39 protein-coding genes are annotated in these 45,548 nt (G+C 35.4%); 37 read left to right on the top strand and 2 right to left on the bottom strand.

Features of this window, described 5'->3' with window-relative positions; all coding sequences use genetic code 11:
- The first annotated feature begins 378 nt into the window (after positions 1-378).
- Positions 379-1,716 carry a C1 family peptidase gene (locus JOC59_RS05640; RefSeq protein WP_205143827.1) on the top strand — a complete coding sequence of 446 codons (1,338 nt, stop codon included), beginning with the start codon at positions 379-381 and terminating at the stop codon, positions 1,714-1,716.
- A gap of 265 nt (positions 1,717-1,981) precedes the next feature.
- Positions 1,982-2,881 (top strand): phosphate ABC transporter substrate-binding protein, encoded by a 900-nt coding sequence (locus JOC59_RS05635; RefSeq protein ID WP_205143826.1) that lies wholly within the window; start codon positions 1,982-1,984, stop codon positions 2,879-2,881.
- Positions 2,882-3,107: 226 nt separating this feature from the next.
- Here JOC59_RS05635 and JOC59_RS05630 read toward each other — a convergent pair whose 3' ends face one another.
- Positions 3,108-3,749, bottom strand: a complete 642-nt coding sequence (locus JOC59_RS05630) for a YigZ family protein (protein ID WP_205143825.1) — start codon at positions 3,747-3,749, stop codon at positions 3,108-3,110.
- A gap of 78 nt (positions 3,750-3,827) precedes the next feature.
- Between JOC59_RS05630 and JOC59_RS05625 the strand changes: the two genes are divergently transcribed.
- The 25 genes from JOC59_RS05625 to JOC59_RS05505 all read left to right on the top strand — a co-directional run bounded on the left by JOC59_RS05625 (position 3,828) and on the right by JOC59_RS05505 (position 30,987).
- Positions 3,828-5,135: a DEAD/DEAH box helicase gene (locus JOC59_RS05625; RefSeq protein WP_205143824.1), complete on the top strand. Its 1,308-nt coding sequence runs from the start codon at positions 3,828-3,830 to the stop codon at positions 5,133-5,135.
- Positions 5,125-5,805 (top strand): ComF family protein, encoded by a 681-nt coding sequence (locus JOC59_RS05620; RefSeq protein ID WP_205143823.1) that lies wholly within the window; start codon positions 5,125-5,127, stop codon positions 5,803-5,805. Before JOC59_RS05625 ends, JOC59_RS05620 begins: the two co-directional genes overlap by 11 nt.
- A gap of 137 nt (positions 5,806-5,942) precedes the next feature.
- Complete coding sequence (hpf, locus tag JOC59_RS05615; protein WP_205143822.1) at positions 5,943-6,494, top strand: ribosome hibernation-promoting factor, HPF/YfiA family; 552 nt, start codon at positions 5,943-5,945, stop codon at positions 6,492-6,494.
- Positions 6,495-6,821: 327 nt separating this feature from the next.
- The gene (gene secA / locus JOC59_RS05610) at positions 6,822-9,185 is read left to right on the top strand and encodes a preprotein translocase subunit SecA (protein WP_205143821.1); all 2,364 of its coding nucleotides are present in this window, start codon (positions 6,822-6,824) and stop codon (positions 9,183-9,185) included.
- 90 nt (positions 9,186-9,275) lie between these two features.
- Positions 9,276-10,391, top strand: coding sequence for a peptide chain release factor 2 (prfB, locus tag JOC59_RS05605; protein ID WP_205143820.1), 1,116 nt, complete (start codon positions 9,276-9,278; stop codon positions 10,389-10,391).
- 104 nt (positions 10,392-10,495) lie between these two features.
- Positions 10,496-11,209, top strand: a complete 714-nt coding sequence (locus JOC59_RS05600) for a response regulator transcription factor (RefSeq protein ID WP_205143819.1) — start codon at positions 10,496-10,498, stop codon at positions 11,207-11,209.
- A gap of 16 nt (positions 11,210-11,225) precedes the next feature.
- Complete coding sequence (locus JOC59_RS05595) at positions 11,226-12,626, top strand: ATP-binding protein (RefSeq protein WP_205143818.1); 1,401 nt, start codon at positions 11,226-11,228, stop codon at positions 12,624-12,626.
- Between the two features lie 281 nt (positions 12,627-12,907).
- On the top strand, positions 12,908-13,780 hold the full coding sequence (locus tag JOC59_RS05590) for a phosphate ABC transporter substrate-binding protein PstS family protein (protein WP_205143817.1): 873 nt from the start codon (positions 12,908-12,910) through the stop codon (positions 13,778-13,780).
- 14 nt (positions 13,781-13,794) lie between these two features.
- Positions 13,795-14,715: a phosphate ABC transporter permease subunit PstC gene (gene pstC, locus JOC59_RS05585; RefSeq protein WP_205143816.1), complete on the top strand. Its 921-nt coding sequence runs from the start codon at positions 13,795-13,797 to the stop codon at positions 14,713-14,715.
- Positions 14,715-15,602: a phosphate ABC transporter permease PstA gene (gene pstA / locus JOC59_RS05580; protein WP_205143815.1), complete on the top strand. Its 888-nt coding sequence runs from the start codon at positions 14,715-14,717 to the stop codon at positions 15,600-15,602. Before pstC ends, pstA begins: the two co-directional genes overlap by 1 nt.
- Before the next feature lie 24 nt (positions 15,603-15,626).
- Entirely contained in the window at positions 15,627-16,442 is an 816-nt protein-coding gene (gene pstB, locus JOC59_RS05575; RefSeq protein ID WP_205143814.1) for a phosphate ABC transporter ATP-binding protein PstB, read from the top strand.
- Between the two features lie 18 nt (positions 16,443-16,460).
- Entirely contained in the window at positions 16,461-17,219 is a 759-nt protein-coding gene (gene pstB / locus JOC59_RS05570) for a phosphate ABC transporter ATP-binding protein PstB (RefSeq protein WP_205143813.1), read from the top strand.
- Between the two features lie 12 nt (positions 17,220-17,231).
- On the top strand, positions 17,232-17,906 hold the full coding sequence (gene phoU, locus JOC59_RS05565; protein WP_205143812.1) for a phosphate signaling complex protein PhoU: 675 nt from the start codon (positions 17,232-17,234) through the stop codon (positions 17,904-17,906).
- 172 nt (positions 17,907-18,078) lie between these two features.
- Positions 18,079-18,447 (top strand): PspC domain-containing protein, encoded by a 369-nt coding sequence (locus JOC59_RS05560; protein WP_205143811.1) that lies wholly within the window; start codon positions 18,079-18,081, stop codon positions 18,445-18,447.
- Between the two features lie 3 nt (positions 18,448-18,450).
- Entirely contained in the window at positions 18,451-18,810 is a 360-nt protein-coding gene (locus JOC59_RS05555) for a phage holin family protein (RefSeq protein ID WP_205143810.1), read from the top strand.
- An 8-nt stretch (positions 18,811-18,818) separates the two neighbouring features.
- On the top strand, positions 18,819-19,763 hold the full coding sequence (gene hprK / locus JOC59_RS05550; protein ID WP_205143809.1) for an HPr(Ser) kinase/phosphatase: 945 nt from the start codon (positions 18,819-18,821) through the stop codon (positions 19,761-19,763).
- A 24-nt stretch (positions 19,764-19,787) separates the two neighbouring features.
- Positions 19,788-20,621 carry a prolipoprotein diacylglyceryl transferase gene (gene lgt / locus JOC59_RS05545; protein ID WP_205143808.1) on the top strand — a complete coding sequence of 278 codons (834 nt, stop codon included), beginning with the start codon at positions 19,788-19,790 and terminating at the stop codon, positions 20,619-20,621.
- 10 nt (positions 20,622-20,631) lie between these two features.
- The gene (locus JOC59_RS05540; protein WP_275588311.1) at positions 20,632-21,645 is read left to right on the top strand and encodes an NAD(P)H-dependent glycerol-3-phosphate dehydrogenase; all 1,014 of its coding nucleotides are present in this window, start codon (positions 20,632-20,634) and stop codon (positions 21,643-21,645) included.
- 119 nt (positions 21,646-21,764) lie between these two features.
- Positions 21,765-22,637 (top strand): UTP--glucose-1-phosphate uridylyltransferase GalU, encoded by an 873-nt coding sequence (galU, locus tag JOC59_RS05535; RefSeq protein WP_205143806.1) that lies wholly within the window; start codon positions 21,765-21,767, stop codon positions 22,635-22,637.
- Between the two features lie 131 nt (positions 22,638-22,768).
- A complete protein-coding gene (gene trxB, locus JOC59_RS05530; RefSeq protein WP_205143805.1) occupies positions 22,769-23,698 on the top strand; it encodes a thioredoxin-disulfide reductase in 930 nt (309 codons plus the stop codon).
- 226 nt (positions 23,699-23,924) lie between these two features.
- Positions 23,925-24,554: a YfbR-like 5'-deoxynucleotidase gene (locus tag JOC59_RS05525; RefSeq protein ID WP_205143804.1), complete on the top strand. Its 630-nt coding sequence runs from the start codon at positions 23,925-23,927 to the stop codon at positions 24,552-24,554.
- A 239-nt stretch (positions 24,555-24,793) separates the two neighbouring features.
- The gene (gene uvrB / locus JOC59_RS05520) at positions 24,794-26,809 is read left to right on the top strand and encodes an excinuclease ABC subunit UvrB (protein WP_205143803.1); all 2,016 of its coding nucleotides are present in this window, start codon (positions 24,794-24,796) and stop codon (positions 26,807-26,809) included.
- Positions 26,810-26,816: 7 nt separating this feature from the next.
- The gene (uvrA, locus tag JOC59_RS05515) at positions 26,817-29,657 is read left to right on the top strand and encodes an excinuclease ABC subunit UvrA (protein WP_205143802.1); all 2,841 of its coding nucleotides are present in this window, start codon (positions 26,817-26,819) and stop codon (positions 29,655-29,657) included.
- A gap of 18 nt (positions 29,658-29,675) precedes the next feature.
- Positions 29,676-30,065 (top strand): hypothetical protein, encoded by a 390-nt coding sequence (locus JOC59_RS05510; RefSeq protein ID WP_205143801.1) that lies wholly within the window; start codon positions 29,676-29,678, stop codon positions 30,063-30,065.
- Positions 30,066-30,307: 242 nt separating this feature from the next.
- Positions 30,308-30,987, top strand: a protein-coding gene (locus tag JOC59_RS05505) for an IS6 family transposase (RefSeq protein WP_205143800.1) whose coding sequence is annotated in 2 segments (ribosomal slippage) — positions 30,308-30,383 and positions 30,383-30,987 — 681 coding nt in all. Because the reading frame shifts where the segments join, the coding sequence is not laid out codon by codon here.
- Between the two features lie 61 nt (positions 30,988-31,048).
- Here the strand turns inward: JOC59_RS05505 and cbpA are convergent.
- Positions 31,049-31,681: a cyclic di-AMP binding protein CbpA gene (cbpA, locus tag JOC59_RS05500; protein WP_205143799.1), complete on the bottom strand. Its 633-nt coding sequence runs from the start codon at positions 31,679-31,681 to the stop codon at positions 31,049-31,051.
- A 318-nt stretch (positions 31,682-31,999) separates the two neighbouring features.
- Between cbpA and pth the strand changes: the two genes are divergently transcribed.
- The 10 genes from pth (at position 32,000) to lysS (ending at position 45,075) form a co-directional block, all read left to right on the top strand.
- Positions 32,000-32,563, top strand: a complete 564-nt coding sequence (gene pth, locus JOC59_RS05495; RefSeq protein WP_205143798.1) for an aminoacyl-tRNA hydrolase — start codon at positions 32,000-32,002, stop codon at positions 32,561-32,563.
- 35 nt (positions 32,564-32,598) lie between these two features.
- A complete protein-coding gene (mfd, locus tag JOC59_RS05490; protein ID WP_205143797.1) occupies positions 32,599-36,123 on the top strand; it encodes a transcription-repair coupling factor in 3,525 nt (1,174 codons plus the stop codon).
- The gene (locus tag JOC59_RS05485; RefSeq protein ID WP_205143796.1) at positions 36,116-37,669 is read left to right on the top strand and encodes a putative polysaccharide biosynthesis protein; all 1,554 of its coding nucleotides are present in this window, start codon (positions 36,116-36,118) and stop codon (positions 37,667-37,669) included. Before mfd ends, JOC59_RS05485 begins: the two co-directional genes overlap by 8 nt.
- 10 nt (positions 37,670-37,679) lie before the next feature.
- Positions 37,680-37,955, top strand: coding sequence for an RNA-binding S4 domain-containing protein (locus JOC59_RS05480; protein WP_205143795.1), 276 nt, complete (start codon positions 37,680-37,682; stop codon positions 37,953-37,955).
- Between the two features lie 39 nt (positions 37,956-37,994).
- Positions 37,995-38,369 carry an FtsB family cell division protein gene (locus JOC59_RS05475; RefSeq protein ID WP_205143794.1) on the top strand — a complete coding sequence of 125 codons (375 nt, stop codon included), beginning with the start codon at positions 37,995-37,997 and terminating at the stop codon, positions 38,367-38,369.
- A 76-nt stretch (positions 38,370-38,445) separates the two neighbouring features.
- On the top strand, positions 38,446-39,792 hold the full coding sequence (gene tilS, locus JOC59_RS05470) for a tRNA lysidine(34) synthetase TilS (RefSeq protein ID WP_205143793.1): 1,347 nt from the start codon (positions 38,446-38,448) through the stop codon (positions 39,790-39,792).
- Between the two features lie 19 nt (positions 39,793-39,811).
- On the top strand, positions 39,812-40,381 hold the full coding sequence (hpt, locus tag JOC59_RS05465) for a hypoxanthine phosphoribosyltransferase (protein ID WP_205143828.1): 570 nt from the start codon (positions 39,812-39,814) through the stop codon (positions 40,379-40,381).
- Positions 40,382-40,450: 69 nt separating this feature from the next.
- Positions 40,451-42,493, top strand: a complete 2,043-nt coding sequence (gene ftsH / locus JOC59_RS05460) for an ATP-dependent zinc metalloprotease FtsH (RefSeq protein WP_205143792.1) — start codon at positions 40,451-40,453, stop codon at positions 42,491-42,493.
- Positions 42,494-42,604: 111 nt separating this feature from the next.
- Positions 42,605-43,492: an Hsp33 family molecular chaperone HslO gene (gene hslO / locus JOC59_RS05455; protein WP_205143791.1), complete on the top strand. Its 888-nt coding sequence runs from the start codon at positions 42,605-42,607 to the stop codon at positions 43,490-43,492.
- Between the two features lie 116 nt (positions 43,493-43,608).
- Positions 43,609-45,075: a lysine--tRNA ligase gene (gene lysS / locus JOC59_RS05450; RefSeq protein ID WP_239517032.1), complete on the top strand. Its 1,467-nt coding sequence runs from the start codon at positions 43,609-43,611 to the stop codon at positions 45,073-45,075.
- The last annotated feature ends 473 nt before the right edge of the window (positions 45,076-45,548 follow it).

The following is a 45,548-nucleotide window of genomic DNA, read 5'->3' as shown; positions in this document are numbered from 1 at the left end:
GGGTGAAGTTTTTAAATGCCAAAGTAAAATTTTTATATTATTACGATGAACAATTTCATTAGGGTTTTTGAAAGTATTATCGATTTTTAAATTTGGGTCTTTTAATGCGAGTGATATTTTGAGATAATTATCCATGGAGATTTCCTTTCTGCTTGGTGGTGGTGGGTTATCTCTTTTTTTACACTTTTTTTTAAAAAATGCAAGAAAAAAAGATACCGATTAACATGACGACGTCATGTCTATCAGTACCAAAAAGTGTAGACCCGTTAAAGCTAAGAATGTGTATTCTTAGTTTTTTTTAATTTTAGTTTAAGTTATATTAACTTTTTTTAATTAAAGTAGTAAACTGAATTAGTAATTATTTTTTGGAGGATTATTATGAGTAAAGAAATTTCGTTAGAACAAATTGCTAATTTTAAAAATAACGTTGAGAGTCAACCTGGTAATGCAATCATACGGCGTGCCGTTGTTAATAACGGTATATATGGCACAGCATTGGATAAAAAAGCAAGTGTTGATAATACACCAGTATTTTCAATTGATTTAGATACTGGGAAAGTAGCTAATCAAAAACAATCTGGTCGTTGTTGGATGTTTGCAGCACTAAATACGATGCGACACGATATTAAAGATATGTTTAAGTTATCAGAAGAATTTCAATTATCACAGAGTTATACTTTCTTTTGGGATAAGTTTGAAAAGGCTAATTACTTTTATGAGAATATTATCAAAACGGCTGATGAAGCCTTGGATTCACGTAAAGTAGCCTTTCTATTAGCAACACCACAACAAGATGGTGGCCAATGGGATATGATGGTTGCAATTATTGAAAAGTATGGCGTAGTTCCACAAGCCGTTTACCCAGAAAGTCAAGCATCGTCAGCATCACATGAATTAAATGTAACTTTGAACTTAAAGTTAAGGCATGATGCGGTTATTTTAAGAGATTTGATTGCAGCCGGATCGACTATTGATCAAATTGCGGTTAAGAAAAATGAAATGTTACAGGAAATATATCGTTTTCTTAGTTTAACATTGGGAGAACCACCAGTTAAATTTGATTTTGAATATCGTGATCAAAATCAAGTTTATCATCATGAACGTGATATAACGCCACAAGAATATTATCAAAAATTTGTTGGTTGGGACTTAAATGAATATGTTTCAATTATCAATGCACCAACAACTGATAAGCCATATAATCACACTTATGGTGTTGAAATGTTAGGGAATGTTGTCGGTGGTCGCGCAGTCCGACATTTAAATGTGGAAATGGATGAATTTAAAAAATTAGCGATAAAACAATTATCAGCTGGTCAATCAGTATGGTTTGGGGTTGATATGGGGCCGCAAATTGATCGTAATCAAGGACTAATGGTTCGGGGTGTGCATCGAGAAGACGAACTATTTAATATTGATTTAGCCATGAGTAAGGCACAACGGCTAGACTATGGACAAAGTTTAATGACACATGCGATGGTTTTAACAGGGGTTGATATTGTGGATGGCCAGCCAACTAAATGGAAAGTTGAAAATTCATGGGGCGAAAAAGTTGGTAAAAAAGGTTACTTCACGATGTCAGATGCTTGGATGGATGAATTTTGTTATCAAATTGTCGTCAAAAAAGAATTTTTACCGGATAACTTGAAGGCAGTCTATGAAACTGAAACAGCGACATTATTAAAACCATGGGATCCAATGGGAGCATTGGCTTAGATTTTTAACTAATATTTAGATAAAATAAATGTAAAGAAATAATTTACATTTAGATACACTTTTGTTACATAAATGTAGGAAGTTTCTTTACAGAGACCCTTTATAGTAAAATATGTAAGCAAGTGGTAAAGAACAAAAAAATCCGATGACTTTCAATCAGATACATAACTTCTACAAAAGCTAATAGTTTCTTGCTGCTTGCTTATATAATTTGCTATTAAATAATATGCGACACAATATTGTGTTTATTAAGGGGTATTTTATTATGAAAAAAGTTATGACACTAGGTGTTACTGTAGCAACTATTGGAATGTTATTAGCAGCTTGTGGTAATGCAAATAGCTCGAATAGTTCTAGTAAATTATCATCAAAGACAGTTAGCGGTAAAGTATTAGCTGTTGGTTCAACTGCTTTACAACCCCTTGCGGAACAAGTTGGCCAAACATTTCAAACTAATAATCCAAAAGCTAATGTTGAAGTGCAAGGTGGTGGCTCAGGGGCTGGTCTGTCACAAGTTGCTAGTGGTTCGGTACAAATTGGTAATTCTGATATTTTTGCTGAACAAGGCAGTGGCATTGATGCAAGTAAGCTAGTTGATCACCGCGTGGCAGTTGTGGGGATGGCGCCAGTTGTGAATAAAGCAACCAAAGTGACTAACCTAACACAACAACAATTAATTAAGATTTTTACTGGTAAAATAACTAATTGGTCACAAGTGGGTGGTGCTAACCAAAAGATTGTTCTAGTGAATCGGGCACAAGGTTCTGGAACACGGGTAACTTTTGAACAATTTGGTCTAAATGGGGCTACACCTAAATCATCGCAAGAACAAGATGCTAATGGAACAGTTCAAAAGATTGTTTCAACAACTCCTGGTGCAATTTCATACTTAGCCTTTTCTTACTTAAGTGGTAATAAACTACAAGCAGTGTCAATTAATAATGTTAAACCAACTGAAACAAATGTAGCCACTAACAAGTGGAAGATATGGGGTTATGAACACATGTACACTAAAGGAAAAGCAACTGGTGCTACGAAAGCCTTTATTAACTATATGCTATCAGATAGTGTACAAAATGGTTTAGTTAAAAAATTAGGATATTTACCAATTTCTAGTATGCATGTTTCAAGAAGTGCAACAGGTAAGATTTCTAGTGTGAAATAAATGATTTTAAGGATGGCACCCACCCGAAAAACATTATTGATATAAAAAATACAAAAATGGTTAAAACTATTTAAAATATGAGATAGCCCTCCAATGCTAACATCAGTTAACTTTGGGGGGCTATTGCCTGTGATATTAGTTTTTGTCAGGTATGTTTTACCTTCATAATTAAATATTGGTATGTTACTAAGCAATCAAGGCGGCTAGTTACGCATAGTAGATACTATTACTCTACTTTATGATAAGGAATTTCTTGGAACGTCGCTTCATCAACTGATAAGGCGATGTTCTGCTTTAGTAAAGTATTTAGGCTATCTTTAAAAAAAGCAATGTCAGTGGTTCTAATTGGCAATGTTAGCGTTACGTGATCAGTATAAACAGCAGTAGGTAGTGGGTAATTATTTGTAGTCAACCAATAGTTTATTTTATCTAGTTGTGCATACTCAATCGTTAAGGTCACGTTATTCATGTTTAAGCGTTCAACTAATCCAACTGTTTCAATTGCTTGGGCGACAGCCCCAGCATAAGCACGGATTAGACCTCCAGCACCAAGTTTTATCCCACCAAAGTAGCGTGTAACGACAGCTACCACGTTATGAACATCATTACGTTTTAAAACCTCTAACATGGGGTTACCTGCTGTGCCGGAGGGTTCACCGTCATCACTCATGCGTTGAATTTGATGCTGCTCACCAATCATAAACGCAGAACAATTATGATTAGCCTTATAGTGTTGCTTTTTTATTTGATTAATGAACGCAATTGCTTCATCTTCAGTAGTAACTCGTTTCAAATTTGTAATAAAACGAGATTTTTTAATAATAAGCTCATGCTCAATATCAGTTGTGATTGATAAGTAGGGTGGCATGATAACCTCCATATGCATTGTTGTTTACGTATTTTAACTATAACGAGTATTTTAAAATGTTGCAAGTTAGGAGTAAAAATGGAAAAAGAACACTTTTATGGGCGCCTAATTATCAAAAGTAAGTTAACTACAATAGAGCAAAAACAATTTGAAAATGTCGTTGATAGACTGCCAACAATTATAAATGATCAATGTCAGCGTTGTAGGCAAATCGTTACGGGCAAAATTAGATTAGCCGGAGCCGAAAAGTATTGTATATACTGTCAACAGCTCGGCAGAATCAGTGAGGATGATGAATTATGGACAATTAATGAACCAAATGATTTTAACATGGTAAAAAATTGGGATTGGCCGGGAAAGTTAACTAAACCGCAAATGCAAGTTGTTACTGAAATATTAAGCCACAATCAAAAACATTTAGTATGGGCAGTTACGGGTGCTGGCAAAACTGAAATTTTGTTTCCAATTATTTGGCAAGGATTAAAGCAACGAAAGCGAATAGCCATCGCTGCACCTAGAATTGATGTGATTAATGAATTATTTCCTAGATTTAAACGAGTATTTCCAACAGTCACTATGTGTGCAATGCATGGTGCGATTAAGGATCAGTATGCGTATACGCAAATAGTTGTGTGTACCACACATCAATTATTAAAATTTAAAGCGGCTTTTGATTTGATAATTGTTGATGAGGTTGATGCCTATCCCCTTAGTGGTAATCAAATGTTATGGTCGGCGATCAATAATGCTTGTAAAAATAATGGTCGGCAAATATGGTTAAGTGCTACGCCAACAACTACACTGCTGAAGCAAGTGCGGCAAATTAGTTATTTACCATTACGTTTTCATAATTTTTTACTGCCAGAATGCAAGATTACATTGGTTAATCGTTGGCAGCATAATCTTAAAAGAGGAAAATTGCCGGCTTTTTTAATAAAATGTTTGAAAAATTTTACGATTAATGGCTTACCATTTTTAATTTTTGTACCAACAATTGAGGATACGCAAGCGGTCCTACAAAGTATTAATAAATATTTTCCCAATTTAAAAGTTATGGCAGTTCATTCACGAGATATAGAACGGATTAATAAGATACTTGCGCTCCGTCAAGCAAAGATTCAAGGGCTAGTGACAACCCTGATTTTGGAACGGGGTGTAACCTTTCCTGATATTGATGTGATTGTGTTGGGTGCAGAGCATTCAAACTTTACCGTAACAAGTCTCTTACAGATAATTGGCCGCGTTGGTCGGAAACTTAGTCGGCCTAGTGGTGAGGTGTATTTTTTAACAAATTACTATTGCTTAAAACTATATCAAGTAAAAAAGCTGATAAAAAAAATAAATACCAAAGCACAAATAATGGGTGGTCGTAAATATGAACTGTAAATTATGTGAAAAATATATAGCCACACAATTAGTACCATGGGAAATCATCTTATGGCAACCGCTTAAAAAAACACAGCTGTGTCGAGAGTGTTGGCAATCATTTACAAAAATTAATTACAGTAAAGCATGTCAAATATGTGGAAAAAAAGAAAACTACAAGGTATGTAAGGATTGTCAGTTATGGCAAACAACTGCTGAGTATCCATTAGTAAATCAATCTTTATACTGCTATGACGCTTTGATGAAAAAATTTATGCAAAAATATAAATTTGAATATGATCTGGAATTGGCGGAAGTATTTAAAAGTGAATTTACTCAATTTTTAAAAATTACGAATAATGCATTGGTGATTCCCATCCCGCAACGCGCACAAAAAAGAAAATTCAATCAAGTTAGAAATTTAATGAAAAATAATAAGCGGATAAAGAATAGTATTTTATTTGTTAAAAAAGAAGCAATTGATAAATTGCAAGTTAATTTAAATCGACAAGAGCGGTTGCAAACAAGACAACCATTTGACATTGATAAACAAGAATTAAACAAAGTGCAATTTGAAAGAATTATACTAATTGATGATATCTATACTACTGGCAGAACGCTTAGGCATGCGGCTAATTTATTAGCCCAATACACAACTAAACCAATTATTGCGAAAACATTAGCACGCTGAAAATTTTACTGAAGACGGTTACAAATTATAATTTTATAGTGTATAATAACCATAAGGTAGTTGTTTAAGAATATTTTTTAATCAATACCTAAAAACCGCGGTCCTAAAAATATTTTTAGGAAGAAGGGAGCACTATTATGCTTAAAGTAATTACTCGTGGAGAGAACATTGAAGTAACAGAGGCTATTCGAAGCTATGTCGAAAAACGTTTGGGAAAATTAAATCGTTATTTAGGTGATGATGTAGAAGCGACAGCTCATGTTAATGTAAAAGTTTATCCAGAAAAAACTTCAAAAGTTGAAGTGACCATCCCAATGTCGTTTTTAACTCTACGGGCAGAGGAAAGTCAAACAGATATGTATGCTGCCATCGACTTTGTTAGTGAAAAATTAGAACGACAAATTAGAAAACATAAAACTAAGGTCAATCGTAAATCACGTGAAAAGGGTTATAAAGGATTAGAGTTTGTAACGGATGAAGCGGTTGACAATGAAGTAGAGACTGAGGACAATATCGAAGTTGTCCGCACCAAGCATGTTTCGCTTAAACCAATGGATTCTGAAGAAGCCATTTTGCAAATGGAAATGCTCGGTCACAATTTCTTTGTTTATGAAGATGAAGATCAATCAGTGCATGTTGTCTATCGTCGTAAAGATGGGCGTTATGGCCTAATTGAAGCGACAAATTAATAGAAATTAAATGAGTTTAGGCTTTATAGCCTAGGCTCTTTTTATTTTAACCGAGACTACGTATTATGATGGAGACAAATAGTAATTAAGTTAAAGATTAACTGAGAATTTAGCATGCAAATGAGTAACTGAGGACACCAGGACATGTTAGCTAACTAGCCTTCAAATATAATTAAATTTAGCGTTAGGTATTTTAAAAATTAGTTAATAATATTTGTCATGAAACTTTGATAAATTGCGGATTTCTGTTACTATATAACTTGGAGTAATTTATCATTAAATACATTAAAAAGATAAAAAGAATCAGAAAAGAAGGAATACAAATTTATGGCTAACTTTTTACGCACATGGATTGAAAGTGATACACGTGAATTAAAGCGTTTAGGCAAAATTGCTGATAAAGTCCAAGCACATGCTGATGAAATGGCAGCTTTAACTGATGCTGAATTAAAAGCAAAAACCACTGAATACCAAAAACGGTATGCTGATGGAGAAACTTTGGATGCGTTATTACCAGAAGCTTTTGCAACAATTCGTGAAGCAGATAAGCGAGTGTTAGGTTTATATCCATTTAGAGTACAAATTATGGGATCAATAGTCTTGCATGAAGGTAATATTGCTGAAATGCGAACTGGTGAGGGGAAAACATTGACTGCAACGATGGCAGTTTATTTAAATGCAATTTCTAAAAAAGGGGTGCATGTTGTTACTGTTAACGAATATTTATCAGCGCGAGATGCTAGCGAAATGGGTGAAGTTTATAATTGGCTAGGATTGACCGTTGGTGTTAACGCTTCTGATATGACACCTGATGAAAAACGCGCTGCTTATGATGCTGATATTACCTATTCAACAAACTCCGAGCTAGGGTTTGATTATCTACGAGATAACATGGTTACAGATCCAGCAGAGCGATCGCAACGACCTTTAAACTTTGCAATTGTTGATGAAGTTGACTCAATTTTAATTGATGAAGCGCGAACACCATTAATTATTTCGGGACCATCATCAGGGACAACCGCGTTATATGAACGTGCTGATCGTTTTGTTAAAACATTAACTGCCAAAGAAGATTATAAAGTTGACTTAGAGTCAAAAACGATTTCACTAACTGATACTGGAATTAATAAAGCTGAGGATTTCTTTAATTTAGAAAATCTGTATGATTCAGAAAATACAGCGCTAACACACCACTTAGATCAAAGTTTACGAGCAAATTATATTATGCTAAAAGACAAAGATTATGTAGTTGCTGACAACGAAGTCATGATTGTGGATAGTTTTACTGGACGGATTATGGATGGTCGTCGTTTTTCAGATGGCTTACACCAAGCGATTGAAGCCAAGGAACATGTTGAAATTCAGGAAGAAAATAAGACAATGGCTAACATTACTTATCAAAACTTCTTTCGGATGTATAAAAAATTGTCGGGTATGACTGGGACAGCACAAACAGAACGTGAAGAATTTCGAGAAATCTACAACATGGAAGTAATTTCAATTCCTACTAATAAGCCAGTGGCGCGAGTAGATGAGCCAGATTTACTCTATCCTTCATTAAAATCAAAATTTGATGCAGTTGTTGCTTTAGTAAAAGAGTTACATGGTAAGGGACAACCAATTTTAATTGGGACCGTTGCGGTTGAAACATCAGAATATTTGGCGCATTTATTAGATGTCGAAGGAATTGCTCACAATGTTTTAAACGCCAAAAATCATGCTAAAGAGGCCGAAATCATTGCCAATGCGGGGCAACGAGGGGCTGTTACGATAGCTACTAATATGGCAGGGCGAGGAACTGATATTAAGTTAGGACCTGGTGTTGCTGATTTAGGTGGATTAGCAGTTATTGGAACTGAACGCCATGAGTCACGTCGAATTGATAATCAATTACGTGGTCGGTCAGGACGGCAAGGGGATCAAGGATTCTCACAATTTTTCTTATCACTTGAAGATGATTTAATGTTACGTTTTGGTGCTGAAAGAATTAAGCGGTTGATGGATCGAATGAACCTTGAAGAAGAAAATGCGGTCATTAAAAATCGTTTAATTACGCATTCTGTTGAATCTGCACAAAAACGGGTTGAAGGTAATAACTATGATTCACGGAAAAATGTGCTTCAATATGATGATGTGATGCGTGAGCAACGTGAAGTTATCTATCGCGAGCGTAATCAAATTATTGATGAAGAAACAGGCCTCAAGGATGTTTTACTACCCATGGTTAAACGAACGATTAAGCGAGTTGTTGATGCGCATACTTTAGGTAAAGTCGAAGAGTGGAATTTGCAAGCAATTATTGATTTTGCTACATCAGTGATTGTTAAAGAAGATGCATTGACTGAAACTGATTTGAATGGTAAAAGCAAAGATGAAATTGTTGATTTCTTGTACCAAAAAGCCTTGGAAATTTATGATGAAAAAGAAAAACAACTTTATGAAGCTGAGCAAATATTGGAATTTGAAAAAGTTGTAATTTTGCGAGTTGTTGATAGTCATTGGACTGATCACATTGACACAATGGATCAATTACGACAAGGGATTGGGTTGCGAGGCTATGGTCAATTAAACCCATTAGTCGAATATCAAACAGAAGGGTTCCGGCTGTTTGAGGAAATGATTGCGGATATTGAATATGATGTAACGCGGTTATTTATGAAAGCTGAAATTCGGCAAAATTTAACAATGTAAATTACCAGCTAATAAGCAAATTGGTAAAAGCATGCCAGTGTTCTGTGATTGAATATGGCATGTTTTTTTATTAAAAAAAGTGAGGAAATTATGGAATTAACTGATGTAAAAAAACAACTTAATATGATGCAAACTTCAGTTAAGGCATTTAGACAATCGCTGGATTTAGATGCTTTAGACGGGCAAATTGCTGAAAATGAGTATGAAATGAGTCAAAATGACTTTTGGAATGATAATCAACAAGCTCAAAAAGTAATTGATGAAACTAATCAATTAAAAAAACGACGTGATACGTTTATGGAGCTACAAGATGGTGTCGATGAGGTGACGGAGACAATTGAGGTACTCGAAGAATTACCAGATGAGGAACTATACACTGATTTATTAGTAACAATTAAACAATTACAAGAAAAAATGGCAACATATCGACTAGCACAACTGTTGAATGAGCCGTATGATGCTAACGATGCTATTTTAGAAATTCATCCGGGATCAGGTGGTACCGAGTCAGCTGATTGGGGCCAAAATTTATTTAGAATGTATACTCGTTGGGCGGAACAACATGATTTCAAAGTTGAAGTTTTAGATTATCAACCAGATGATGTGGCGGGAGTCTCATCGGTAACGATGGCAATTAAGGGACATAATGCATATGGCTATTTACGTTCTGAAAAAGGGGTTCATCGATTTGTGCGAATTTCACCGTTTGATTCGGCCGGTCGGCGGCATACTTCATTTGTCTCAATTGATGTGATGCCAGAATTAGATGATAGCATTGATATTGAGGTTAGTTGGGATGATATTAAAATGGATGTTTTTAGAGCATCAGGTGCTGGTGGACAACATATTAATAAAACTAGTTCGGCCGTGCGGTTAACCCACATTCCGACCGGAATAATTGTGTCATCACAAGCACAACGATCGCAATTTCAAAATAAAGATACAGCTTTAGGAATGTTAAAGGCTAAACTTTATCAATTGGAACAAGCAAAGCAAGCGAAGGAACGGGCTGAAATTGCGGGGGAACAAATGGAAAATGGTTGGGGGTCACAAATCAGATCATATGTGTTTCATCCATATAGTATGGTTAAAGATCATCGAACAAATTTTGAAAGTAGTAATCCACAAGCTGTAATGGATGGTGCTTTAGACCCATTCATTAATGCATATTTACAATGGAAATTAAGCCTACAGAATCCAGATTAAAAACTTTACTTAAAATTTACCAAAGCGATACACTAGATGTTGTATCGCTTTTCGTATGTTTTGGTATACTTAAAGTAAATTTGGGTGAAGATGAGGGCAATGCAATGCGAAAAGTATTAGTAGTAGATGATGAGCTAGCAATTGCAACATTATTAGAATATAATTTGAAGCAAGCTGGCTATGAGGTATTGGTTGCAAGAGATGGCACACAAGCGTTCAAGCAAGGACAAGACCGGACAATTGATGTTATTTTGTTGGATTTAATGCTACCAGAGATAGATGGAATTGAAGTAACTAAAAAACTAAGACAAGAAAAAATAAAAACACCAATTATTATTGTGACTGCCAAGGGCGATGAATTTGATAAAGTTTTAGGACTAGAGATTGGAGCAGATGATTACATTACGAAGCCGTTTAGTCCACGGGAAGTGCTAGCGAGAATTAAAGCGGTATTGCGTCGCTATGATGATTCTGATTTACAAATAAAGCAAGCCATGGATGAAAGTGCTATTTTAAGACTGAATGGTTTAGAAATCGATAAGAATCAGAAACGGGTGTCAGTTGGTGACCAAGAAATTTTATTAACACCAAAAGAATATGAATTATTAGTATTTTTAGTGGAACGTAAAAATCATGTGCTAAGTCGTGATGAATTATTAAGTGGGGTGTGGGGCTACGACTATGCGGGCGAGACGCGGATGGTTGATATTCACGTCTCACATTTACGTGAAAAAATTGAAATAGATCCAAAAAATCCACATTTTATTAAAACTGTCCGTGGCTTTGGATATCAGTTTAGCCCCGATTTGGAAAAATAAGAAAAGAGCTAATGCTATGAATGGTAAAGAATTGCGACGAATATGCTTATTAGCAATTGTATTATTAAGTATTAATTTGAGCTTGATATTGATTATTAATCATACTTTACGTCAGATTTTACATATGTCTTTTATTTGGATGACAATCATAATGGTGATTATCTTAACTGGGATGCAGGTATGGTTGTATTGGGTGATTGTTAAACAAAGACTAGTAGCAGTAGAAACAATCAGTAAAAAAATTAAAGATGTCGAAAAACATGTTGATAATGGGCATATTTTACTTGAAAGGACTGATCCTTATTATGATCTAGCAATGGCCTTAAATGAGTTACAAGATTTTGCACGTAATCAAAACTATTGGCTAGCACGTCGTGAAGGAGAATTAGCGACATTAGTTGCTAACTTGCCCGTAGGTGTCTTAGTTATTAATGCACATCGTCAAATTAAAGTAACTAATCTTGCGGTTAGTAGATTATTGGGTCAAAAAGTTGTTGTGGGGCACCAAGTATATCAAGATATTAATAATCATTTTGGGTTAACTAGTTTGATTGAAAAAGCATTGCATTCCAAAGAAAAACAGCAAGCAACCCTAGAATTTGATAATGGCGAAATGAAAAAGACTGCGGAAGTTACTATCGTTATTAATGAGCCAACCAAAGCCCATTTTCAAATGATGATAATTTTATATGATATTACAGAAATTGTGCAATTAGAACAAATGCAGGTTGATTTTGTATCTAATGTATCACATGAATTAAAAACACCCATCACGGCAATTAGTGGCTTCGTGGAAACGTTACAAGCCGGTGCAAAAGAGGATCCAAAAGCATTAACTGATTTTTTACAAATTATTAGTGATGAAAGTCAGCGATTGACGGACTTGGTGGAAGATGTTCTCTCTCTTTCACGGATTACAAGTGCAAGTATTACTGAAAAACAAGTGAAAATTAATTTAGCATCGTGGTTAGATCAACAATTACTAGTTTTAAGTGGTTTAGCTAATACTAAAAATATCACATTAATAAACAATGTAAATACGCCCTTTTATGTGATGCTCAATGAGCAAAAAATGGCGCAAATTATTAAAAATATTGTTGGTAATGCGATTAAATATGGCCATCTAAACGGTCATGTTGTCATTGAAGGTCAGCTAAATGATAACAATTGGCAACTACAAATTATTGATGATGGAATTGGGATACCTGAAAAGCAGCAGCAACGAGTATTTGAACGTTTTTATCGTGGTGATAGTTCAAGGACACGACGAATTGCTAGTGGTACCGGCCTTGGCTTAGCAATTGTCAAGGAATTAGTTGCTAAACAAAACGGCCAAATTAGCTTAAAAAGCCAAGTTGGGGTGGGGACTACAATTAATTTATTATTTCAATATGTGAAGCCAGAGCTTAATAAATAAGTTTTTGTATTAAGAAGACTAGCATACGTATCGATTATCGTTGATTGTTTCATATTTGAATAAGGTTTTAAGAATTGGATATTAGTATAAAGTATGCAAAGGGTTGTTACATAATAACCCTTTTTTTGTGTAGCATGGCTTTAATAGTGTTGTGTGGCGTTTGGTTGGGGGTGAAATATGATATTTACACAATCTTTACAGAGCTACTACATGAGATTTACGTTGTTTACGTATACTTAAAGATGTAGAAGAAGTACTGAAAGTTGTAGGAGGATAATAGAATGAAACGTAGTTGGTTAGCAATGGTCGGAACCGTGCTAATAATTGGTGGGTATTTAGGGTATACATATACTACGCGCCAGAAAACAAATAGTGGGACCCAAATTACTGCTGTTGGCTCAACCGCCCTACAACCATTAGTTGAAGCTGTGGGGGAAGAATTTGCTAGTAAGAATTTAGGTGTTTATGTCAATGTTCAAGGTGGTGGCACGGGAACAGGATTATCACAAGTGCAAGAAGGTGCCGTAACACTAGGGAACTCAGATTTATTTGCTGAAGAAAAACAAGGAATTGATGCAAAAAAATTAACTGATCATAAAGTTGCGGTGGTTGGCATTACACCCATTGTTAATAAAGGAGTTGGCATAAAAAAATTAACGCAAACACAATTAATTAAAATTTTTACAGGAAAAATTACGAACTGGCAACAGGTGGGAGGGAAAAACTTAAAAATAACATTATTAAATCGAGCAAGTGGTTCTGGTACGCGAGCCGTTTTTGAAAAATGGGCTTTAAATGGAGCAGAATCGGCACCAGCGCCTGAACAGGACTCATCTGGAATGGTGCGTTCGATTGTAGCAACAACGCCAGGTGCAATTAGCTATCTTGCGTTTTCATATGCTGATAAAACAGTTCAAACAGTTAAAATAGATGGAGTGGCCCCAACTATTGCTAATGTAACAACTAATAAATGGAAAATTTGGGCTTACGAACATATTTATACTAAAGGTAAAGTCAATGGAACTGTCAAGAAATTTATCACATATTTGCAATCAAGACACGTACAAAACACTGTAGTTCCACAGCTAGGGTACATTTCAATTCATGATATGCAAGTTGAACGCTCGGCAAATGGGACGATTACTAAGAGATAAAAAGGAGAATTGTCATGGATCAAATCCGTGAAAGTTTATTGAAAACATCGGTAGCAACGAAAAAAGAACGTTTTGGTAAAACGATTACAATGGCAGCCCTAATTTTAATCGGATTAGTGGTTATATCCATTTTTTATTTTGTGGCTTCAAAGGGCTTAGCTACGTTTTTCACTGATAAAATTAATTTTTGGGATTTTATGACAGGTAAAACTTGGAATCCAAGTACGAACGGTAGCAATGGTAAGCCGCAAGTTGGGGCGTTACCCATGATTACGGGTTCGTTTATGATAACAGTACTATCAGCAATTGTTGCGACGCCATTTGCGATTGGGACAGCTATTTTTATGACAGAAATTTCACCAAAATATGGAGCTAAAATTTTACAACCAGTAATTGAATTATTAGTTGGAATTCCGTCAGTGGTTTATGGCTTTATTGGTTTAACAGTCGTTGTGCCATTTATCAGAAGTATTTTTGGTGGCTCGGGTTTTGGTGTTCTCTCAGGAACAGTTGTGCTATTTGTTATGATTTTGCCTACTGTGACATCAATGACGGTTGATACTCTGAGGTCAGTACCACAGTATTATCGTGAATCGGCATTAGCAATTGGAGCAACTCAGTGGCAAGCAATTTATAAAGTGATTTTACGAGCAGCCACACCTGGTATTTTAACAGCGATTGTTTTTGGAATGGCACGGGCCTTTGGTGAAGCACTAGCTGTACAAATGGTGGTAGGTAATGCAGCAATTATGCCACAAAACTTAACAAGTCCAGCATCAACACTAACATCGATTTTAACGATGGGGATTGGGAACACTGTTATGGGTTCAATGCAAAATGATGTCTTATGGACATTAGCCCTAATTTTATTGGTAATGTCATTGATTTTCAACATTATCATTCGCTTAATTGGTAAGAAAGGAGAATTAAAATAATGCAAGCAAAAACAGTCAATAAAATTGCAACTGGCGTGTTATATATCATTGCGGGCTTAGTTATTTTAATTTTAGCAGCTTTGTTAGGATACATTTTAGTTAATGGAGTACCCCATCTTAGTTGGCATTTTTTAACAGCGCCATCTAGAGCATTTCAAGCTGGTGGTGGTATTGGAATCCAATTGTTTAATTCATTTTACTTATTAATTTTAACTATGCTAATTTCTTTTCCAATTGCGCTAGGAGCAGGAATTTATTTAAATGAGTATGCCAAAAAAAATTGGTTTACAACAATGATCCGCACAGCAATTGAAATTTTGAGTTCATTACCATCAGTTGTTGTTGGGTTGTTTGGTTTTTTACTGATTGTAGTTAAGTTGAACTTTGGGTTTTCAATTTTGTCAGGAGCAATTGCTTTAACGTTGTTTAATCTACCATTACTAACACGTTCAGTAGAAGGATCATTGAATTCAATTTCAAATTTACAAAGAGAAGCGGGATCCGCATTAGGATTGTCAAAATGGGAAACCGTTTTACATGTTATTTTACCAGCAGCCTTACCAAGTATTGTTACAGGGGTTGTCTTGTCAGCGGGGCGTGTGTTTGGTGAAGCTGCGGCTCTGATTTATACAGCGGGCCAATCAGCACCGGCCCTTGATTTTGGTGATTGGAATCCATTTAATATGGCTAGTCCGCTTAATCCCCTCCGGCCGGCCGAAACATTAGCTGTGCATATTTGGAAAATTAATTCGGAAGGGATTATGCCAGATGCTGCGGCTGTTTCAGCGGGAGCTTCAGCAGTATTAGTTATTGCGGTTTTGCTATTTAATATATTAGCGCGTTGGTTAGGTAAAGTAATTTTTAAACGCTTAACTGCGGCCCGTTAGAACTAAAGGAAAGGAAACTTAAATATGGCTCAAAATACGCCGTTAAATACTGAAAAACCTACTAGAAATATTTATCAATTTGGCGAAGCTAGTGAAATCGCTTTAGCAACAAAAAATTTACATGTTTTTTATGGTAATAATGAAGCATTGAGTGAAGGTGATTTACAATTTGAAAGATATAAAATTACCTCATTAATCGGCGCTTCAGGTTCAGGTAAATCAACCTTTTTAAGATCATTGAATCGAATGAATGATAATGTAGCAACGGTTAAAGGTGAGATTATGTATCGGGGCCTTGATATTAATTCTCGTGCTGTTGATGTCTATGAGATGCGCCGACATATTGGAATGGTATTTCAACGTCCAAATCCTTTTGCCAAATCAATTCGCGATAATATCACCTTTGCTCTTAAGCAACGAGGGATGAAAGATAAAGAACAATTGGATGCAATTGTTGAAAGTTCATTACGGCAAGCGGCGTTGTGGGATCAAGTTAAGGATGATTTAGGAAAAAGTGCCCTAGCATTATCTGGTGGGCAACAACAACGGTTAGTAATTGCACGGGCAATCGCCATGAAACCAGATATTTTATTGTTAGATGAACCAGCAAGTGCCCTTGATCCAATATCAACATCACAAATTGAAGATACATTATTAGAGCTAAAAGAAAAATATACGATTATTATTGTTACTCATAATATGCAACAAGCTGCTAGAATTTCAGATTACACGGCTTTTTTCCATATGGGAAAAGTGCTTGAGTATGATGAGACACGGAAAATTTTTACACGACCTAAAGTTGCAATTACCAATGATTATATTTCCGGAAATTTTGGTTAGGAGGAGGTCTTAATTTAAATGACAAGTTCAATTTTAACCACTGAAAATGTTAAGTTATACTATGGTGACAAAGAAGCACTGCATGATATTAATCTAAGTTTTCCAGAAAAAGGCATTACTGCCCTAATTGGTCCATCGGGTTCAGGAAAATCAACTTATATTCGGGCAATTAATCGAATGCATGATTTAACTGATGGCGTGACGGTTACTGGTAATTTTATGTTTAAAGGTAAAAATATATATGCACCAACAACCGATACGGTTGCTTTACGTAAAGAAATCGGCATGGTGTTTCAACAACCCAATCCTTTTCCATTTTCAGTGTATGATAATGTGGCCTTTGGTTTAAGGATAGCCGGTGAAAAAAATAAAGCAGTTATTGATGAAAAAGTTGAAAAAGCTTTGAAACAAGCAGCTGTCTGGGATGAGGTGAAAGATGTTTTAAATAAAAGCGCATTATCACTTTCAGGCGGCCAACAGCAACGTGTCTCGATTGCGCGAACGTTAGCAGTATCACCAGATATTTTGTTACTTGATGAGCCAACTAGTGCTTTAGATCCGGTATCATCACATAAAATTGAAGAAACATTGATGAATATTCGTAATGATTATACAATAATTATTGTGACACATAATATGTCACAAGCATCAAGAATCTCTGATCGGACGGCATTTTTTATGGATGGTAACTTAATTGAAATTAGTCCGACCAAGGAGTTGTTTACGGAGCCCAAAGAACAAGCAACACAAGATTATATTTCAGGTAGATTTGGTTAGAAAGGAAAAAATATGCGTAGACTATTTGATGAAGAATTAGCAGACTTAGATGCTTCGTTCACCGAAATGGGGATGTTGGTTAGTGAGACTATCGGTAAAGCGGTAACTTCATTTATTAATCATGATCGTCAGACTGCCCAAGAAATTATCGATAATGATTCCCAAATTAACCAACGGGAAGTGGTACTTGAAAAGAAAACATTTGAAATGATTGCGCTATATCAACCAGTTACGATTGATTTAAGAGAAATAGTGACGGTTTTAAAAGCAGTTTCTGAATTAGAACGGATGGGGGATCATGCACGGGATATGGCAGAAGCAACAATTCGGGTGAAGGGAACAAAACGTTCAGCGTCAATTGAAAAAAATATCGCTCAAATGGGTGAGCTAAGTAAGACAATGGTTAAAGAAATTCTTAGTGTGTACGTTAAAGACGACGCCCAAGGAGCTAGTGAAATTGCTAAGCAAAATCAAGCAGTAACTGATATGGCCCATCAAGTTAGAAATGATGTTATTACTCAAATTGAAGATGATGCAAAATTAGCAACTTCTGGAACTGATTATTTGATGGTAGCGGGGCATTTAAAGCGAATTTCAGATTATGTAACAAATATTGCAGAATGGATTGTTTATAAAAGGACAGGTAAAATTGTTGATTTAAATTCTGGTTCATCATCATTCATTTAAGTAAATTAAAGACAAAGTGGTTGATTTGGTAATTAACCACTTTTTTAGTATCCTAGTATAAGGGCTACTTTGATAATTTAACATTTACTTTAGTTTTAAAATTGAGTCAGATACGGTAAACTTAAGTAAGTATGACGATAAATTAAAATATTGAGAGGTAATTTAATTAAGCATGAAACAACAATCCAAAAAATTAAAAAAATCAGCAAATAAAGTTATTTTTGGTGTATTTGGGGGCATTGCTGAATACTATCAAATTAATGCTAATATATTAAGAATTGGGTATATAATTGTCGCAATTGTTTTAAATAAAATACTAGCAATTAATGTTAGTTTATGGATAGGTATATATATTTTACTAGCAGTGATTATGCCAGCAGCACAAACTAAAAAAACTAGGATCTTCCAAATGTTTAATGAATTTAGGCATGTGCAAGATGACTATTCACAGAATACGCATGATGATACGACGAATAAAAATAAGCGTAAAATTATTAATGCGGTTGAAGTTGATGAAGAAAAGGAAAAGGGAAATAAATAATTTATGACATTTTTACAACGTATAGTTATTAACACCATTAGTTTTATTGCCATTGCGGGGTTGATGCAAAATATGCAAATATTTTATGTTGCTAATATTGGGACCGCAATTTTTGCAGCAATAGTACTAGCCATTTTAAATGCGGTTTTAAAACCAATTTTAGTCGTTATATCATTACCAATTACGATTATGACTTTAGGGATTTTTAGCGTTGTAATTAATGCCTTTTTGTTAAGTCTAACTTCAAGTTTCATCGGTAAAGAGTCATTTTCATTTTCAAGTTTTGGAGCAACGATGCTAATTGCAGTTTTATTATCATTAATTAATGCAGTGGTTTCGAATTATATTATTCGAAAGGATTAGGAAAAGGAATGGTTAAATCAGTTAAAGTTCGAGATCTAGTTGAAAATACTAGATTAGAAGTAATTACAGGGAAAGAATATCTAGACCGACCAATTACAACCGGTGATATTTCAAGACCTGGTTTAGAAATGACAGGGTATTTTAATTATTATGCACCAAACCGGGTCCAATTATTGGGGATTACGGAAATATCATTTTCAAAAAGGATGAGTCATGACGAACTTTTGATGGTGGCTCGTAAAATGTCAGGTAACGAAACACCAGCATTTGTTGTATCAACTGGGCTAGTGGTGCCAGACGAATTTGTGCAAGCCGCAAAAGAAGCTCAAATCCCCATTTTAGGAACTAAACTAACTTCATCACGAATTTTAGCTAATATGACTTATTTCCTTGGTGGCAAGTTAGCGGAACGACAATCAGTACATGGAGTATTAATTGATATTTATGGTTTAGGTGTGCTTATTACCGGTGATTCGGGCGTTGGTAAATCGGAAACGGCATTAGAATTAGTGCGACGAGGTCATCGGTTAGTTGCGGATGATCGCGTTGATGTTTATCAACAGGATGAAGAACGCTTAGTTGGTGAGGCACCTGCAATTTTAAATCATTTGATGGAAATTAGAGGAGTGGGTATTATTGATGTGATGAATTTATATGGTGCAGGTGCTGTGCGTTCACATGCAACCATTTCAATGAATTTACATTTAGAAACTTGGACACCGGAAGCAAAATTTGATCGGCTAGGGAATGGTGGTGATATTTTAAGTATTTTTGGAGTTGATATTCCAAGATTTGCAATTCCTGTTAGAACTGGTCGTAACTTAGCGATTATTATTGAAGCGGCGGCTATGAATTTTAGAGCTAAGTCAATGGGATATGATGCCATGAAAATTTTTGATAATAATTTAAATAATTTGATTGCGGACAATAGTAACAATAGTGGAAAAAAATGATAGAAGAAAAGTAGGATTAACGGCATGGATGTTTTAGCATTAAACCCAATTGCATTAAAATTGGGCTCAATTAAGGTTCACTGGTATGGCGTTATTATTGCTAGTGCGGTCATTCTTGCGGTGTTTTTAGCATCAAAGGAAGCTAAACGCCGAGGGTTAGAGGTTGACGACATCTATGATGCTGTTTTGTGGGCAATGCCAATTGCATTACTAACCGCTAGGGCTTATTACGTTATTTTTGAATGGACATATTACAAAAATCATTTAAGTCAAATTCCAGCAATATGGGATGGTGGAATTGCAATTTATGGTGGCCTTTTAGGTGGTTTAGCAGTCATTATTATCTTAACAAGGCATAAGATGATTAATACGTGGTTATTTTTAGATATTATCACACCAACGATTATTTTGTCACAAGGAATTGGTCGGTGGGGTAATTTTATGAATCAAGAGGCTTATGGTAAAATTGTTTCGCATCAATTTTTGGTTAATTTACACTTGCCTGACTTTATTGTGCAACAAATGTTGATTGATGGTTATTACCGTATGCCAACATATTTATGGGAATCAATATGGGATGTTAGTGGATTTATTATTATTATGTTAGTACGTCACCAAAAACATTGGTTTAAGCAAGGAGAAATATTCTTTTTGTATGTAATGTGGTATGCTTTTGGGCGCTTCTTTATTGAAGGTATGCGTACCGATAGTTTAATGATTGCTGGTGATATTAGAGTTTCACAGATGTTATCAGTAATTTTATTTATTGGCAGTTTGGTTTGGTGGTTCATGCGACGAAAACGGCAGCCGCAAAATCGATGGTATTTAGATGGCCATAATATATTAGGTAATATATAATAAGGAGAAAATGATGAAAAAAATTGCAGTTTTGGGTGCTGGTTCATGGGGTACCGCGTTAGCAAATGTGTTAGCCGAAAATGGTAATGATGTTCGACTCTGGTCACACAAGATGGAACAAGTTAACGAAATTAATGAAAAGCATACCAACGAACACTATTTAAAAGCTGCACATTTGGCAACTAATCTAGTTGCGTATGCTGACATGGCCACTGCCGTGCATGAAGTTGAAATTGTCTTGAGTGTTGTCCCAACTAAAGCGGTACGTGACGTTGCTAAGCAGTTAAATGATGCGTTAGCGAATGAAAACAAGGTAATTTTAGTACACGCCACTAAGGGATTAGAACCTAAAACATATAAGCGTGTTTCAGAAATGTTAGCGGAAGAAGTGGCACAAATAAATTATAGCGCTTTAGCGGTCCTATCAGGACCATCACATGCAGAGGATGTAATTAAGCATGATTTGACCTTGGTAACAATTGCAAGTAAAGATGTTACTGCTGCTAAAATAGTGCAACAAGCATTCTCAAATAAAAATTTCCGTGTCTATACGAATGATGATATTATTGGAACTGAAATGGGTGGCGCTTTAAAAAACATTATCGCAATTGGTGCCGGTGCACTTGTTAGTTTAGGATATGGAGATAATGCGAAAGCGGCTTTGATGACGCGAGGCTTAGCAGAGATTAGTCGCTTAGGATTAGCATTTGGTGCTAATCCATTGACATTTATTGGCCTATCAGGTGTAGGTGATTTAATTGTAACTGGTACTTCTAAAAATTCACGTAATTGGCGTGCCGGCTATCAATTAGGTCAGGGTAAAACTTTAGCTGAAGTCGAAAAAGACATGGGAATGGTGATTGAAGGTGTTTCGACCACTAAAGCAGCCAAAGAGTTAGCCCAAGAACGTCATGTTGATATGCCAATTACGAATGCTATTTACCAAGTACTTTATGAGCATAAAGATATTAAAAATGCCATTGAGAATCTAATGGAGCGAGAATCAACTAGTGAAATTGACTAAATGCTAATTTAATAATAAATTATTATTGATAAAATGGTAAAATTAAGTAAGCTAATATATGTTTAAATTACGTAATTTACTATAGTTAGATAGTAAGCTAATAAGGAGTATTAAGTTTTATGAAACCAGTAAAAAAAGCAGTTATTCCAGCCGCAGGTTTAGGGACACGGTTCTTACCTGCTACAAAGGCACTAGCCAAAGAAATGTTACCAATTGTTGATAAGCCAACGATTCAATTTATTGTTGAGGAGGCTCGAGCAGCGGGTATTGAGGATATTTTAATTGTTGATGGTAAGTCGAAACGCTCAATTGAAGACCATTTTGATTCAAACCCAGAGTTAGAAATGGCGCTAGAAGCCGATGGTAAGATGGAAAAATTGAAAATGGTTCAAGAAACCACTGATATCAATTTATATTTTATTCGTCAATCTAAGCCACGGGGATTAGGGGATGCGGTCTTGCAAGCTAAAGCTTTTGTGGGTGATGAGCCATTTGTTGTCCTATTAGGGGATGATATGACTCGGGATAATGTCCCTTTGACACAACAACTTATCGATCAATACAAAAAAACCGGTGAATCAACTTTGGCAGTAGTTAAAGTACCTCATAATGATACACAAAAATATGGGGTTATTGATCCAATGGAAAAAGTTGGTGAAGATTTATATCAAGTACAGCAGTTTGTGGAAAAACCAAATCCCGAAAATGCCCCTTCTGACTTAGCAATTATTGGTCGTTATCTATTAACGCCAGAAATTTTTGAAGAGTTGGAAAACACTAAGCCAGGTAAAGGTGGCGAAATTCAATTAACTGACGCAATTGATAGCTTAAATAAGCGTCAGCATGTTTATGCCCATGAATTTAAAGGCCGTCGTTATGATATTGGTTCAAAAATTGGTTTCCTTGAGACCTCAATTGAATTCGGCCTTGAACATCCGGAAACAGGTGCAGAATTAAAAGCTTATATTAAGAAAATTGCAAAAGATTTATAATCTTTAGTCATAAAATGAATGGAGGGTGTGTATTAATAAACGTATCCTCTATTTTTTAAATTAATCACGTGACTTACTAACAAAAATATAGTAGTATTTGCTAATAGTAGTAGTTAACGAAGGAGTAAAAAATGACTGATAAAAAATATGATGTAATTGTAATTGGTGCTGGCCCTGGTGGAATGACCGCGGCACTTTATTTATCACGTTCAAATTTGTCTGTATTAATGCTTGATCGTGGGGTCTATGGTGGTCAAATGAATAATACTGCTGAAATTGAAAATTATCCAGGCTTTGAGTCAGTAATGGGCCCTGATTTATCAGAGAAAATGTATAAAAGTGCAACCCAATTTGGGGCCGAATATGCTTTTGGAACAGTTGAAAAAATTGAAGATCATGGTCAAGAAAAAACGGTGATCACTGATATGGGTAGCTATGTAACGAACAGTGTGGTGATTGCAACTGGTTCTCAGTATAAGAAACTAGGGGTTCAAGGCGAGGAAACATATGGTGGCCGTGGTGTTTCCTACTGTGCAGTGTGCGATGGTGCTTTTTTCCGTAATAAGCATGTCGTAGTCGTTGGTGGTGGTGACTCAGCTGTGGAAGAGGGAATGTATTTAGCTGGTTTAGCTGATAAGGTGACAGTGTTACATCGGCGTGATCAACTGAAAGCACAACAAATTTTACAACAACGTGCGTTTGCAAATCCAAAGATGGAATTCAAATGGTTTACTGAGGTACAAGAAATTTTAGGTGATGATAAAAAAGTTTCTGGTGTTAAAGTGATTAATAATCAAACTAATGAAAGTAGTATCATTGATGCGCAAGGCGTATTTGTCTATGTTGGAATTAATCCAATTACAGAGCCATTTAGTAATTTAGCGATAACTAATGCTGGTGGGTGGATTATAACTGATAATAATATGGCAACTACTGTACCAGGTATTTTTGCAATTGGTGACGTGCGCCAAAAAGAATTACGGCAAGTAACAACTGCAGTAGGTGATGGCGCAATTGCTGGGCAAAGCGTCTATCAATATTTACAAAAATTAGCTGATTAATGATATAAGTCGTAATGGGTGTAGTAATCACTAGTCATTAGGTGAAAAATAATATATAAATAGACTGAGGTAAATGTGTCATGCATTGGTGCCTCAGTCTATTTATATTTAGGTTAAGGGTGTACCAGCGTGTTCGGTAAGGCTATTTATCAGGATATTTAGTCTAGCTCCTTGCATATCAGTAAGCAATTTGATAGGATATATAAAACAATTTGGAGGCATAATAATGGGGATGCATGAATATTTACAAGGACTGAGTGAATTGGAGATGGTTGTCCGTGCACCGGGATATTTTAAATACCAGGGGCACAGTGTAGCTGCTCATTCTTGGAAAGTAACTCAAGCTGCTCAATTCCTAGGTGATATTGAGGACATTAACGGGAATGAAGTGAATTGGCAAAAGTTATATGAAAAGGCATTAAATCATGATTACACAGAACGTTTTATTGGTGATATCAAGACACCGGTTAAGTATGCAACCCATAATCTAAGAATGATGTTGGCTGATGTTGAAGCCTCATTAACTGAAAATTTTATTGAAAATGAAATTCCAGATGAATTAGCACAACGTTATAAAAGACGATTAATTGAGGGAAAAGATGATAGCCTAGAAGGCCGAATCTTATCTGTGGCTGATAAACTGGATTTATTATATGAAGCATTTGGAGAAATTCAAAAGGGAAATCCAGAACCAGTGTTTATTGAGATATATAAAGAAAGTTTAGAAACGATGTTAGCATTTGCCGATATGCCAAGTGTTAACTATATAATTGATCATGTGTTACCTGAAATGTTAGATCAAGAATTTGCAGATCGTGGCAAATTAATGGCCCTTACTAAAGCTATTTTAAATTAATAAGCTTAAAAATGACGAACAATTGTTCTATGTGTTAAAATAAAGGTAATTAAATATTATGGAATACTAATAAGGGAAAACTACATACTAAACTGAAATATGGTGCAAAGTACGGTTTGAATTATTGGTTAGGAAAATTAATATTAAGTTATTTGGCATAACAATAATGGCGAAGGTAATCAAATAAACGACGACCTTCGTCATTTATTTAGGTGGATAATAATAGATTAGGAGAAACGATGGTGATTGAGCGAGATGTTTCACGCAAGTTTGCAATTAAGTCAAAATATCAGCCAACCGGTGATCAACCGCAGGCAATAACACAATTGGTCAATGGTATTAAGAATGGTGAAAAAGAGCAGATTTTGTTAGGTGCTACGGGAACTGGTAAAACTTTTACAATTAGTAATCTAATTGCAAAAGTAAATAAACCAGTTTTGGTGTTATCACATAATAAAACTCTTGCGGGCCAGCTATATGGTGAATTCAAGGAATTTTTCCCCGATAATGCAGTTGAATATTTTGTTTCATATTATGATTATTATCAACCAGAAGCATATGTGCCATCCTCTGATACGTATATTGAAAAAGATTCGTCAATTAATGATGAAATTGATAAATTAAGAAATTCAGCAACGGCTGCATTATTAGAAAGAAATGATGTAATTGTTGTTGCTTCAGTTTCATCGATATTCGGTTTAGGGGATCCACACCAATATAAAGAGCATGTTATTTCATTGCGCGTAGGACACGAAATTGCACGTGATACATTGATGCGGCAATTAATTGATAACCAATTTCAAAGGAATGATATCGATTTTCAGCGAGGCCGCTTTAGAGTTCATGGTGATATTCTAGAAGTTTTTCCAGCATCTAATGATGCCAAAACCATTCGTATTGAATTTTTTGGTGATGAAATAGACCGAATTTGTGAGGTGGATGCTTTAACTGGTGAAGTATATAGTGAGTTAGAACACGTTGCAATTTTTCCAGCTACCCATTTCATGACCAATGAAACGATTATCGAACGGGCGGTTGGTACAATTAAGGATGAATTAACTACTCAATTAGCTTTTTTAGAAAAAAGTGGCAAATTGTTAGAAGCGCAACGACTTAAGCAACGAACAGAATATGATATTGATATGTTGAAAGAAATGGGATTTACGAGTGGCATTGAAAATTATTCACGGCATATGGATGGCCGTAAGCCAGGAGAACCACCATTTACATTGCTAGATTTCTTTCCAGACGATTTTTTAATTATTGTTGATGAAAGTCATGTTACGATGCCACAAGTTAGGGGAATGTATAACGGTGATCGGGCCCGTAAGCAACAGTTAATTGATTATGGCTTTAGACTGCCCTCAGCCTTAGATAATCGGCCACTAACCTTACAAGAATTTGAAAAACACGTGCATCAAATTGTTTATATGTCAGCAACACCAGGTGATTATGAATTACAGCGAGTACCAGAGCAACAAATTGCACAACAAATTATTCGGCCGACAGGTTTATTGGATCCAACAGTTGAAGTTCGCCAAGTCATGGGCCAAATTGATGATTTAGTTGCTGAAATTCAAACACGCGTTCAGCTAAATGAACGGGTTTTCATTACTACTTTAACTAAAAAAATGGCTGAAGACTTGACGGATTATTTTAAAGATTTAGGCATTAAAGTTAAATATTTACACGCAGATATTAAAACACTTGAGCGAACTGAAATAATTCGTGATTTGCGATTGGGCAAATTTGATGTATTAGTGGGTATTAATTTATTGCGTGAAGGAATTGATGTTCCAGAGGTATCATTGGTAGCAATTTTAGATGCTGACAAGGAAGGCTTTTTACGTAATGAACGATCACTCATTCAAACAATTGGCCGAGCTGCGAGAAATGAAAATGGGCATGTTATTTTATATGCAGACAAAGTAACAGCCTCGATGCAAAAAGCCATGGCCGAAACTAAACGGCGGCGACAAGTACAAATTGCTTATAATGAAAAGTATCACATCATACCACAAACGATAAAAAAAGAAATTCGTGATTTAATTACGGTTAGTCATGATATTGACGCAACACAAAATACACAAAGCTTTACAGAAATAGAATTTACTGATATGAAAAAACAAGATCAAGAATTGATGTTAGTAAATTTGGAAGATCAAATGCGAGCTGCAGCCAAAAGACTTGACTTTGAACAGGCAGCAACGTTAAGGGATACGGTTATTGAATTAAAAGCAATTATGCGGAAGTAGGTGAAATATGGCAAATAACAAAATTATTATTCATGGTGCTCGCGCTCACAATTTAAAAAATATTGATGTCACAATTCCGCGAGATAAGTTGGTGGTGATAACTGGTTTATCAGGTTCCGGGAAATCATCATTAGCTTTTGATACATTATATGCAGAGGGACAACGACGTTATGTAGAAAGTCTATCGGCGTATGCACGTCAGTTTTTAGGCCAAATGGATAAACCAGATGTTGATTCAATTGATGGGTTGAGCCCAGCTATTTCAATTGACCAGAAAACAACGTCGAAAAACCCACGTTCAACCGTGGGGACAGTGACTGAAATTAATGATTATTATCGTTTACTTTGGGCGAGAATTGGAAAACCTCAAAATGCCACGGGGATTATAACATTACCGTCAGTTGAACAAATTGTCGATGACATTTTAACTAAATTTGGGGCTAAAACGCGATTGCAAATTTTAGCACCAATTTTTAAGCAGAAAATAGGAACATTTGAAAAAGTTTTGGACAAGGTTCGGAAAGCGGGTTTTGTGCGCTTACAAATTGATAACCAACCACATGATATTGCGGAACAATTTGATTTTGATGATGGTAAACCGCATGATTTAGCTGTGGTTGTGGATCGAATTGTAATTAAAGAGGGGATTCGTTCACGATTATTTGATTCTTTAGAAACAGCATTACGATTAGCAGATGGACTTGTGGCCATTGATTTGATGAATGATGAACAAATTGTTTATTCAGATCATTATACAGGGGCGCTTAAGGATTTTACCGTTGGTCGTTTAGAGCCACGGCTATTTTCATTCAATGCGCCTTTAGGTGCATGCCCAGTTTGTGAGGGACTTGGGGTCAAATTAGAAGTTGATATTGATTTAGTGATTCCAAATGATGAATTGACCTTAGCACAAGGTGCATTAGCCGCTTGGAGTCCGATTAGTTCGCAATATTATCCTAATATGCTTGCACAATTTTCCGATCAATTTAAAATCCCAATGAATAAACCATTTAAAGACTTAACTAAGCAACAAAAAGAGTTAATTCTATATGGGAGTAAAAATAAGCAATTTCACTTTCATTATGAAAATGATTTTGGTGGAGTAAGGGATGTTGACACCGTATTTGAAGGTATTATTCCAAATATTGCACGACGGTATCAAGAGACTACTTCTGATTTTACCCGTGATCAAATGCGACAGTACATGACAGAATTAACCTGTACCGGGTGTCATGGTTATCGCTTAAATGATGCGGCGCTATCGGTTAAGGTTAATGATCAACATATTGCAGCAATTTCTGAATTGTCAGTGGTTGATGAGTTAAATTTTTTTAAAGGACTAAGTCTCGGTGAACAAGATCAACAAATTGCACAACCAATTATTAAAGAAATAGTAGATCGTTTGACCTTTTTAAGTAATGTTGGTCTTGATTATTTGACATTAGCCCGTTCAGCGCGGACATTATCAGGTGGTGAAACACAACGAATTAGATTAGCAACACAAATTGGGTCAAATTTATCAGGCGTTTTATACATTTTAGATGAACCCTCAATTGGATTGCATCAACGGGATAATGATCGTTTAATTGCATCATTGAAAAAAATGCGTGATTTAGGTAATACATTAATTGTCGTTGAACATGATGAAGATACAATGCGAGCAGCTGATTATTTAATTGACATTGGTCCAGGGGCTGGTGAAAACGGTGGCCAAGTGATGGCTGCTGGAACACCTAAACAAGTTGAAAAAACACGTAAATCACTTACTGGCCAATATTTAGCAGGTAAAAAGTATATTTCGATGCCCGCTGTACGTAGAAGTGGGAATGGGTTAAGTATCAAGGTTACTGGTGCAAGTGAAAATAATTTAAAAAATATTGATGTTGTATTTCCCTTACAAAAGTTTATTGCTGTTACAGGCGTATCCGGTTCGGGGAAGTCAACGTTAGTGAATGCCGTCTTGAAACGTATTTTAAAACAAAAAATTAATCATAATTCAGAAAAACCAGGGCGCTATACCAGTATTACTGGTGTTGAAAATATTGAAAAGATTATTGACATTGATCAATCAGCGATTGGTAGAACACCACGTTCTAATCCTGCTACATATACGGGTGTTTTTGATGATATCCGTGATTTATTTGCACAAACCAATGAAGCAAAAATGCGTGGTTACAAAAAAGGTCGTTTTTCTTTTAATGTTAAAGGTGGACGTTGTGAGGCTTGCCGGGGCGATGGAATTATTAAAATTGAAATGAATTTTTTACCAGATGTTTATGTACCATGTGAAGTATGTCATGGGGATCGATATAATTCGGAAACATTAGAGGTTAAGTATCATGATAAGAATATCGCTGATGTTTTAAATATGAAGGTTGCTGAGGCTATTGATTTCTTTAAAGCTATTCCTAAAATTAAACGGAAACTACAAACCATTTTAGATGTAGGCTTAGGTTATGTTGCCTTGGGCCAAAGTGCGACTACCTTATCAGGTGGTGAAGCGCAACGTATGAAACTAGCTGCTGAGTTACATAAAAAAAGTAATGGCCAAAGTTTTTATATTCTTGATGAACCAACAACTGGGTTACATGCTGATGATATTGTGCGCTTATTGGCGGTTTTAAATCGCTTGGTGGATGCTGGCAATACGGTGTTAGTGATTGAACATAATTTGGATGTAATTAAAGCCGCAGATCATATAATTGATATGGGCCCTGAAGGTGGCGCTGGTGGGGGGATGGTTGTTGCTATTGGGACCCCGGAAGATGTTATAATGAATAAGGATTCTTATACTGGTCAATATCTTAAACCGGTAATTGAGAGAACAAAAGAATTACAAAATATATAATCATATAGGAAAATCGAAATGAAACAACATATTAGAAATTTTAGTAAGCTTACACAGGAAGAAGCACATGCAATTAGTGAAGCTTTTTTAGCTTTTGCCAACGGGATGCCAGTTGAAAAGGCTGATGAGGAATTAGTAGCACAAGTTAATAATTTAGCGAAAGAGCTTGGTCGGAGTAAAGATGTATCGTATTTAATTGGTCGACTAGGTGATTATCAAGTAGCTTATACTAAGGCTTTTAAAGGTCAAAGTGATGATAGAGTGGCAGATGCATTTTATGATGGAGTTCAAACTGGTATGAATTTTATGGCCGGTGTGGCAATGTTGCTAGATGGCCGGATTGATCAAGCAGGGCTACAAAGTTTCTTAGAAGATACTGAAAAAGACGCGAAAGCAAAAATTAATTAACAATTTTCGTTAAGATGGACTGAATTTTGATAAATTCGGTCCTTTTTAATATATTATCCTGTGCTTGCTTGGCCTAAAGTTTCGTCGCTGAAAAACAAGCACTTAGAAATTCTGCAGAGAAGGTGAAAATACCACTATTTATTTTGCCCAATTCAGAAAAAAACAACGGTTCTGTTGCAAAGTTTTCTAATAACCTCATTTTAGGATAAACTAGAAATAAAAGATAGCTTGGAGAAAAAAAGATGGATTACTTTAAAGGTAAACAATTTCAAAAAGATGTAATTATTGTCGCTGTAGGTTACTATCTTCGATATAATTAAGTTATCGAGAAGTTCAAGAAATTCTTTGTGACTGTGGTATTAATGTCTGTCATACAACCATTTACCGTTGGGTCCAGGAATACGGAAAAGTCCTGTATCAAATTTGGAAAAAGAAAAACAGACAGCTCTTTTATTCGTGGAAAATGGACGAAACTTATATCAAAATCAAAGGAAAGTGGCACTATTTATATCGAGCAATTGATGCAGATGGGCTAACTTTAGATATTTGGTTACGTAAAAAACGAGATACACAAGCAGCTTATGCGTTTTTAAAACGATTAAAGAAACAATTCGGTGAACCAAAGGTTCTCGTTACAGATAAAGCCCCGTCTATAGGTAGTGCATTTAAAAAGTTACAGAAAAACGGATTTTATTTGAAAACAGAGCATCGAACACTTAAATATCTCAATAATCTAATTGAACAAGATCATCATCCAATTAAACGTCGCAGCAAATTTTATCGAAGTCTCCGTACTGTCTCTACCACGATTAAGGGCATGGAAACAATTCGAGGAATATATAAGAAAAGCCGAAAAGAAGGAAATCTCTTCGGCTTTTCAGTCTGTACGGAAATTAAAGTTTTAATGAGTATACCAGCATAGTCAAAATAGTACATTAGGCCTTTTATACTCTTTTTTTAAATTTTGCAACAGAACCCTAAATTTAATTATGTAGGTCTTCAATTTCAATTACTGGATAACCTTTGCGCTGTAGGGCTTTAATAATTTTTTGTAATAACGTATTATCGACACTTTTTGGTAATGTGTATAAAATATCAACAGTATTATTATCATTTGAAATATTAAATGTCATAACAGCAACGATATCAGTATATTTTGAAATAGTTTTAGAAGTGGTATGCAAATCACCACGTTGACCAGGGGTACGGACAGTTAAGACATATGATCCCTTTTCAAAGTTCCAACTATACGAAAGGGTACGCATTAACCGAGCATGGGTTAAAATACCATAAAAGCGGTTTTGATGATCAAGCACTGCAATATAAGGTAAATCACGAATTGCAAAAAAAAGTTCATAAAACTCCGAATCTAAATTAATAAATTTAGTCGAATTACGCATAATACTAGTAACCGGTGCTTGCATATCACCAGCTTGAGCCATATGCCGATAAACGTGCATTTTATAGATATTGCCACGAAAAATTTCACCATTACTATCTAAGATTGGAATTGCTCGAAAATTTGAAGTTTCAAATATTTCTAAGGCTTCCGCTATAGTTGTATCCTCATGGACAACAGTTAAAACATCTTTTGATTTGATAAGCGATAAATCCACGGCGGGCCTCCAAGTTAAAATTCGCTGAGATAATATTTAATATTATCATAATTCTTTAAAAAAGAATAGTCATTCAGCGCTAAAAGTTTAATTTCATGCTATACTTATTTGTTAGTTATCTACGATTACAGATAAAAGTAAGTACGGGAGCCAACAAAACTATACAAAATGTAGTTTTTACAGCGTAAACATACTCGATATTGTAAAAGATCAAGCTAATTTTTTAATTAACTTGCTTTTTTGCTAGTTGACATAAACTTATTGATTTAGAAATACAGACGCTGCTAATAGGAATGGAAGGAAGGAATTAATTAGAAGATGAAAATGATAGTGGGCCTTGGAAATATTGGTCAAAAATATGCACAAACGCGACATAATATTGGCTTTATGGTCGTTGATAAAATTTTGGCAGAAAAAAAGGTGAGTTTAAAACAAACAAAACAAGCTGCTATGATTGCACAAACGACAATTAACGCTGAAAAAGTGTTATTGGTTGAGCCAACAACATATATGAATGATTCAGGGATTGCAGTTAAGGCTTTAATGGATTACTACAATATTGATTTGGCCGATGTACTAATTATTCATGATGATATGGATCGCCCCATGGGACAATTACGATTACGACAAAAGGGCTCAGCCGGTGGTCATAATGGGTTGAAAAGTATTATTGCACATACGGGTTCAAGTGAATTTAAGCGCTTAAAATTTGGAATCGATCATCCCCAACATAATCAAGAGGCAGTTGTCAATTATGTTTTAGGTAAATTTAGTAAAGAGCAACAAGCGAGTTTAGAAGATGGCATCATTTTAGCAATGCAAATGATTGAATATTGGCTTACTACTGCTGACTTCCAAAAGACAATGAATAAATTTAATTAGTAAGTATTAGTCGCATAAAGTCACGAGGAGATACAATGGAATTTGAGACTTTAATTACGAAAACACCAGCATTTATGGATGTCTTAGAAAAGATGACCAGTGATAGTCGTCAAATGGTAACTGGTTTAACAGATATGACAAAAGTTTTATGGATGGCTGAAATCTTTAAAGCACGGCAAGCAAGTCAAATTATTATAACTGATAATAATTATCACGCACAACAAATGTTGATAGCATTACGTGGTTATTTAGGCTCTGAATTTGTGTATGACTTTCCGGTGGATGACAGCATCGCAATTGAACAATCAGTAGCTTCACCACAAGCACAAGCAACAAGATTAGCTACTTTAAAGGCATTAATAGGTCAAGAACCGGTGATTGTAGTCACGACCATTGCAGGTGCTAGAAAAAAGTTAATTGCTCCAAGTAAGTTTTCTACTGCACATATCGCATTCAATTTTGAAGATGAATATGAATTAGGTGAAGTGCAGGAAAAATTACAAACACTTGGCTATCGCATGCAGGCGCAAGTTGAAAAACCTGGCGATATGGCTATTCGTGGATCGATTGTTGATATTTATCCCTTAAATATGGAAAATCCAATTAGATTAGATTTTTTTGATACCCAACTAGATTCAATTCGGAGTTTTGATATTAATTCACAACGTTCAATTGAAAATCTAGAACAAATTAACGTTTTACCAGCCACCGAACAAGTGCTAACAGCAAAGGAATTGGCCGATGGGCAACTTCACTTAATGGAACGGATGCAAGCACAACGGCAAAAGTTAGTGGGAGCACATAAAAAGCATTTAACTGATCATTTTGCCAGATTATTTGACCAACTAACACCAGAAAATAAAGAGATTAATCTATACTTAGAAAACTTTACAAAAGTTCATAGTATTATTGACTATTTATCATTAACCGGTTTAATTATTTTTGATGATCTGGCTCATTTACTAGAAACAGAAAAGCAAATTGATATGCAAAATGCTAGTTGGTTAACCGAACAACTAGCACAGCAAGCGGTACTAGCCGATATTAATTTAGGTGATGGCTTACATGATTTGGTGCGAACCAAAAAACAACCGCAATTATTGGTAACACATTTGCAAAAGGGCATTGGTAATTTTAAGTTAACAAATTTGATAAATGTTAAAAATCGGATTATGCAAGAATTTTTTAGTCAATTGCCACTGCTAAAAGATGAAATTGAACGGTGGTTACGGCAAAAATATACAATTATTTTAGTTGCTATATCACAAGAACGGCAACTTGCGATTCAGCAAATTTTGCAAGACTTTGAAATTAAGACAAATTTAGTAGCTACTAATAATATTTTGCAAAATGTGGTCCAAGTTGTTGAACTGCCAATAAATCAAGGCTTTGAATTACTTGATCAAAAAGTTGCGGTTATTACGGAAAATGAATTATTTAATCAAGTTAAGGTCCAACGACCAAAGCAAGCACGTCCAAAAATTAGTAATACTGAACGAATAAAAAGCTATGCTGAGTTAAAGGTTGGTGATTATTTAGTCCACATTAATCACGGAATTGGTGTTTATGAAGGAATTCATACGCTTACAGTCAAAGGATTAAAACAAGATTACATTAAAATTGGATATCAAAAAGATGCCAAAATTTTTATCCCAGTAACGCAGCTTAATTTAATTCAAAAATATGTTGGTGCGGAAGACAAACAGCCTAAAATTAATCGTTTGGGTGGAAGTGAATGGGCAAAAACGAAGCGTAAGGTTGCGACCCAAATTGAAGATATTGCAGATGAATTAATTGACCTATATGCTAAACGAGATGCAGCAAAGGGGTTTGCATTTACTGCTAATCCAGCCGCAATGGCAAAATTTACTGATGCCTTTATTTACACTGAGACCCCCGATCAACTACGTTCGACAGATGAAGTCTTAGCGGATATGCAAAAGGCTAAGCCAATGGATCGATTACTTGTTGGTGATGTTGGTTTTGGAAAAACAGAAGTAGCATTTCGGGCGGCATACCAAGCTTTTTTAGATAATAAACAGGTAGCAATTTTGGTGCCAACAACTATTTTGGCACAACAACATTTTGAGTCAATGCAAGAACGATTTGGTGCATTTGGCGTGCGCATAGCCTTATTATCACGTTTTCAAACGAAGCAACAAGTAAAATTGGTGTTAGAACAAGTGGCACAGCATCAAATAGATATGGTTGTTGGGACGCACCGGGTATTATCAAAAGATGTACAATTTGCTGATTTAGGATTATTAATTGTCGATGAAGAACAACGTTTTGGTGTTAAACACAAAGAACGATTAAAGGCATTAAAAAATAATGTGGACGTTTTGACGTTAACTGCAACCCCTATCCCAAGAACATTACACATGTCAATGCTAGGGGTACGGGATTTATCAGTTATTGAAACACCGCCAGCTAATCGCTATCCTATTCAAACGTATGTAATCGAACAAAATGGCGATGTGATTGCTAGTGCAATTGAAAAAGAAATTAGTCGACAAGGGCAGGTTTTTTATCTTCATAATCGTGTTGAGGATATTGAAAAAGTTGCCGATTATTTAAAAATGTTAGTGCCCAACGCCCGCGTTGCTTATGCCCATGGGCAAATGACAGAGATTCAATTAGAAAATGTTTTGTATAATTTTATTAATAAGGAATATGATGTGTTAGTTGCAACAACGATTATTGAAACAGGGGTGGACATTCCAAATGCTAATACGTTAATTATTGAACGTGCAGATCATATGGGACTAGCTCAGTTATATCAATTGAGAGGTCGTGTTGGCCGTTCAGCCCGAATTGCCTATGCATATTTCACATATCCCGAAAATCAAGTATTGAATGAAGAAAGTGAGAAACGCTTAGCGGCGATTCGTGACTTTACAGAATTAGGTTCCGGATTTAAAATTGCAATGCGCGATTTAAGTATTCGTGGTGCAGGGAATTTATTAGGTAAACAGCAGCATGGATTTATTGACTCAGTTGGTTACGATTTATACGTCCAAATGCTAAAAGAAGCAGTTGATAAAAAGCAAGGTAAAGTAGTACTTGAACGCACTGATGCCGAAATTAATTTAGGAATAGAAGCCTATATTCCGGATAGTTATATCACCAATCCGTTACAAAAGATCGAAATGTATCAAAAAATTAGACAAGCTCAACAAGTTGATGCTAATGAAGAAGTTGTGGCAGACTTAATTGATCGTTTTGGTGATTATCCCGTTGAAGTTGAAAATCTGATTCAAGTAAATGAAATTAAGCAATTGGCTGATCTAGCATTAGTAAATAAAATTGAAAAAACAGATCATTTTATTTTTGTTAGTTTCAATTTGAAAAACGTATTTAAAACTTTATCTAAAGAATTAATTGCTAGTTTGGATAAGACTAAATTTAGATCAGTAATTAGTGAAGCAACTGACAGTATTTTTAAAATCAAATTTATCATTCAACCAACTATGCACCAACAAGATTGGCTTGATGAATTGAAACTTTATTTGAACGTAGTGGCGCTTATTATAAAAGGAGCAAATGAAGTTCATGAGTAATAGGCAAATAATAAAAGGGGCGTTAATATTATCGACAGCCGGTGTCGTTGCTAAAATCTTAAGTGCCATCTATCGAATCCCGTTAGAAAATTTTGTTGGTAATACAGGATTTTATGTCTATCAACAAGTCTATCCAATCTATGGATTAGGCATGACGTTAGCCTTAAATGGGTTACCAGTTTTTATTTCAAAACTAATTAGTGAAAAAGCCACGTTAACTGAACAACTAGTAACTAGTAAAATTATCTTTAAGTATTTAATGGTGTTAGGTGTTGGTTTGTGGGCAGGGTTAATGCTAGGGAGTTCATTAATTGCCAAGCTAATGGGGGATGTGAATCTAGCACACGTTATTATGGCGGTGAGTTGGATGTTTTTATTTTTACCAATATTAGCCACAGGACGCGGGCTTGCACAAGGGCAACACAACATGCGACCAACTGCATTTTCACAAGTTATTGAACAAATTGTACGTGTCTTGATAATTATTGGCGTGGCATATTTAGCAATGAAGTTAAAGTGGAATGTATACTTCATGGGGATGTTAGCGATGTTGTCGGCACCGATTGCTGGTGGCGTGGCAAGCTTATTTTTTATTAAAAACGTACCACTTTTTTTAAGTAAGACAATATCAAGTACTAAAAAGCAACGACAACAAATAAAACAAAGATTATTAACAGAAGGAATTTTAGTTAGTAGTTTAGTAGGTCTGTTATTAATTTTACAGTTAATTGATTCATTTACCGTACGTTCGGCCTTAATTAGTAGCGGAATACCTAGTGAACAAGCGAAAGCTGTTAAGGGTATTTATGATCGGGCCCAACCATTGGTCCAATTTGGGTTAGTTTTAGCAACTGGGTTTGCAACTTCTAGCTTACCAAGTTTACGGCGTCTATTTTTAAACAAAGCGCAAAAGGTTTTGAGAATGACAATTATGCAATTACTGAAAGTAACTGCCTGGTTAGCAATTATGATTACGATGGGGTTAATCAGCTTGATGCCACAAATTAATCAATTATTATTTGGTACGCGCACTAATAGTTGGACGCTAGCTGTATATATGCTGACTATTATTAGTATGTCACTACTTTTAATTTTAACTAGTATTTTACAAAGTATTGAACAAACGCAATCACTTGAGCCAGGGCTAATAATAGCCATTGGTATTAAGGGCGCACTTAATACCATATTGGTTGAAAAGCTAGGCATCATGGGGGCAAGTATTACGACGGTTTGCGCGCTCGTAGGGATGCTAAGTTACATTTGGTTCCACGTTTATCAACAATTGTTACTTAACGGGCCATTGTTAAAATCATTTATGCTAAAATTAGTGGGACAAAGTCTCTTAATGTTGGTAGTTGTAAGATTCATTACTACATTTTTAGAACAAATTTACAGTACAAGTCGATCATTGACGCTGGTAACAATTATAATTGCTACTTCAATAGGTGCTAGTATTAGTGGCTATTTACTTTTTAAAACGAAATTATTAACAGTTGAAGAAATTGAAATGTTGCCTTTGGGTAAGAAAATATTAAAGTTACGATAGGAGTTTAATCATGCGATTAGATAAATTTTTAAAGGTTGCTAGAATTATCAAGCGAAGAAGTGTTGCTAAAGAAATCTCTGATCAAGGTCGGATTGCAGTTAATCAAAAGGTTGCTAAATCATCTACTGTTTTACACACTGGTGATGAATTAGAAATTAAATTCGGTAATAAGACACTGACTGTCAGGGTCTTAGCCTTGCTTGAAACAACTAAAAAAGAAGATGCTGAAAAAATGTATGAAATATTAAAAGAAGATTACGAACAAGATTTTACTGTTAATTCATGATAAAATAACAGTGAATTAATGACTTTAGGGGGCGGCGGAATGAAACTGAATAATCAATTAGCAGATAAGGTTCGTTCCAGCGAACATTTACGAACACAGCGAGAAGAGTACTATCATGCTGCGCACAGTAGACGTCGTCAAACAATTAGAAGAGTAACAGGAATCATTTTATTAGTATGTGTCATAATAATTAGTTATAAATTAGTTAGGTTACACTTTATCAAAGAACAGATTGCTACGGTTCAAACATCTGTTACTAAAGTTGATAAAAATAATAAACGTTTAAAAAAACAAGTAAAATTGCTCCATGACGATGATTATTTGCAACAACTAATTCGTGATAAATATATGTATACTAAAAAGGGTGAAGTTGTTTATAATCTACCTAATAGTGATTCAAGTTCTGAAAATTAAGGATATTATCTTTTAAAAAGCAACCGTATTTTGACAATTAAGGCAGAATACGGTTTTTTAATTTAAGGAGTAGACAATGAATATTGAACAACAGCTAGTCAAAAATATCAGAATGCAACAACTATTTAAAAAGCAAGATAAATTATTAATCGCTGTGTCAGCGGGGGTTGATTCACAGGTATTATTATATTTACTAGCTCATCATTTTACTGAAAATGAAATTATTGTTGCCCATATTGATCATGGCTTGCGCCCAACTAGTACAAAGGAGGCTGAATTCGTTAAACGAGTCGCACAAAAGTATAATTTTAAGTGTGAGGTAGAGGCATGGAAGACACAGCCAAAGACCGGCGTAGAAGCTGCTGCCAGAGTTTTTAGATATACGTTTTTAAGAAAAGTGGCTGAAAAATATCAAGCTACGAAAATTTTAACAGCGCATCATGCCAATGACCAAGCAGAGACTTTTTTGATGAAGTTAATCCGTGGTGGTGATTTGGCACAATTAACTGCAATTGCTTGGCAAAGAGTTTTCACCGAAGATACTGATTTGATACGACCACTATTAAATATTCCTAAACAGGACTTAATCGATTTTGCCAACGCGCATGCAATTGATTGGTACGAAGATGAAAGTAATCAAGACTTGATGTATACGCGTAATCGAATAAGGCACCAACTATTGCCACAATTAATTGCAGAAAATCCCCAAACAATTAAGCATATTACAGAATTTGTTGATCAATTAACGCTCCAAGATGAGTTAGTCACCAGTTATACGAAAAAAAAATTAGCCACAATTATAATTACCAATGATTGGAGTGACGTTGATCAAAACTGGTTTGAAATTATTTTGAAAGCGTGGCTTAAAGATAATAATGCGCAATTATCAATTAAACGTACTCAGTTGACCCAAATTAAAAATTTATATTTTAACGTACAAAAACCCCAGGGGTACATTCAGTTAACCGCTGAAATTAGAATTGAAAAGCAATATGAAAAATTATTTTATAAATATTTAAGACCAACCCAAATAAATGACAAACAAAAAGATGATTTTATGTTAACATTGAATGAGTGGTATTTATTGCCAGATGGTGGTAAATTTATTGTTAAATCAAAAAGCTTATTAATAAATGAAATTAGTTTAGATGCTGAGCGGATGCCAGTATATTTGCAAGAAAGTGACTTACCATTAATGATTCGGCCGCGTCAAGTTGGTGACCGAATTGCCCTTAAACATGGTCATCAAAAGGTCAAAAAAATTTTGATTGATGATAAGGTTCCCATAGTCGCTAGAGGGCAAGTGATGTTAATTACAACTCAAATGAATCAAATATTATGGATTTTAAATCACAAGCAAGCTTGGCTTGATACTACAGTAACTAACTATGAGTTAATTTATATTCCAGCAAACAACAAATAGGAGACTTTGTCAGATGACGATGAATAAAGATATTGAACGGGTTTTATATAGTGTTGAGGATATCCAAAATGCAGCTAAGCGAATTGGTAATCAATTAGCCGAGGATTATGCTGACAAAACCCCCATTTTATTATCAGTATTAAAAGGAGCAATCTTATGGAGCGTTGATGTTATGCGTGAAATGGATTCTTATGTTGAACTTGATTTTATTGATGTATCAAGTTACCACGGTGGGGTTGAATCTGCTGGTGAAATTACACTTAGAACTGATTTGACAACTGATGTGGCAGGGCGTGATATTATTATTTTAGAGGATATTGTTGATACTGGACGAACCTTAAAATATATGATTGAACTTCTACACAAACGTGGTGCTGCTTCAGTAAAGGTGGCTAGTTTACTTGATAAAAAAGAAGGTCGCGTTGTAGATGTAGCTGTTGACTATGTTGGCTTTGATGTACCTAAGGCGTTTGTTGTGGGCTATGGCTTAGATTACAAAGAGCTATATCGTAACTTACCATATGTTGGGATTTTAAAGCCAAAAATATATAGTGAAGAAGATAGTGCAACATTAAATAGTCAAGAATAGTCAAATGTGGTATATTACTACTATTAAGTAATAAGCTCAAATTTAAAATTCACTATTGAGGAGGCGTGTATGAATAATCGTCGGAATAATGGTTTATTCCGCAATGCTGTCTTGTACATTTTTATGTTTATTGTCGTAATTGGAGCAATTGCGTTCTTTACTGGTAATGGACAAAGTGGTACACAGGCAATTAATGCGACTAAGTTTACTTCTCAATTAAAGAGCGGTAAAGTTAAGGAATATTCCATTCAACCCGGTAATGGAGTTTATAAAATTACTGGTGAGTATAAGAAAGCCCAGGAAGTTAAGAGTTCTAGTCCATCAATTTTAGGTGGGACTAGTAAAACTTCAGTTAAGTCATTTACTTCAACTGTTTTGATGAATGATCCAGTAGTTGCTGAAATTCATAAAGCTGCCAAAAGTGGTCAAGCAACTGAACATGTTAAATCAGAACCATCAGGGATTTTAAGCAATATTTTTGTTACTTTGATTCCAATGTTGATTTTAGTTGGTCTATTTTACTTAATGATGAGTCAAGCTGGTCAAGGTGGTGGCGGTGGCCGAGGTGGTGTTATGAACTTCGGTAAATCAAAGGCCAAACCAGCTGATCCTAATTCTAATAAGATTCGTTTTTCTGATGTAGCAGGTGCTGAGGAAGAGAAACAAGAATTAGTTGAAATTGTTGATTTTTTAAAGGATCCCAAAAAGTTTGCGGGATTAGGAGCCAGAATCCCAGCCGGTGTCCTATTAGAAGGACCTCCCGGAACTGGGAAAACGTTACTTGCTAAAGCTGTGGCTGGTGAAGCAGGTGTGCCATTTTATTCAATCTCAGGATCAGACTTTGTAGAAATGTTTGTTGGGGTTGGAGCTTCACGAGTACGTGACCTCTTTGATAATGCGAAACGAACAGCGCCTTCAATTATTTTTATTGATGAAATTGATGCAATTGGACGAAAACGTGGTTCAGGCATGGGCGGCGGTAATGATGAACGGGAACAAACATTGAACCAAATGTTGATTGAAATGGATGGGTTTACTAAAACAGATGCTGTTATTGTTATGGCAGCGACAAATCGTTCTGATGTTTTGGATCCAGCTTTATTACGACCAGGTCGGTTTGATCGGAAAATTTTAGTTGGTGCGCCAGATGTTAAGGGCCGGGAAGCAATCCTAAGAGTACATGCTAAAAACAAACCCCTTGATAGCGATGTTGATTTAAAAGTGATTGCGCAACAAACCCCAGGATTTGTAGGAGCTGATTTAGAAAACTTACTAAATGAAGCAGCCTTATTGGCCGCCCGTCGTAATAAGAAAACCATTGATGCATCAGATGTTGATGAAGCGGAAGATCGTGTTATTGCGGGGCCTGCTAAAAAAGATCGCGTTATTTCAAAACATGAACGTGAAACAGTTGCTTATCATGAAGCTGGACACGCTCTTGTGGGAATGGTGTTAAGTCGAGCACGTGTTGTGCATAAAGTAACCATTGTTCCACGTGGTCGTGCCGGTGGATATGCAATTGTGTTACCACGAGAAGATCAAATGTTGTTGAGTAAAGAAGATGCCATGGATCAAATTGCTGGCTTGATGGGTGGCCGGGCTGCTGAAGAAATTATTTTTAAGCAACAATCTTCAGGAGCATCTAATGATTTCCAACAAGCAACAGGTATTGCTCGCGCAATGGTGACGCAATATGGAATGTCTGATAAGCTTGGTATGGTGCAACTTGAAGGTGGGGGTGCAATGTTTGCTGGGGAACAATTTGGTGGAAATGCACCGTTTTCTCAAGCAACTTCTCAAATTATTGATGAAGAAATTCGCAGAATTACCACGGATGGTTATAAAGAAGCAACAGCGATTATTGAAAAGCATCGTGATCAGCATAAGGCAATTGCTGAAGCGTTACTACAATATGAAACTTTGGATGCACATCAAATTAAGAGTTTATATGAAACTGGTAAAATGCCAGCAGATTTCTTAAGTGCTAAGCAAGTTGATGAAGCAAAAGCAGATTCTTTTGAAGAATCGAAAGCAAAGCTTGCCGAAAAAGATGCGCATCAAGAAGCTCAATATAAGCAGCCAGAAACTGATGAACCAAATGATGAGTTATAGACTTGTTAATATTTAGATAGTAAAATTTAAGGGAGTTGCGACAAAACACTAATTTTGTCACAGCGCCCTTTTATTAGTAAAATAGAAGATAATATACGGAAAGGGGAAAAGATGGAAGCGGATTACTTAATAAAAAGTATTACTGAAGATGGTAATTTTAGAGCTTATGCAATCCAATCAACACAATTAGTAGCCCATGCTCAACAGGTTCATGACACTTGGCCATCAGCATCAGCTGCATTTGGACGTAGTTTGACTGGTTCATTATTATTAGCATCATCAGTGTTAAAAGGTGATGATAAACTAACAGTAAAAATAGATGGTCAAGGACCAATTGGAGCCATTGTGATTGATGCTACACCAAAGGGGATTGTGAAGGGATATGTTCAATATCCGCATGTTAATTTACCGTTAAAAGATGATGGACATATTGATGTTGCAAAAACTGTTGGTAAAAATGGCTTTATAACGGTAACCAAGGATCAAGGGTTTGGAACACCATTTACTGGTCAAACACCAATTGTATCTGGTGAATTAGGAGAAGATTTTACATATTATTTGGCTAAATCTGAACAAATTCCTTCGGCGGTTGGGGTATCTGTGTTTATTAATGCTGATGGTAATGTTGCTGTTGCTGGTGGTTTTTTAATTCAATTATTACCAGGAGCAGAAGATGCGGCAATTAATGAGTTAGAACAACGACTTAAAGAATTACCATTAATTTCGAAGTTAATGCGTGATGGTCAAACACCCGAAGATATTTTAAGACTATTATTTTCAAAGACTCAAGTAAACATTATTGATAAAATACCAGTTAATTTTGAATGTGATTGTTCTAAGGATCGTTTTGCAGAGCGCATGGCAAGTTTACCCAAAACAGATTTAATGCAACTACGTGATGAAGATCATGGTGCTGAAGTAATTTGTCAGTTCTGTCAAACGCATTATCAATTTTCAGAACAAGATTTGACGGAAATTATTGTAAAGCAAAATAAATAAAATAATAAACTAAATTAATTTGTTTATTGGTATTGCAATTTTGGCATTAAGTTGTCAATATTATATTTGGACTAATTCAGAAAAGAGGAATAATCGTGGGACAACAAGAACTTACAATGAATGATCAAATGATCGCGCGTCGCGAAAAAATGGATGAACTTCGTGAAAATGGCATTGATCCCTTTGGCCAAAAATTCGAAATTTCAGCATTAGCTGCCGATTTACATGCCAAATACGGTACGTTAGCAAAAGATGAGTTAAATGATAAAAACATTACAGTTACTTTAGCTGGAAGAATGATGTCTAAACGGGGTAAAGGTAAAGTTGGTTTTGCTGACTTAAAAGACCGTTCTGGTAAAATGCAAATTTATGTCCGTAAGGATGTTGTAGGTGAAGAAAATTATTTCATTTTTAAAAAAGCTGATTTAGGTGATTGGCTTGGGGTTGAAGGTGAAGTAATTAAAACTGATATGGGTGAGTTAACAATTAAACCCACACATTTAACGCATTTATCAAAAGCATTACGACCATTACCAGATAAATTTCATGGTTTGACAGATGTTGAAACAAAGTATCGACAACGTTACTTAGACTTAATTGCCAATCAGGATTCATTTGATAAATTTCAAAAGCGCTCACAAATTATTTCAGCCATTCGTCATTATCTAGATGGTCAAAATTTTGTTGAGGTTGAAACACCTATGTTACAGAATGCAGCTGGTGGGGCAGCCGCACGGCCATTTATTACCCATCACAATGCGTTAAATATTGATATGTATCTACGAATTGCTTTAGAGCTTCATTTAAAGCGGTTGATTGTTGGTGGGATGGACCGTGTATATGAAATAGGACGTGTCTTTAGAAATGAAGGAATGGATCCAAAACATAATCCAGAATTTACTGTGCTTGAATCATACGCTGCCTTTTGGGATTTTGATGATGTTATGGATGAAACTGAAGCTATTTTTAAAGCGGCCGCTAAAGTAGTGACTAATAATGGAATCGTGAATTATCAAGGTACGGAAATTGATTTGTCAAAACCATTTGCGCGTAAGCATATGGTTGATTTAATTAAAGAACATACCGGGATTGATTTTTGGCAACCAATGTCAATTGAAGATGCGCAAAAATTAGCCGATGAAAACCATGTTAAATACGAAAGTTATTGGACAGTTGGCCATATTATTAATGAATTCTTTGAAACATTTGTTGAAGATAAATTACAGCAACCAACCTTTGTATATGGTCATCCATTAGAGGTTTCACCATTAGCTAAGAAAAATGCGCAAGATGCACGGTTTACTGACCGTTTCGAATTGTTTATTTTAGGTGGCGAATATGCTAATGCCTTTACTGAGTTGAATGATCCAATCGATCAACGTGAACGATTTGAAGCACAAGCAGCCGAAAGAGAAGCTGGTAATGATGAAGCTGAAGGAATTGATGAAGATTTCGTGGAAGCACTTGAATATGGTATGCCACCAACAGGTGGACTGGGAATCGGTATCGACCGACTAGTTATGCTATTAACTGATGCAGAATCAATTCGAGATGTTTTACTATTTCCAACAATGCGACCATAATCTAAGCTGTCATTGGATATAACAAATAAATAAGTTAGTTAATTAGTAAAAGTCCCGATAAATGCGATTGAATCGCATTTATCGGGACTTTTTGATATTGTTATAAACCGTGAGAAAAAATTTATCGACTAGTAAATAAAGAAATATTGCGTATTAATAAAATTAAATTAAAAAAACTATTGACCGTTTAAAAAAAAAATAGTAATATATTATTTGTTGTTGAAGAAGAGAAAAGTTTTCTGGAACAAACAAAAAAATTAGTTATTATAAAACTATTGACATTACGAGATTTTATTGTTAATATTAAATAGTTGTTTAATAACAACCAAGTAGATCTTTGAAAACTGAATAAAGTTTTGACAATCAAATGTGTAAGGATCTTAGGATTTGTACCTAAGATATACAAATTTGCGAATGTCAATTTCGCTAGTAAATTATGTAACTAACATCTCCCCGATGTTAGTTACGGATAA

It is taken from the genome of Periweissella beninensis (assembly GCF_016908275.1).
GTDB lineage: Bacteria > Bacillota > Bacilli > Lactobacillales > Lactobacillaceae > Periweissella > Periweissella beninensis.
Note: the sequence above shows the minus strand (reverse complement) of the source record. Positions and strands in the feature narration are given on the sequence as shown.

Excerpts from the sequence above, each read along its gene's own strand:
- JOC59_RS05640 (WP_205143827.1), top strand. The coding sequence starts at position 379 with ATGAGTAAAGAAATTTCGTTAGAACAAATTGCTAATTTTAAAAATAAC.
- JOC59_RS05635 (WP_205143826.1), top strand. The coding sequence starts at position 1,982 with ATGAAAAAAGTTATGACACTAGGTGTTACTGTAGCAACTATTGGAATG.
- JOC59_RS05630 (WP_205143825.1), bottom strand. The coding sequence starts at position 3,749 with ATGCCACCCTACTTATCAATCACAACTGATATTGAGCATGAGCTTATT.
- JOC59_RS05625 (WP_205143824.1), top strand. The coding sequence starts at position 3,828 with ATGGAAAAAGAACACTTTTATGGGCGCCTAATTATCAAAAGTAAGTTA.
- JOC59_RS05620 (WP_205143823.1), top strand. The coding sequence starts at position 5,125 with ATGAACTGTAAATTATGTGAAAAATATATAGCCACACAATTAGTACCA.
- hpf (WP_205143822.1), top strand. The coding sequence starts at position 5,943 with ATGCTTAAAGTAATTACTCGTGGAGAGAACATTGAAGTAACAGAGGCT.
- secA (WP_205143821.1), top strand. The coding sequence starts at position 6,822 with ATGGCTAACTTTTTACGCACATGGATTGAAAGTGATACACGTGAATTA.
- prfB (WP_205143820.1), top strand. The coding sequence starts at position 9,276 with ATGGAATTAACTGATGTAAAAAAACAACTTAATATGATGCAAACTTCA.
- JOC59_RS05600 (WP_205143819.1), top strand. The coding sequence starts at position 10,496 with ATGCGAAAAGTATTAGTAGTAGATGATGAGCTAGCAATTGCAACATTA.
- JOC59_RS05595 (WP_205143818.1), top strand. The coding sequence starts at position 11,226 with ATGAATGGTAAAGAATTGCGACGAATATGCTTATTAGCAATTGTATTA.
- JOC59_RS05590 (WP_205143817.1), top strand. The coding sequence starts at position 12,908 with ATGAAACGTAGTTGGTTAGCAATGGTCGGAACCGTGCTAATAATTGGT.
- pstC (WP_205143816.1), top strand. The coding sequence starts at position 13,795 with ATGGATCAAATCCGTGAAAGTTTATTGAAAACATCGGTAGCAACGAAA.
- pstA (WP_205143815.1), top strand. The coding sequence starts at position 14,715 with ATGCAAGCAAAAACAGTCAATAAAATTGCAACTGGCGTGTTATATATC.
- pstB (WP_205143814.1), top strand. The coding sequence starts at position 15,627 with ATGGCTCAAAATACGCCGTTAAATACTGAAAAACCTACTAGAAATATT.
- pstB (WP_205143813.1), top strand. The coding sequence starts at position 16,461 with ATGACAAGTTCAATTTTAACCACTGAAAATGTTAAGTTATACTATGGT.
- phoU (WP_205143812.1), top strand. The coding sequence starts at position 17,232 with ATGCGTAGACTATTTGATGAAGAATTAGCAGACTTAGATGCTTCGTTC.
- JOC59_RS05560 (WP_205143811.1), top strand. The coding sequence starts at position 18,079 with ATGAAACAACAATCCAAAAAATTAAAAAAATCAGCAAATAAAGTTATT.
- JOC59_RS05555 (WP_205143810.1), top strand. The coding sequence starts at position 18,451 with ATGACATTTTTACAACGTATAGTTATTAACACCATTAGTTTTATTGCC.
- hprK (WP_205143809.1), top strand. The coding sequence starts at position 18,819 with ATGGTTAAATCAGTTAAAGTTCGAGATCTAGTTGAAAATACTAGATTA.
- lgt (WP_205143808.1), top strand. The coding sequence starts at position 19,788 with ATGGATGTTTTAGCATTAAACCCAATTGCATTAAAATTGGGCTCAATT.
- JOC59_RS05540 (WP_275588311.1), top strand. The coding sequence starts at position 20,632 with ATGATGAAAAAAATTGCAGTTTTGGGTGCTGGTTCATGGGGTACCGCG.
- galU (WP_205143806.1), top strand. The coding sequence starts at position 21,765 with ATGAAACCAGTAAAAAAAGCAGTTATTCCAGCCGCAGGTTTAGGGACA.
- trxB (WP_205143805.1), top strand. The coding sequence starts at position 22,769 with ATGACTGATAAAAAATATGATGTAATTGTAATTGGTGCTGGCCCTGGT.
- JOC59_RS05525 (WP_205143804.1), top strand. The coding sequence starts at position 23,925 with ATGGGGATGCATGAATATTTACAAGGACTGAGTGAATTGGAGATGGTT.
- uvrB (WP_205143803.1), top strand. The coding sequence starts at position 24,794 with ATGGTGATTGAGCGAGATGTTTCACGCAAGTTTGCAATTAAGTCAAAA.
- uvrA (WP_205143802.1), top strand. The coding sequence starts at position 26,817 with ATGGCAAATAACAAAATTATTATTCATGGTGCTCGCGCTCACAATTTA.
- JOC59_RS05510 (WP_205143801.1), top strand. The coding sequence starts at position 29,676 with ATGAAACAACATATTAGAAATTTTAGTAAGCTTACACAGGAAGAAGCA.
- pth (WP_205143798.1), top strand. The coding sequence starts at position 32,000 with ATGAAAATGATAGTGGGCCTTGGAAATATTGGTCAAAAATATGCACAA.
- mfd (WP_205143797.1), top strand. The coding sequence starts at position 32,599 with ATGGAATTTGAGACTTTAATTACGAAAACACCAGCATTTATGGATGTC.
- JOC59_RS05485 (WP_205143796.1), top strand. The coding sequence starts at position 36,116 with ATGAGTAATAGGCAAATAATAAAAGGGGCGTTAATATTATCGACAGCC.
- JOC59_RS05480 (WP_205143795.1), top strand. The coding sequence starts at position 37,680 with ATGCGATTAGATAAATTTTTAAAGGTTGCTAGAATTATCAAGCGAAGA.
- JOC59_RS05475 (WP_205143794.1), top strand. The coding sequence starts at position 37,995 with ATGAAACTGAATAATCAATTAGCAGATAAGGTTCGTTCCAGCGAACAT.
- tilS (WP_205143793.1), top strand. The coding sequence starts at position 38,446 with ATGAATATTGAACAACAGCTAGTCAAAAATATCAGAATGCAACAACTA.
- hpt (WP_205143828.1), top strand. The coding sequence starts at position 39,812 with ATGAATAAAGATATTGAACGGGTTTTATATAGTGTTGAGGATATCCAA.
- ftsH (WP_205143792.1), top strand. The coding sequence starts at position 40,451 with ATGAATAATCGTCGGAATAATGGTTTATTCCGCAATGCTGTCTTGTAC.
- hslO (WP_205143791.1), top strand. The coding sequence starts at position 42,605 with ATGGAAGCGGATTACTTAATAAAAAGTATTACTGAAGATGGTAATTTT.
- lysS (WP_239517032.1), top strand. The coding sequence starts at position 43,609 with ATGAATGATCAAATGATCGCGCGTCGCGAAAAAATGGATGAACTTCGT.